The following is a 57,671-nucleotide window of genomic DNA, read 5'->3' on the forward strand; positions in this document are numbered from 1 at the left end:
CATGGTCGGCGTCGGACCGAAGATCAGCACAACGAGCGGCAGGACCACGATCGGCGGAATCGGCTTGAGAAACTCCACCACGGCCAACGTGGCATAGCGTGCCGAGGGGAAGCTGCCGATGAGGACGCCGAGGAGGACCCCACCGGCGGCAGACGCCGCCAATCCCAGCAGCGCCACCCCGACTGTCTGCAGCGTACTAGTCCAGAATTCCTGACCTGAGGCGTCGGACACCAACGTCTGCAGGGTGCTGCTGAGGGTGGGGAGGGCGGTGCCGGCCATTGGGCCGACCGCCACCGCCTCCCACAGCACCCCGGCCGCGAGGAGACCCATGGTCCCCGCCAGCAATGGGTGTAGCTTCATCCGTGACTCCTTGGTTGCGCGGTTTCTCTGTTACTTGGTGAAGAGGACCTGGTCCAGGTTCACTTCTTCGGTCAGGAACCCGAGTTCGACCAGAGCCTTGTTGACGCGTTCGACGTCGGCGGCCCGCACCTCGGTGGGCCAGTAGGTGTCGGTACCGCTCTGGATGTCCTCCAGCGGCTGCTTGGTCACTTCGGCCGCCTTGGCCTGCACCTCGTCCGTGTTCTCGTTCGCGTAGGCATTGGCCTTATTGATCGCGGTCTGGAATTTGGCCAGCGCTTCGTGCTTGCCGTCAACCGTCGACTGCCCCGCGACCCATACGCCGACAGCGCCTTCGCGGAAGAATTCGATCCCCGGCGACGCCAGGAGGACCCCGCCGGCTTCCTGGGCGCTGCCAATGAACGGGGCGACCAGTGCAGCCGCATCAACGCGGCCCTGTTTCAACGACTGCACGGCTGAAGCGAAGTCCAGCACCATCCAGTTGACCTTGGCGGGGTCCCCGCCGTCGTCCTTGATGAGTTTGCTGACGGTCACTTCCAGCTGTGCTTTCCGGGCCGGGATGGCCACCGATTTGCCTTCCAGATCCTTCGGGCTGGCGATGCCGGCGTCCTTGGCCACCACCAGACCGGTGTCGTCCACGGTGGTGAGGTCATCACCGTTGATTGCCCCGTCTTCATAGCCGTCGGCTGCTGCGACGATGCTCAACGGCACACCTTGGCTCATGGCGTTGAGCAGCGGGATGGTCGGTGTGTAGGCCAGATCGATCTGGCCGCTTTGAGCCGCCGCGATGCCAGCCGGCGGGTTCGCAACCGTGGACACCTCGATCTCCAGCCCCTCGTCCTTGAAGAAGCCCTTGTCGATGCCGAGCATCAGCCCGGCATCCGAAGTGAGTCCGATCGTGGAGACCTTCAGGGTTGTTGTTGTGCCGGTGGTATCGGAACCGGGATCAGACGCTGCTGTGCTGCATGCGGACAGGCCAAGCGCCAAAACGCCTGCCAGGGCAATGGGGAGTTTGCTTCGCATGGTTTCTCCTTGTGGGTGGCGGTACTTATGTGAGGTGGATTACGTGCGTCGGAGCTAGTATGTCGCATGACTTGGTCACTTGACCACCTTTTATCAAAAAAGCAGTCTTAGACTTGTGTGAGACCGCATGGCAACACCCGGCTAACTGGCTGAATTGTCTTGTCTCCGCGGCTACCAGAATTGAGCCATTTAGCCGGAGGTGAATGCTGTTGGCCCGGGTACCCACCGCCGAACGCAGGCTTCAGTTTGTCCGTTCTGCAGCGCGAGTGATCGCCCAGGACGGCCTCAGCGCGGCCACGACCCGCCGCATTGCCGCGGAAGCGGACGCCCCGCTCGCCTCGCTGCACTACTGTTTCCGCAGCAAAGACGAGTTGCTGGAAGAGGTCTACTACTACCTCAGCCGCGACTATGCCCAGGCGCTTCCACCTGTCCCGGCTTCCGACGCAGGCCTGAAGTCCGTAGTGTTTGCCCATGCCCGCCGGGTATGGGAACGCATGCTCGCCGAACCCCATGAGCAGGTCACGACTTTTGAGCTTCTGCTGCGCCGGTTTCGGGTCAATCCCGACGAAGAGCCGGCGGCGCTGGCACGCAACAGGTCCATGTACGAAGGCTGGATCAAGTCCACCTGCCTCCTGTTCGAAACCGCGGCCCGCAATGCGGGTGAACCTGTCCCCTCCAACCTAGAGCTTGCGGCGCGGCTGTTCATCTCCGGCATCGACGGCATCAGCATGCAGCACCTGGCCGACCCTGACATGGATCGGTCTGCGGCGTTAGTGGAAATGCTCGCCGCTAGTGTGGCCGGATCCTTTGTTTACGCCGGGGACCCAGGCGAACGTAGCTAGGCCGGGGTTTTTTGCCCGCTGCGCTTGCCGAACCGCGCTGATTCAGGCAGCGGTGCGGAAGCCGCAGTTGCTGCTGGCGGACTCAGGACTGTTGGAACTGCGCGCCGCGACTCGGTAACGGTTGCAGTATGAGTCGTGGCAGAGGAACGAGCCACCGCGCATGACCCGGTTACGGCCGATTGTTGGCCCCTGCGGATTCTCTTCCGGAGCCTTTTGATAATATTTCGGCAGGAACCAGTCGCTGCACCACTCCCACACATTCCCGCTGACCTCGTACAGGCCAAATCCGTTTGGCCTGAAGCTACGAACCGGTGCGGTACCCAGATACCCGTCGTCGAGCGTGTTCGCCACCGGGAACTCGCCCTGCCAGATGTTGCACAGGTGCTCTCCCGAAGGACCGTAAAGCTCGTCGCCCCACGGGTAACGCTTACCGTGGAGTCCCCCGCGGGCCGCATACTCCCATTCAGCCTCGGTGGGCAATCGCCGTCCTGCCCACCGACAGTACGCTTCGGCGTCGTTCCACGACACCTGTACAACGGGATGGTCCGCGATCGCCTGCCAACTCGAAAGGGGCCCGCAGGGGTGGGCCCAGTCGGCCCCGCGAACATTCAGCCACCAGGGTGTCCCCGATACCTGTCCTAGGATGTCCTGTGCCACTGCGCGGACCTGCAAGTGGAACACGGCGGAGGATCCGTAGTACTCGGATTCGGTCCGATAGCCGGTAGCTTCAACAAATGCCGCGAACTGCACGTTAGTGACGGCCGTGGCATCCAGCCTGAAACCGTTGACAACTACGTCGTGGACCGGACTCTCACCATCCGACGCATAGCCCTCCCCCAGTTGATCACCCATGCTGAACCGTCCTCCGGGGATGCTCACCTCCTCAGTAACCGTCGGCTGCTTACGTCCGAGTCCCTGCTGTACAGGCTCAGGGTCTGAAACGGAGGAAGGTCGAGACGCCGCGTCCGGTTGATGTTGCCCCGGTGCACGAGTGGGGATACCGCAACAATCCATTGCAACCTCCTTGTCCGGTCAACCGGCCGGACGTATCACGCAGCCACTGGCGCGGGCTGAGGGTGCCCGCGCTTCGAAGGTGATTCATAGGGCACCTGCTCTGTCGACTCGATGGCGAAGCTTCCAGGGCCGGTTTTGCTGACGAGAATAGCTAAACTTGTAGGGTCTCAACCCAGTTGGCACTCCTAGACCGTCAGAACCGCAATTCTCAGATATTTGTCATTGCGGTTTCTCAATGATCCTGTCATCTGACACCACTTTGCATACATAGCATCAACCATTCCGGTGCTTCGATGCGATCCCATCGAGGTGCTGCACATTAGCTAAGACGGTTCCTAACAGAGGTTCCAGCACGTTCAAGATAAGAGCACGAAGCGCAATTTGAAAGACACTTAACCCCTATGTGGGAGTTCCGGGACGAACTCCCACACAGGGGCAGTTGCAAATCAGTACCGATCTGCAGACAACTATTCTTGCCCTCGAAGATGTCTCGGCCTTCTATGATCAAAGGCACAAGCGGGAACCCAACATTCGGCCCCGAGCATCTCCTTTACTGGCCACTTTCCCTGATAGCTGTTCACGAAACAGGTTCGTGAAGGACCTCAAGGTTCGGATGAGGGATCGTCTCAACGTCGACTTCGTTGTTGTTGACGAGATCGAAGAACGGGACGCGTGCCACAGTAGCTCGCACCTTCTTTTGAGGTGTTCCGGGACGGCCCCACACTACTGTCAACTCCTGGCCGATTTCGACATGCTTTTTGCTGACAAAACCAATAGAGATCATTCGCCGGTAGAAGACGCTGTTGATTCGGCCGGTCGAAGTGCCAATCCGGTCACCCTTCTCGTCGAGCACCCAGTCTGCGTGGTAAACGAATCCCGAACGACCGTTCGTATTGAAGTACATGTCCACTAGTCGTTCGTCGATCGAGTCGTAGGGCTCAACGTCCCGCCCTCTGAATTGGGACGCGAATATATCCGCAACGTCCTCTTCGTTCCAGACCAATGTAACGGCCGTGCGGTCGTCAGTCTCGGCGGCCTTGAGCAACGCCTCTCGACCTACGAACTCATGATTGAAGTCGACCAGCTTTCTCCAGCCGACCTGTAGTGGCGTGACGAACCGGTCTTCGATTTCGTTACCGACACTGCCAACCAACTCGCGGTACTTATTGAACATTGCCGAATGGGGTCGCGTGTCGAAGAAGGCTGCGAGATCGGGGTCTTCGTACCACGGTAAGGGATAGTGCAGATTTATGTTTGGAAAGCCCGCCTCTGTGTGCTGCATCATGTAGGCCGCCTGTCCAAGCTTCTTCATTCCGAACCGCTGACCGGCTTCCCAGATGGCGCGGTAAACAGCTTCGGTGTCCTCCATGTCGCCATGGAGTTCGTAGGCGAGGCCTCCGGCCATTCCGAGTCGAATAATACGGACCGGGACGCCTGCAATCATGGCTACTCGGTGCCTGGCAAACCTGATGTCGTGAAGGTCTTCCCCAGCCGCTTGTTCCAGTATCTCGAGTGACCGGGGTCCAGCTACCTGAATGAAAAATTCCTCAGATGTCCTGTCAGTGCCTTGCACATCGAATGTGCTGTTGAGCAGCCGGTACTCCAAGACCGGGGCGAGCCAGTATGAGCGGTAGGTGTCCTCGGAAATGCGTGCCAAGACTCCGTCGGTAAGTATCTGCCCCTTTTCATTGCACAACACTGCGTGGCGGATTTGACCGACTTCGAAGTTTGCGAGGGAATTCACGCATACCGAACGGAGGAACTCAAGAGCCTCGGGGCCACTGACGTCGTACACCGGTGAAATGCCATGGAGTGCGGTACAGATATGTGCCGTCGTTTTGGATGCGAGTATTTCGGAACGCGCACCTTCATACTCGAAGGGGACCTGCCTAGGTCCCGCCTGGAAAAGTGTAAAGACTCCCTCAGCAATAGCAGTAGATGCTGACATCTGTTAGTTCTCCTTTAGGTTCTGCGTGCTTCGTTGCACTGCGATTGGGCCGGCATCCGTTTACTCCGAGTTCGTTGTCATATGCACCTGCGTTGACGCAGCGTCCGCCGGCCTTTCGTCAGCCCTTCATCGTTGACGTCCTTGTCCAGGTCTTTCGGCCTGGAAGTGATGGTTTGTTCAGCCATCATTCTGCCCGCGCAGGGTTGATTCGCCCTTACGCGTTCTATGGATCGCGTATGAGGTTGGGTATTCTCACGCTAAGGGCCGAGTGTAAGGGGCAGAACGAAGGCCCCAAGCCGTGCTGCAAACTAGGCGAAACATACCGTACCACCGTCGCGGACAGGTCAAAATGGCGACCATTCTTCCGCCGCCCCTGGAATCGTCCGCGCAGTTAGGGCGGCGATATGATGGATTATGCGTTCTCGGGCGCGAGGACGATGTCGAAGCGGGTGCGTACCCAGCCTTGTCCGTCGAGGTCGCGTCCGTCCGGGGCCGGCACTCCGGGGGGATGTTCCACGAAGTCTTTGATCAGCGACTCCTTGACGCCGAAGACCGTGTCGGATTTGAGCAGGTCGTCGCCGCTGACGAAGATGTGCGTGACTAGGGTGCGTTTGCCCGATGCGGTGACCATGAAGTGCAAGTGCGAGGCGCGCATCGGGGACCGGCCGGTTGCTTCAAGCATCTGTCCCACCGGGCCGTCGTGCGGGATCGGGTACGGGGTCGGGGTGAGGCCCCAGAAGTTGTAGTTGCCGTCCTGGTCAGCGAACAGGTGTGCGCGTCCGGCGACCCGGCCGTCGGTGTACTGGACGTCGTAGAAGCCCTCTTCGTCGGCTTCCCAGACTTCGATCCGTGCTCCGGGGACCGGGTTGCCGTCGGTGTCCCAGACGGTGCCTTCGACCCAGCAGGGCTGGCCGGGGGCGCCGCCGGCGATATCGCCGCCGATCGCGATTTCGGGGGCGTCGTCGACGAAGAACGGGCCGAACACGGTGGCCTCCGTGGCGTTCTTGTAGGCCTCATTGTTGACGTTGATGGTCTGCATTGAGGCGCCGAGGACGTCGGAGAGCAGGATGAATTCCTGACGCTTGTCGTCGGTGATGTGTCCGGTGGCGGTGAGGAACTCGATGGCCCTATTCCATTCGGCCTCGGTCAGGCGGACATCGCGGATGAAGGCGTGCAGGTGGGTTACAAGGCCTTGCATGAGCTCCTTAAGCCGCGGGTCGGTGCAGTTCTCGAACGAGCGCAGGACATTCCGGGTCAGGGTTTCCTCGACGGCGGACTGCTCGGCTAAGACGGCCGACCTCGATCCGCTGGTGTGGCTGGTGTCAGTCATCATGGTGCTCCTTGTTCGCGGTTCGGATTCTGGGCCCATTGGAAGGGGCTAGTTGGCACTGCTCCAGTGAGGGCGTCGGACAGCAACATTGTGATGTTCTCTTCTGTGACAGCGACAGGGTTGGACGAGGGCGCAGCAGCTACGATTCGGCTTGTCGCTTCGGCTATATCTCGGGTGGTGAATTTGTCACCGCGCAATTGTCCTGGTGCCCCGAGCATGGTGTGCAGACCACTGAGGGCGGCAACGGCGGCCGCTGCCGGATCTTCTCCTGGATCGTGGGGGCCCAGGGAACCTGCCAGTCGGGCTGCCAGCTCGGGGACCGCAGGTGCATTCAGGGCAAGCACATATGGCAACACAGCAGCGTGGGTGGGTGCGTGTGGAAGATCGAACGTGCCACCGAGCACATGGCAGATTTTGTGGTGAAGGCCTGATCCGGCGGACGCGAAAGCTACAGCCGAGAGGTAGCAGCCGTAAAGGGCTTGCTCGCGGGACGAGAGGTCGTCGGGGTGCGCAACGAGACCCCGCAGGGCGCCCGCAAGCGACCGCGCGCCCTCCAGCGCCAGCGCTTGGTTGATCGGATCGGCCCGGGGCGCCCACAGTGAATCCACCGCATGTGCCAGACCGTTCAGGCCGGAGGAAACTGCCAGCTCTATGGGCAGGGAGAGCGTCAGCTCCGCGTCATAGACGACGGCGGCTGGCAGCACCTTCAAATCGATTCCGGTGCGCTTTGTGCCGTTCTCCGTCAAGCCCCACATATTCGTCGCTTCCGACCCGGAGAAAGTGGTGGGTACGGAAACAATCGGTACGCTGCTGGTTAACGCTATGGCCTTCGCCAGGCCGGTCGCTGACCCCCCGCCTACCGCCACCAGAAGGTCGACTTCGGCCTCGGCCGCGGCTGCACGGGCTCGCTCGGCGTTCTCGACCGGGACATGCTGACGGACCTCGTTCCAACGCAGAGCCACGGGAATCGCGGCCGATAGTGTGGAGACCAGTTCATGGTCGCGGTTGGAGGCGATGAGCATGGCACGCTGCGCGCCAAGCCGCTGGCCCTCGGCGGCAACGTTTTGGGCGAAACGGCCGGATTCGAAGACCACGCGCTGGCCCAAAGTGATGTGCTCGAAGTTCAAAGGCAAAGCGGTTCCTTCCGATGGCCGAATTCGTGCATGGAAAATCGCAGGTTCAGAGTACGGAGTGGCGTCCTAGATGATGCCATGTCCGGTCGTGGTAGATAAGCGGAGACACAGCCGCCTCTGGAGCCTCGGTGACGCTGCTTTCGAGGGCTTCTACAGCAACAATTGTTGACCCGCCCGCGTCCACGGTATTGGTGATTCGCCCTCTTATCCGGTTGACGACGGAGTGAAAGATGGGCTCGCCGGTACTGAGCCTGCGCCAGAGAGTGAGGTCAGCAAACCTGTCCAAACCGCTCGTCGAGCAGAGTTGGGCGATAGGGAGGTCATGAGCTGTTAGTAGGTGTATTACCACCGTTTCGGCCTTGAGTATGGCAGCGCTGGCCGACGAGGTTGAGGAAAGTGAGAAGGCCAGTATGGGAGGGGCCGCACTGATGGAAATAACTGAAGTAGCGGTCAGAGCGACGGGACCGTCCCCTGGGTCGGCAGTGATCACTGCCACGCCTGCAGGATGGTTTCTGAAGGCCCTCTTGAAATGATCTGCTGACAAAACGTCATTGGTGCTGTTGCGCTCTTGGACTGCAGTGTCCATTGCGGAGCTCCCTTCCGAATTCGGTGACCCACCAAGCAGGAAGGCCAATTGGTCCTACGAACCTATGGCTACGGGAGAGTTACGGAACAGCAGGAGATTACCCGAACGGCTACCTGATCAACATCGCCGGTTCGGATGCCCGGAAGACGCGTATAGGTAGTTCCACGCGAATCAGCGCTACCTTGCAGCGGCGAGAAACTTTCACTTCTAGGCTGGCACTCATCCGGCTATATCTTCTTTGATTTTTTAGGAGGTCATCTTGTCTAATTCACCATTGACTGGGCGTACCGCACTTGTGTCGGGTGCAGGAAGGGGCATTGGTGCAGCTCATGCAGCAGCGCTCGTACAAAACGGTGCCAAGGTCGTGCTCGGTGATGTTGATGCGAAGGCGGGTGAAGCTACCGCACTGGAACTTGGGGCCGCCGCTCGCTTCACCCGACTCGATGTCACGAACCCAGATGATTGGTCTGCTGCGGTCACCATGGCCGAAGACCCGAAGTGGGGCAGCGGACACGTCGATATCTTGGTAAATAACGCAGGAGTTAGCATTCCGCGCTTACTGGAGGATATGACTGCGGAGGAATGGCAAAAGACCCTGGACGTGAACCTCACAGGCCACTTCAATGGGATCTCGGCCGTGATTTCCTCCATGAAGCAGGCCGGCGGCGGAGCCATCGTCAACACGTCTTCGATGACGGCAACGGTACCGGTCACCAAACTGGCACACTACGTTGCGACCAAGATGGCGATCGACGGTCTGACGAAGGTAGCTGCGCTTGAGTTGGGGCGGTACGGCATCAGGGTCAACTCTCTGCATCCCGGCTATATCGACACAGCGATGATGGGCGGCGCCCGGGAGGACGCCGTGGCTGGGAACCTTCCCATACCGCGGTTCGGGCGGCCGGAAGAGGTAGCCGACATGATGATTTACATCGTTTCCCGTGCAGTTTATTCAACTGGCAGCCAGTTCGCGGTTGACGGGGGAGTAGTCTCGGGTATTGAGCACGGCTAAGCCATCAACCAGCAGGTCTCTGGTACCGTGCCGCGGAAAATCCCCTTGAAGGTGATAAGCCGTGCTGTAGTTCAATCCAAGCTCGACGATTTCATCATCAAGAGATCGAAACGTGGCGACAGCAGTGGTGCGTGTGAATGTTTCGAGCTGAACCATCAGATGGAGCTGCTGCCTGGAACGGTGGCACGTCGGGCGATTTGCCCCTACTCCCCCAGGCCTGCTGTGGAGCTGGCGAAATCCCAGTCCTTGCGAGCGCTTGTACCGGCGGCATAATACCGCCGGCACAATAGGCTGAAAACTTTCAGGACGGTACCGCTGCGCCCGTGAGGGATCCGGGCGGAACACGGCCACGGCCTACGTTGGAAGTTCAGCAAACGCTTACGGATGACTGGAGTAATCCACGGGCCGGAGCAGCAAAGTCCTGCTGCTCCGGCCCCAGTCTTCTTGTGCCGGAGCAGCAGGATTTGACTTCCGTTTGATGCCGAACAGTTCAACGTGAAGAAAACGGCTTCTGCTGCGCCAGGATAGATCAGCTGGTCATGGAAACATTTCCGCTTTCAGTTGCCTTGCTGCCGGTCGGGAAGGGATAGGTCTTCGGTAGGAACAGCAGGAGGGCTGCTGCGATCAGGAGTGCCCCGGCGAAGAGGAACAGTACCGACGTGTAGGTGCCGTTGACGTCAAATGCCGTCCCCAAGACAACCGGTCCCAGACCGGTGCCGATTCCGGCCGCTCCAAAGAGGTAGCCTGTCAGTTGGCTGTAGGAGTGAAGGCCGAAGTAACGCGAGGCGAGAAAGGCGATGAGGTCTGTCTCGGCGCCTGCGGCGAAACCAATCGTGATCAATGCGAAAATAGGTGCCGTCCCGGAGGCCAGGAAAACGATGCCGAGACATGCCACAGCGAATACAATCGCGCCAACCTTCGGCGCGTGAAAGCGGTCGTAAAGCAGGCCTGCAAAAATTCGTCCTGCGATTGATGCCATACCTAAAGCGGCGAGAGAACCCGCCGCTTCCGCGGGACTCCAACCGTTGTCTGTCAGCAATGGCACTGCGTGGATGGTAGTGCCTACGATAACCATCGTGGCCAGCAGGACCGAGGAAGCCAGCAACCAAAAGGTGCGATTCCGAAGCGCGGAGCGAACCGAAATACCGGTGAGCTTTTGTGTTGCTTGATCCGCAGCCAAGGGGTGCACAGTTGTTCCTGGGACTTCACCTGGTTTCGGGTCGCGGACCAGGCCGAGGACAGAGGGAAGAGCCACGATTAGCAACAGTGCTGCAAGCCCGAAGTAGCCTGCGCGCCAGCCGAAGAGGCCAACAAGATACTGCGCGTATTGGGGAATAACTGCCTGACCAATGGCAACCCCGGTTACAGCCAACCCAATGGCCAAGCCGCGGCGGCGGTCGACCCATCGGGCTACCGTCTTGACGTAGGAGACCGGGTTCTGAGGACCCCCGGTCACTGCCAACAAGGCGACAAGGAGGACATAGACCCCCAGGACGGCTGGCGTAACCGCCAACGCGGCAAGGTTGAGGGCCATCAAGATTACGCCGACTGGCACAACGCGCCGCACCCCCCATTTGTCGATGGCGGAGCCGACCATAGGTTGTACCAGCACGCTCAAGAGGCCGCCGATTGCAACGCCGGCGCTGATCGCACCACGGCTCCATCCGAATTCGTCGCTAATCGGTTTCAGAAACACGCCGCTGGTACTCATAAACAAGGGAACTACTGACACCGAGAGAGCTGCCGCTGAACCGGCTACCACCATCCAGGCCCGGCGGCCGCGTTTCGAAACCGTGGCGTCGGCGTCGAGTCCGGAGGTGTTGGAGGAATTGTTAATATCAGGCATGCCTGCATTGAGCATTTTTGTTTTTCCCATCGATTTTGATGTGGTATTGAACGCAAAGAGCAGATTAGATGCGGTGCACCGGCTTCTTTTGGAGTCCGTGCAGTAAATGTTTCGATGCGGCTCCCCTTCTTAGTGGTAGCCGCGTGCATCGTAGGGACCTAAATCTGTGGAGATGGACTGGAGCGGTTGTTCCCGCTCTCAGGATGTAAGCCGCCGACCGTACTACCCTGCTGTTGGGCGGTGGGCATACCAGTTCTAGCTATACAGAGCGGCTGAGGCACTAAGCAGGTACAGCGCCTGGTTTTTGAGGACTCAAGCCCTTCGGGGCCGCCGGCTTCTATACCCCAGGGACAAGACCAGTCTCTGGGATAGCAGGTGGTCTTCCACGAGAGTTGTTTGTCTTGGCAGTCGGTTTATTCAGGCCCCGGCGATAGTTTTTCAGGGCTCCGCCCTCTAGCCGATCAGGTACTTGGACATTGCTTCTCCTATCATTAGTCGTCGAACGCTGTGGCAGTACGTAAGTAAGAGTTGTGCGAGAGGCTGCTCCATGATCAGGCATGTGTGAGTACGACGCCGGTGATCAGCGACCGATCGGCGGCCGCCTGCATCGCTTCGTCGGCTTGATCGAGAGTGAAAGTAGTGCTGAGCATGGCGGCAACGTCCAACTTGCCCCGTTCGATCAACCGAGCAATGCGCGGCAGATCGCGGTTGAGGAAGCCTCCACCGCTTTGGGATCCGCGTACCTGTTTGCCAAAAAGTGAAAGCGGGACACTTGGGAGACTGACGGTGGATGATTGCAAGGGAGCGACCATGCTGGTAGCGACTATGATGCCGCCGTTGCGAGTCAGGCTGAATGCATCCTCGACGCTTCCTTGCGCTCCCGTGGCTTCTAGTGCGACGTCGACGCCGCGCCCCATGGTCTTGGCCAAAACGAGAGCTGCCGTGTCATCGTTCCGAGGATCGATGACAGTGGTGGCACCGAGCGTGCCGGCGAGTTCGCGTCGGGCCGGCAACGGCTCGACGGCAATGATGTTTGCCGCGCCGGCCATACGTGCCGCCTGAATCATCCACAAGCCGAGGTGGCCGCAACCAAGAACCAGCACGTCGTCTCCGGGCTTGACCTGTCCCACTTCGATGACTGCTCCCACACCCGAGATCGCCCCGCATCCCAGAAGGGCTAAATGTTCGGGTTCCAAGTCGCTGGAAACGACGGCAAAGTTTCGTTCGTAGTACGTCATGTATTCACTGAACGTCCCAACCCCGCCAACCCCGACGAGAGGAAGCCCGTGGGAGGTCGTTCCCACGTGTGGGGGATTGAATGTGTCCTGCCAAAGTTTCTCGCACTGGGACGGAGTCCCCTGCCGGCAGCTGTAACAACTGCCGCATTCCATGCTGCCAGCGATAACCACACGATCCCCAACCTGGGCTTTGACGGTGTTGTGGCCCACTGCCTCCACGACCCCGGTTGCGCTGTGACCGGGAACGACCGCAATCGGCGCAGCCCGATCCCCCGCGAGCGTCAATTTGTCTGTGCTGCACACAGCCGAGGCATCGAGACGGACAATTACCTGTCCCTCGCCAGGATCGCTGAGGGTTATGTCCTCGACCACTAGCGGTTGCTGGGGTTCGAGGGAAAGAGCTGCGCGCATTCGAACTTCCTTATCTATCTGCTGGTAGGGAGTGGGCTGAGACCAATGATTGCCTGTCACGGGAGAAGGCAGAACACCTATTCGATCAATCACGTATGCAAACACGTAGGTCTACGCTAGGGATCCCTCCGAGTGCCGCGGAACAGTAGTGGTCGATGACGACCCTGAAGGAGTTTCGATGACCACCCCTGTCGACACGAAGGACGACACCGTCCCGGCCAGCCTCACCCTAGAGGAGGCTTTGAACAGCGCACGGACCCTGGGACAACTTGTCCGGGATGAGGCCGCTGCCACTGAAGCGCGGAGCTATCACTCCGAGGAACTGCACCGCGGGTTCCTGGCTGCTGGGTTTTACCACCTACTGAGACCTAAGACTTTTGGTGGATACGAATTTACGCTCGCGGAGTTCCTACTGGTCATGCGTGAGATTGCGCGAGCCGATATGGCGACGGGCTGGTGTCTTACCCTGGCCTCAGGACATAACCTCCAGGTCGCCTCGCTGTGGCCGGAGCATGCGCAGCGGGAGATTTTCTCCGGCCCCTACTTTGCCGCTCCAATGACGAGCGCGCCCGCAGGAACTCTCACCCGGGTGGAAGGCGGGTTCATCGTCAACGGCAAGCACAGCTACGCTTCCGGGGTCCCGTACTCCACCCACTTCTCGGGACACGCCTTCCATGATGACCGCCCGGGCGTCGTGTCCACGTTTATTGCCCCGCGGGAAAGCTACACCGTCCTTGACGACTGGGGGCACACCCTTGGGTTAAAGGGGAGCGGCTCCCACTCCGTGCTCTTCAGCGACGCCTTTATACCGGGACACTACGTTCTGGAAGGAGTGAACCAGACCGCATTGGACATATCCACCGGAACACCGGGTCTGGCGCTGCACGGCAATCCGATGTTCGGGGCTAGTGAGATCGGTTTCTTTGGGGCCGAGTTGGCCAACCTCGCGGTCGGAGGAGCGCTGGGAGCCTTGGACGAATACGCAGCACTGATGCCCCATAAGAAGACCACTCGGCCTCCTTTCCCTAACCGGACCGAAGATCTTTTCTTCCAGCACCGCTTCGGTGTAGCCACGGCAAAGCTTGAATCAGCGCAGGCTACGTTGGACCACGCGGCAGCACTGTTCCAGCAGTTCGTCGAGCGGACTGCCGAAGGCGGAGACGCCATCACTCCGAAGGAAGATTTCCTCGTCCACCTTGTAGCCTCACAGGCCGGGGAGATCGCCTGGGGCGCAGTACAGGAGATCCTCTTCAAGAGTGCAGGCTCCAGCGCCGTTGTTAACGGTTCGCGGCTCGAACGGATATTTCGTGACCTCAGCCAATGGTGGTCCCACCTCAACACAGTGATGGCAGACCCCGCTGCCACCGCGTACACGCGCGCACATTTCAACGTCGGCGAGTTCGCGAAGGACCCGCTATGACCAACACCGCTGCCACCTTGTCCCTTCCCATGCCCACTAACCAAGATCGCGCACACAACTCCAACATCGCACGCCTCCTAGTCCAGGGCGTGGACCAGCCCGGGATCGTCTCGACCGTCTCGTCGGCGCTGACCGAAAGCGGGGCCAACGTCATCGCTCTGGACCAGTTCTCGACCGACGCGCAAGGCGGCGCATTCTTCCAGCGAACTGAATTCCACATTGAAGATCTTCCCGCCGCCCTGCCCGCGTTGGAGCGTAGCCTGGGTGCGGCCTTGAAAAACTTTGACCTCACTTGGCACCTGGCACCTGCTGCGAGTCGGAAGCGTGTGGCGATCTTCGTGTCGAAAACGGATCACTGCCTGCTGGACTTGTTGTGGCGGCACAAGCGCGGTGAGATTGCGATGGACATCGTCATGGTGGTCTCCAACCATGCCGACCTTGCCGAATCCGTCCGGCCATTCGGTATCCCGTACTTCCATGTACCTGTATCCGGGGACAAGAAAGAGGCCGAACACCGCCACCTCGAACTGCTCAACGGCAATGTCGACCTGATCGTCCTTGCCCGCTACATGCAAGTCATCTCCGAGAACTTTCTCGACGAGGTCGGGACCCCCGTCATCAACATTCACCATTCCTTCCTCCCTGCATTCATTGGCGCTGGTCCCTACCAGAAAGCCAAAGACAGGGGGGTGAAGCTGATTGGGGCAACTGCCCACTACGTGACAAAAGATCTCGACGAGGGGCCCATCATCGAACAGGACGTCATCCGTGTCTCCCATGATGGGACAACGCGACAGCTAATGAGATCCGGGGCAGACGTCGAACGTGCAGTCCTCTCCCGAGCTGTGTCTTGGCATTGCGAAGATCGGGTCATGTTGCACGGCAACACCACGGTCGTGTTCTAAGGTGGGAGCCCGCATCCTCGACGGCCGGCAGGTCGCACAGTCACGACGAGACCGGCTGGAAAAGGACATCGCTAATTACAAATCAATGACCGGAACTGTGCCCGGCTTGGCTACGGTTCTAGTTGGCGACGATCCGGCAAGCGAAGTTTACGTCGGCAACAAACGAAAGGCTTCCACCCAAGCCGGTATTCGTGACTTCCATCGCCGCCTTCCCGCTGGAGCGTCACAGGCTGAGGTCAAGGCAGTCCTCGCTGACCTAGCAGCAGAGAGCGATGTCTCCGGCATTCTTTTGCAACTTCCGCTGCCGGCCGGCCTGGACCCGACGCCGCTGCTTGAAGTTATTCCCGCAGAGAAGGACGTCGATGGACTGACCGCAGCGTCAGTTGCACTGCTCACTCAGGGGCTGCCCGGTTTGCGTCCCTGCACGCCCAGCGGGGTCATCGCCTTGCTGGACGCAACGGGTGTAGAGATGGAAGGGAAACAGGCAGTTGTAGTGGGACGAAGCGAACTCGTAGGCCGGCCCTTGGCCCAGCTACTGCTGCAACGCCACGCCACCGTGACCATCGCCCACTCCCGCACCACAGACCTGCCGGGCATAACCTGCGGAGCCGACATCCTTGTGGTCGCTGCCGGCGTGCCCGGACTCATAGGCGCTGAACATGTTAAGAAGGACGCAATCGTCATCGACGTAGGGATTCACCGCACCCGCGGTGGTTTGGTTGGAGACGTGAAATTCGACGAGGTGGAAGAGATCGCGTCTTGGATCACACCTGTGCCCGGCGGTGTCGGGCCTATGACCATAACCATGTTGCTGGAGAACACCTTCACAGCCCATAAGATGCAAAAGGAAGCAACAGTGGGGATCGCCGCGTCCCCAATGGTGTCACACCACGAGTAGGAACAGTCTATGGAGTCAACGCCGTTTAACGGCCTCCCGGCCGAACTCACGCCGTTCGTAGGTAGGCGAGCCGAGACGGAAAACCTGCGGTCCCTCCTGTCAGAACAACGTTACATCCTCATCGTGGGCATGAGTGGTGTTGGGAAAACCAGGCTCTCACTCCACCTCGCCGGTATGGTGCAGCGGGCTTTCCACAACAACGTCTATTACGTCCAGGCAGGTACGTTGACCACTCAGGCGGACCTGATTGCGGAAATCGCCTCGGTCATCGGAGCACCTCCGACCAACTCAGTGGAAGGGATCGCGCTCAAGCTCAAGCAGCGCCCCGCGCTCGTCATCATCGACGGCGCGGACGCGCCGGACCTCGGTCTGGCCCAGCTGGCCTCTGAACTCCTTCGACTATGCCATGAACTGAAAATCGTCGTAACTGCACGGGGAAGGACACACCTGGCGGGCGAACGAGTCTTCACCCTCGGAGCGTTGCCGGTCCCCACTCCCGATTTTGTGGAGGGCCAAGGCGTCGACCGCGCACTGGCCCTCGACTCTGTCGAGCTTCTCGTGGAAAGCATTCGACAGTCCGTACCCGCCTTTGAAGCCACTCGCCGGAACGCAGAGGATCTGTTCACCATATGCCGCCTCACTGCTGGGATACCGAGCTACCTCGAAGCTGCAGCACGAGCCCACGGTGTGCTGGGTGCGCGGGGTCTCGCTCGAACCCTGAGCGAACAGTCACTGACCCTGGATGAGTTCACTTCCCCCCTACTACGCAAGGATGTGATGCGGCAAGCCTTTGAACAGGGACTCAAGCGGGTTGAGGCAGTGGACAGGTCCCTCTACCTCAAGCTCGCCCTCTTCCATTCGCCATTTGACATCCAGTTTGCAGCTGAAGTCTTCGCAGAGGGGGACGTGGGGGCCACCGCCCCGTCTATGGCCCGACTCGTGGACCAATCGCTCCTCACCGCGCAAATGGTCGATGGGGAACCGCTATTCAGCATGGCAGCCCCATATCGTCACCTCGCGTTGCAACAACTGCGATCCACCGACGGCGCAGATGCGGCAGGTCGCCTGCTCCGGGAAAAGCTGATCAGTCATCTGCACAGTGCCGGTGAGGAGTGGTTCTCGGAAAGCCAACTTCCATCGGTCCAGTTCTTAAACCGTTACACGGCAGAAGTCACTGAGCTGCTAGATGAACTTTCGCGCACGCCTCGCGACGCTCATCTGGCCTTAAATCTAATTTGCGGCCTGCGGTACTACTGGCAAATTCGTCCTGTCGTCCCGTGGCCGCGTGCACGGGACTGGATTAACGCAGCACTCAAGTCCACCCACATCCCCGATACCGCCCGGCTAAGAGCACTCCAGATGGACGCATATATAGCCTTCTACGAGAACGATCTTGAGGAGGCCGGAGCGCAATTACGTCTGGCAGCAGCATTGGCGGCTGATCTACATCCAGAGGCGAAAGACCTTGTCTTCGGAATCTTTATCGACGGACTCCTTCAGTTCGGCCGGGGAGAGCTGGCGGCTGCCGAGCGTTCGTTTCGTCAAGTGGCCAACGTTGCCATGGCCGGCCAGCGAATGTCGGACCAAGTAGGCGAGCGGTATTGGTTCTTGGCTATGACCCTGCTGGCCAAGGGAGATCTATCGGGGGCGGAACAGCAGGTACAGGAGGGCCTGCGGTTCTGCGAAACTCATGGCGACGTCTGGGGACGCGCCTACACAATGTGGCTCCTTGCACTGTTGCTGCTGCGTCGCGGAGAAGAAGAAAAAGCATCCAGAGTCCTCAACCAGGCAACCGAAGTCCTGTTGGCCTATCAGGACAGAACGGGACTAACTCTTGCAGCCCAACTCATGGCAACGATCGCTTTGGGCCGCGGCGACCACGACTTTGCCGCTCGCATCACCAGCACCCTCCCCGATGGGGGCAAGCGTCCGCCGATGCTTATAGGCGAGATCGACATGCGACGTCTGGAAGAAATCAAAGCAGCCGTGGGCTCGGCTCCCTTCAAGCACCAGCACCTAGCCACTCACGCGTTCTCAGTCCCCGAAGCGATCAGCCATGTGCTTTTGCAAAAGGATTTGCAAGAGGACTCCAGCCAGCGTCCCAAACTTGCTCTTGACCCAGCGGGCCAGCTGAGCGCCAGGGAATGGGAGATCGGGAAACTAGTCGCGGAGGGACTCGGAAATCCCGCCATCGCGACCCGGCTCGTCATCTCTCGTCGAACGGTCGAAGGACATGTCCAGCGGATCCTAGGAAAGCTTGGCTTTAAGTCCCGCAGCCAGATCGCAGTGTGGGTCTCGGAACGACGGAGGACAGAGCCGGCAGCGGTGCAAGGTCCACACTTACCCAAGAAGATCGGTGGCGGATAAGCGGGCGGTGCTGCGGAAAGCAATCCTAGCCACGCCGAGGCTCAATCCCAAGTAGGGTCACCGCACAGACTGAAGGTTTGTTCGGTGTCTTTATGAAAGGCATGGCTGAACATGTGAAGGGTGTGCCGGTTGACCTCAGAAGAGTGGTGGGCAATAAGCGCATGGTGCATCGCGGTGCTGGGGCAGCGCGGTGCACTCGTTTGTTTCCGTGCGGACAAGCAACCGCCGTACGGATATGGCTGGCGTCTGTGGCCCCTCTGTTGACGATGTGGACAGGCCTTTCACGCCTAATGAGGAGCGCATCTGCAACACCTACGCGAGCGTCAGTGCTGCTATTCGAACGCAAGCTCGACACGGCGCATCACGTCGACGATCTGTTCCCGGTTGTACTCGGCCTTAGGTCCGGGAACGTAGCGGACGTGGCGCAAGTTTCCCCGGTAGCGGAAGCAGCCGTGGCGCCGGTAGAGGTCCCAGTCCACAGGGCCGCCCCGTTCTAGGCCTACGCTGATGCCGGTGAGTGGGCACATGCCAATGAGCTGATGGACCTGTTCGAGAACGGCGACCTCGGCACCGTTGACCATGAGCCCAATACGCCAACGCACGTGGGAAAGTGTTGTGAACTTGGCGCCTACTGCCGTCGTACCGACAGCAAGCGGGGTCCGGATGTAGAACATCCGGCCGTAGCAGTTGTAGCTCAGCTGCAGGAAACCGTCCTCGATGTAGAGGACGTAGCCCCCGCCCTGGTCGCCATGCGCCACCAGGACACCGCAGTCGCCGTCCTGGAACTTAAGGTCGACTTCGATGGAGAAGGACCTGAGGTTGATCAGCTTTGAGGACCGGTAGCGCTCAAGTGTCGGCGATTCGGGGCGGAGCGTGACCGGTTCCTCCATCGGCAGTTCGGTGGAGGGTCGGACCAGCTGCATGGCGCCGTCGTCGTCCAACGGGAAGACGCTGTTCATCCAGGCGGCCGCCTGCCACCTTTGCTTCAATTCGCTGAGCAGGTCCCGATACTGATTGGCGAGATTTACTGTCTCGGCAGGGTCGACATCCAGGTTGTAGAGCTCCCACTCGTCGTCCTCCCAGCCTGGACCGGTCCTAAGGGGGGACAGAGCCTTCCAGCAGCCCTCGATGTAGGCACGGCGCCCCACCAGCTCGAAGTACTGGCTGCGGGACTGGCCGGCGGTTGCCGATCCGGATTCCAGCACCGCGCGCAAACTCCTGCCGTCCTGATCTGGGGCGGGGAACCCACCCCAGGTCTCCGGGCGTGTGACGCCGGCAAGGTCTAGCATAGTGGGTGCGATATCGGTAACATGCGCGAACTGGCGGCGGACACCATCGTCATCTGCAGAGCGCGGAAGGCCTCCGGGCCAGGAGATAATGGCAGGGACATGGACGCCGCCCGCATAGGTATGCATCTTGTACTGCCGGAACGGCGTATTGGAGGCATAGGCCCAACCGCGGGGATAGTGTACGAAGGTCTGTGGCCCGCCAATCAACGAAGGGTCGCGGTCCACATCCGATTCCCAATCGTCGGGCAGGAGCGAGCTGGACGTGAACTGGCTGAAGTAGCTGCGGGTGCCGCCCGGGCCGCCTTCGGCCGAGGCACCGTTGTCGGAGGTGAAGACGAAGATCGTGTTCTCAAACTCGCCAGCCTCTTCCAGATGTCGGATGAGGCGGCCAAGGTTCTGGTCGGTGTTGTCGACCATGGCCGCGTAGACCTCCATATAGCGCTCTAGCAGCGCGCGCTCGTCCACCCCGAGGCTCTCCCACGGTGCGACGTCGAAACCGGTCTCGGCGTTGCGCGAAGCGCATGCGGTGCCCTCGGTGAAGAGCCCCGAGGCGAGCTGCCGGGCGAAGCGTGCCTTGCGGACCTCGTCCCAGCCGGCACCGTAGTGGCCGCGATATTTGGCAATGTCGGCCTCCTTGGCCTGCAGCGGCGCGTGCACCGCCTGATGGGCGAAATAGAGGAAGAACGGCTTGTCCGGGTCAGACTGGCGCAGTTCAGTAACCATGGCCATTGCCCTGTCCGTCAATTCGTCGGTCAGGTAATAGTCCTCGGGGAAGCTGTCGATGCTGACTTGGGAGTTGTCGCTGACTAGCCGGTGCGGATGGAACAGGGACGTGAAGCCGTCCATGCAGCCGAAGTACCGGTCGAAGCCGCGCTGGCAGGGCCAGGAGGATTTGTCTGCGCCGTCGTGGAGGCGGCTCTCGCCGGTTAGGTGCCACTTGCCGACCATGAACGTCGCGTAGCCTGCGGCCCGGAACGATTCCGCAACGGTGGGCACATTCGCGGGAATCTCCATGGTCGAGTGCGGGAAACCCGGGTCGATGTGCGGCACGAAGGAGAAGCCGACGCGGTGGTTGTTCAGTCCGGTTATCAGGGAAGCCCGGGCCGGGGCGCACATCGGCGGGGTGTGGTAGTTGGTGAATCGGTAGCCGCCCCCGGCCAGGCGGTCCAGGTTCGGCGTGTCGATTTCGCTGCCGAACGGGCCGATGTCGCTGAAGCCCACATCGTCCATCAGCATAACGACGACGTTCGGCGAGCCCTGGATCGGACGCGGCTTGGTTGGCCACGCCCGGACGGATTCGGAGGCCCGCTCCCGCACGATCCCGAGAAATCCTTCATTGTCTCGGGCGGGTAACTGTTCGTCACGGCGCATGCTGATGTCCTTCCTGTCGATTCTGAATTCGGCGGTTCGTGTTTGGACACAGCCGGCGTGCCGAGCTTGGTCTTCGCGCTGGTAGCGGATCCGTCCTAGATGGCGATCCAACGGACCGCAACCGCATCTGCCCGCGGAGCGTGCTCGACGGCCCAAGAGGGGATAGAACGCCCCTCTCCGTCCGAGATGTCGGCATTCCTGTTGTTTAGGCGGAGTCGCTTTTTTTGAGTTATTGTATTACGAACTTACAAAGTAATGGATGAGGTTGATCATTTCCAGCTGTCATGGCAAGACGCGTCAAGGAGTAATCGTGAACACGGACAGGGACGCGGAGTATGAAGTCGTCATAGTCCGCTACGCCTCACGGCAGACAATGCGCAGCCAGGTCTACCTGAACTACCACCTGTATGGGGAGCCGGACGGCCCGATCGGAATGGACTACTACTTCTGGGTCATCCGCAATAGCCACCGCACCTATGTCGTGGATACCGGCTACAGCACGCTCGGCGGGAATAACCGGAACCGCGGCCACCTGATCCATCCCGGCGAAGCGCTGCGGAAGCTCGGCGTCGACCCGGACGAGGCGACGCTGATCCTGACCCACGCGCACTACGACCACGCCGGCAATGTGGACCTGTTCCCAAACTCGACGGTGATCGTGCCCAAGACGGAGTTCGATTTCTGGACAGGGCCCTATGCGCGGCGGCTGCAGTACCGCCACTCGGTCGAGGGCAGCGAGATCAACCACCTGCGCACCGTCTACGAACAGGGACGGATGCAGTTCCACGCCGGGCAGGAATTGCTTGCTCCGGGCATCGAGATGATTCAGCTGGGCGGTCACTCCCCCGGCCAGGCCATCCTGACGGTCAAGACCAGCGCCGGCACAGTGCTGCTGGCCTCCGACGCCACCCACTACTACGAGGAGCTGGACCGAGACATGCCCTTCCTGGTGGTCGCTGACTTGGAGGCCATGTACGCCGGCTTCGACGAAATGAAGCGCCTGATGGCCGAGCGCGGCGCCATCCTTGTCCCCGGGCATGACCCGGAGGTCCTGGGCCGGCACGAACAGTACGATGGCGAGCTCGCGAGCTTCGCCGCCTCGATCGGCCGTCTGCCGCAGCCCACAGCAACAACGGAAAAGGAACTCGTATGACCCCCGCGCTGAGTGACGACAGTCCAGCCCTGCCGCTGGACGGATTCAGGACCGGCTTTATCGGCCTAGGGAATATGGGCGGACGCATGGCTCGCTGTCTGGTCAATGCCGGCCAGCCGGTGCTCGGCTATGACACCCGTCCCGAAAGCATCGAGACGGCCGGCGCCACCTCGGCCTCGTCCGTGGCCGAGGTGGTAACCTCCTCCGACATCGTCCTGCTGTCCCTGCCAGAGAGCAGGATCGTGGAGGCCGTGGTGCTCGGCGAGGACGGCGTGCTGGCCCATGCCCGGCCCGGCCAGGTCCTGGTGGATCTGAGCACCTCCGCCCCCTCCTCAACCATCCGGCTGCATGCGCAGCTGCTGGAAAAGGGCATGACCCTGATCGACGCCGGCATCTCCGGGGGCGCGGCCGCGGCCGAGAAGGGCGCGCTAACCCTGATGACCGGCGGTGATATCCAGGTATTAGAGCGCATCCGCCCGGTGCTGGAGGCGTTCGCCGCGCATATCTTCCACTGCGGCGCCGTCGGCGCCGGCCACACCGCCAAGCTGCTGAACAACTTCCTGAACGCAATTGCGCTCTCGGCGACTGCCGAAGTGATGGTCGCCGGCCGTAAGGCAGGCCTGAACTTGGAAGTCCTGCTGGAGGTGCTCAACAACAGCTCGGGGGTTAACTTCGCGACCTTAAACCGGTTCCCAAAGATCATCCACGGCGACTACCTCAAGGGTGGACTGACCAACTCGCTGATGATGAAGGACGTGTTGGCCTACGTGGACCTGCTGTCCGGCCTGGGCGTGGCAAGCCCCAACTCCTCCGCTCCGCTGGCATCCTTCGGACTGGCGCAGCAGATGGGCTATTCCGACCAGATCAGTAACACCGTCGTCGACGCCATCGGCGACGTCTCCGGCGGTGTCCGCCTCCATAACAGCACCTCGGGCACCGACACCTCCACTGCAGGAAAGGACAGGGCATGAAACTCATCCACGGCACCGAACAGGCCGGCACCGCTGGCAAGACCGGCTCACAGTTCACCGGAATGGTCTACAACTACCTGACCCTGCCCTCCACCGACGGTGTCACCATCAACACCGTCAATTTTTCGCCCGGCGCCCGGACCTACTGGCACCGGCACGAACACGGCCAGATCCTCCAGGTCCTCGCCGGCGAAGGCCTCGTCTGCACCGAGGCCGACGGTGTGCGGGTGCTGCACACCGGTGACACCGTCTGGTGCCCGCCGGGAGAACGGCACTGGCACGGAGCCGCCGCCGGCGCCTTCATGACACACACAGCCGTCTCTCTGGGCCGGACCGATTGGGCCGAAGAAGTCAGCGATGAACAATACGGCGACGCATCCGCGGCGCAGGAAGGCTAGTAACAATGACCAGCGACAAGACTCACCGCCAGAGTTACGAGGACGGGCTTGCCGCCCGGCGGGAGGTGCTCGGCAACGCCCACGTGGACAAGTCCCTGAGCCAGGTCAGCGAATTCGCCCGCCCCGTGCAGGAACTGGTCACCGAGTACTGCTGGGGCGAAATTTGGACCCGACCGGGCCTGACCCGGGCCACCCGCAGCATGCTCAACCTGGCCATGCTCACCGCCCTGAACCGCAGCCACGAACTGGCCGTCCACGTCCGCGGCGCCCTCACCAACGGGGTCACCGAGGAAGAGATCCAGGAGGTGCTGCTCCAGACGGCCATCTACGTCGGCGTGCCTGCAGCGCTGGAATCCTTCCGCGTGGCCGAGCAGGTCATCAAGGAGTTCAAGGGCCATGAATAACCCCGGCTGCGGCCTGCCTTCCGTCGGCTTCATCGGTCTGGGCAATATGGGCTCTCCCATGTCCGCACGGCTGGCTGCCGCGGGCTATCGAGTCACCGGCTTTGACCTGGACCCCGGCGCGCGGGCCAGGCTGGCTGATGCCGGCGGAACCGCCGTCGAAAGCGCCGCCGACGCCACCCTCGGCGCCGACGTCGTCATCCTGATGCTGCCCAACTCCGCCGTCGTCGAGGCCGTCCTGGCTGAGCCGGAAATGAAGCAGGCGTTGGCGCCTGGCACCACCATCGTGGACATGAGCTCCTCGGATCCGTTGTCCACCCGCAGGCTGGCCGGCGAACTCGCCGCGGTGTCCGTGATTCTGGTCGATGCGCCGGTGTCAGGCGGAGTCAAGGGGGCCCAAACTGGCAAGCTGACCATCATGGCCGGGGGTCCGGAGTCGGCGGTGGCGCAGATCGGTCCGTTGCTGGCACACCTTGGTAGGGCCCGCCGCGCCGGCGAAGTGGGCGCCGGGCACGCGCTCAAGGCCATCAACAACCTGCTCTCGGCCACACACCTCCTGGCCACGGCGGAAGGTGTCCTAGCCGGCGAGCGCTTCGGCCTGGAGCCGGGGTTGATGGTCGAGCTAATCAATAGCTCCAGTGGCCGCAGCGGCTCTACGGACAACAAGTACCCCAACTTCATTCTCCCGGAGACCTTCGATTCCGGGTTCGGCCTGCGTCTGATGCTCAAGGACATGAAGATTGCCACGGACTTGGCTCGGCAGTTGGGCTTCTCCAGCAGGCTGGGCGAGCAGGCGGTGGCCCTCTGGGAGCAGGCGGCCCAGGATCTACCGCCCGCTGCAGACCACACCGAAATCGCCCGCTGGACCGCCGCAGCCGCCCGGGCCGGCCAGGAACAAGGAGAATAACCATGAGCCTCAATGCAGAGAAGCAACGCATCAAGGACGAGATCATCGCCATCCATGGCAGCTGGGACGAGTCCTGGCAGTCCATCTTGGAGCTGCGGTCGGGATTCCTGGCGGCCTACGCGAAGTTCGCTGCCGTTCCGTGGAAGAAGAACCACCTTGATGCCAAGACCAGGGAGTTAATCTACCTGGCCGTCGATGCCGCGGCGACGCACATGCACACCCCGGGCGTTCGCCAGCACATCCGCGCCGCGCTGGCCCACGGCGCCACCCCCGCCGAAATCATGGAGGTCATTGAGCTGACGAGCACGCTAGGAATCCATGCGATGAATATCGGTGTCCCGCTGCTGGTCGAGGTGCTCGAGGAAGCCGGTCTGCGCGATGGGCCCGAACCGCTGACGGAATACCAGGAGGAGCTCAAGGCCCGGTTCACCATGAACCGCGGCTACTGGCATTCGTTCTGGGACGAGATGCTGGAACTGGACCCGGAGATCTTCGAGGCCTATACGGATTTCTCCTCCGTGCCGTGGGAAACCGGCACCTTGGAGCCGAAGGTCAAGGAATTCATCTACGTCGCCTTCGACGCGGCCGCCACCCACCTGTATGTCAAGGGCTGGAAGCTGCACATGAAGAACGCGATCGGCTACGGCGCGACCAAGGAAGAGCTGCTTGAGGTCATGGAGATCGCCAGCGTCATGGGCATGCAGGCTGCCACGGCCGCCTTCCCGATCCTAGCCGAAGAGCTGGCCCGGGCCGGCAGTACCGCGGGTGCCGGCAGTGCACCCGAGCCAGTGCGCTAAGGGCTCGGGCTGAGCACCGGGTAACCATGCCGACACCTACCAATTCTCTGGCCGAGGCTTGGGACGCCAGTCCCGTCGGCCGGGTCGCCGCCCCCCTGCGCGAGCAGGTGACCGCCGCCCTGCGGGAGGCGATCCTTGACTTCCGGCTGAAACCGGGCCGGCGGCTGGTGGAACGGGAACTGATCGAGCAGCTCGACGTCTCCCGCACCACGGTGCGGGAGGCACTGCGGGAGCTGACTGCCGAAGGACTGGTCACCATCGTGCCCCAGAGGGGCGCCATCGTCACCGCTCCGTCGTGGGATGACGCCAGGGATCTGTACGAGGTCCGGGCCGCTTTGGAATCCCGCCTCGTGGAACGGTTCGTGGAGCGGGCATCGAGATCGCAGGAGCTGGCCCTGGCGGCAGCCGTGGAAAGCTTCGCGGAGGCATCCACACGGGAGGCCGGGGTACATGTCGCGCTAACCGCCAAGGACGTCTTCTACGAAGTGCTCCTCGCTGGCGCCGCCAGCCCTGCCCTCCAACAGCTCACCGAGAGCATCCAGGCCCGAGTGCGCGTCCTGCGGGCCACCTCGATGTCCATGCCTGGCCGCAGCAGCAAGGCTGTAGACGAACTGCGCGGCGTCCTCGCAGCCATCCAGTCTCGGGACGGGCAACAGGCGGCGGCCCTGTATGTGGAGCACGTGCGCCAAGCTGCTGAGACCGCATTGCAAAACATGCACGAATTCGACGACGGGCTTCAGCCCGGGAACGGCCAGGAATCATGACCGAGAGCCTCTACTCAAGGTCCGCCCTGTCCACGGGAATCGGAGCCGCGCCCACATCAAACGAACTGGTGGCGCGGGGATCGCGACGCAGGGCCTCTACGGCGAGAAAAGCCATCAAGCGTTCGTTCGCGGAAGCCGGCCGATACAACATCCTGCTTCCGCTCGATACGGCGAGTTCGAATACGGGTTCGCCACGCTTTTGCGGGCCGGTGGAAATTTGGCAGGCGGTCCAACTAGCCGCCAAAGCCGTGGACCTAGCCTTCACCACCGCGGTTCGAGCGACCAGACGCGGCCCACGACTGGAAATGCACCACCGGAACGTGTCCATGTACACGCACATCGCTGCGCGGTCGACGCCATCTACGCTTCCACGGCCCGCTTGATGCTGGACGAAGCGCCGGACAACCTAGGCGGTCGCGCACGCCCGCCACAGCAAACCCTGGACCCCAAGACCAGCTCAAGAAAGAGGAAACACCCATGACACACGCCGGACTGAAGAACAAAGTCGCAATCGTCACCGGCGCCGCCGGCGGCATCGGGCGGGCCACCGTACAGCGGTTGGCCGAAGAAGGCCTCAAGGTGGTCGCCGTCGACCTGGACGTCGAAGCGGCCGAAAAGACCGCGGCGGAACTCCCCGGAGAGATCATCGGCGTCGGCGCCGACGTTGCCACAGAGACCGGCGTCGGACACTACATGGAAGAAGCCCTGAAGGCCTACGGCCGGATTGACTTCCACCACTTGAACGCTGGGATCGCCGGATCGTTAGCCGACCTCGTCGACGTGTCCGTCGAGGAGTGGGACAAGGTCATGGCCGTCAACCTGCGCGGCCCCTTCCTTGGCGTCCGGGCTGCCTTCCGGCAGTACCTGAAGACTGGCACGACCGGTTCCATCGTCGTCACCGCTTCCATCGCCGGCCTTCGCGGCAGCAACGACCTGCTGGCCTACACCACTTCCAAACACGGCGTGATCGGTCTGGTTCATGGTGCTGCCGTCTACGGAGGACCGATCGGAGTCCGCGTGAACGGCATCGCCCCTGGCATCGTGCCCACCAGCATCTTCGGCGAGGCGGGCCGGGCAGATATGGTGCGCCGCGCCGGCACCTCGCCGCTGCGCCGGGCCGGAAGGCCCGAGGAGATCGCGGGCTCTGTGGCTTTCCTGTTCAGCGATGACGCCAGCTACATCACCGGCGAGATCCTCTCCATCGATGGCGGCGCCAATATCCAGAACACGAACCGCAACGCCGGCGGCGCCGGTCTATGGGATGTGGACATCACTGACGCGAAGATCCTAAAGCTGCACGGTGTTCCGTCCAGCTAGCCTTTACAAGGCCCCCGCTCTCGCGCCGATACAAGGAACCTGCCCGGATCGCTACCTCGACCGGGCTGCTGGCGAACGAAGCGCTCTCCCTCTCCGCCGAGGCCCTCTAGATCCTGCAGCAGATGGCCGATGGGACTGGCCCGGCCGATGGTGTATGCGCTCCGGACTGTGACGGCCGCTCCTGCAATCGAATCCCTCACCTTGGATCTGTCCTGCATCCAAAACCTGGGCAAGGGATCACGTTTTCCAGCTGGGAGTCCTTACGGATCAGAATTGCCCTGACCTGGCCCGATGCCCCTAGTTTCCGGCCAGGCGCAGCGGTGGCCCGCTTCATTAGAAGACGCCCGCCGAGATGCGGATGTCTCAAGTGACCTTCGATGACAGAAGTATGATCGTATGACAGAATGACGAAAAGTGTCGTTCTAACAGTAAGGTGAACCCATGCGTGCCGCAGTGCTCCGCGAATTCAACATCCCGATTACGGTGGAAGACGTCGATCTCTTGGACCTGGACCCGCACCGTGTCCTGGTGCAGACCAAGGCGAGCCCCTTCTGCTCCACGGACGTGACCAGCTTTCATGGCAACCTCGGTAAGGTCCCGCCGACCATCCTTGGCCACGCGTCCACCGGTGAAGTCATCGAAGTGGGCACCCAAGTCGAGGGGATCAGGCCGGGGCAGCGGGTAATCATTCCCGGAACCCCCGAATGCGGCAACTGCTACTACTGCGGCATCGGCCGCCCCGACCAGTGCTCGGAGCTGTTCGATATCGGCGGCATCTACCCCGACATCGCGAGAACGGCCGAGGGGCTACCAGTCTCCGCCGCCGGCTGTGTCGGCGGATACGCGGAAATCATGAACGTCTCGAAGAATCAGGTGTTCCCCGTGGAGACGGACTTGCCCTATGATGTCCTGTCCCTGCTAGGTTGCGGCATTACGACGGGGGTTGGCGCGGTATTCAATGTCGCCAAGGTCCAGCCGGGTGATTCAGTGGCCGTGGTCGGTTGCGGACACCTCGGCCTGTGGGTTGTACAGGCAGCCAGACTGGCCGGAGCGGGCCGGATTATCGCCCTCGAACCCCACGCCGGGCGCCGCAGCCTCGCCGGGGAGCTCGGAGCGACTGATCTCGTCGATCCGTCAGTTCAGGACGCCGCGGACGCGGTGAAGTCCTTGACCGCGGGTCGGGGTGCGGACATCGTAATTGAAGCCGCGGGCTCTCCGGATGCCCAGCGCCTGGCTCTGGAGGTCTCCCGGCGCGCTGGGACCGTGGTCTTTAGCGGCTTGGACCAGGCCGGCGCCGAAGTAAAACTGCCGCAGATCCCGCTAGCAGTGCAGAGCAGACAGCTTTTGAGCACGCAGAACGGCAACGTCCGGATGCGGCGCGACCTGCCGCGCTACATCTGCCTGCTTGAACGCGGGATGTTGGACGCCAAGCCGATAATTACGTCCCGTTACTCGCTGGATGACATCAACCTCGCACTGAAGAAATCGGAAAACCTGGACGACTTGTCCGGCATCTTCGTCTTCTAGCCCCACTGCGCCGCCGCGGCCCCGGCAAGCCCGTCCTCGCCGAGCCTCCGACAGGGACTATGCGGCGACCAAAACGATAACTGTGATCTCTTCCACATTCGTTACCCATATGCGTATGATCGTCGTACAAAATGATCGGCTGTTGATTCTCATTGGAGGAACCCCATGACCATGCTTCCCTACCGGACACCCCGCCCGCGATTCACCCGCTTCATCGCCGCCCTCGCCGCTTCCTCCGCCCTCGCTCTTTCGGCATGCGGCAGCGGTGCCGGCCCTTCCACCGCACAGCTTGCAAGCGACGTAGACCCCCATGCCCCGGAGGTCAAGGAGATCACCGGCCTCACGTTCCGAGCCCCGATTGCGGCCGGTTTCATCCAGGCAGAAAAGGGCGGGGTCGCGGCGGACTATGGACTGTCCCTGAAGACCGAATGGATCGAGAGCAGCGCCACTGCGGTCTCCCAAGTGGTCTCCGGGGATGTCCAAATCGCCCAGTCCAGCTACTTCGGGGTCATTGACGCCGCCCGGCAGGGCATCGACGTAGTCATCGTCAGTGAAAGCTACGCCAGCACCCCGGGCGTGCAGTCCCTGGAAACTATGCCAGATTCGGGCATCAAGGAACTGAAGGACCTGATTGGCAAGAAAGTTGCCGTCGTCTCGCTGAACAGCAGCCATGCCGTGAAGATTAAGGACTCAATGATTGAGCAGGGCCTGGACCCGAATGAAGTGGAGTTAGTGGAACTGCCGTACGGAGAGGTACCAGCCGCGCTACAGCAGGGCACTGTCGACGCTTCGAGCGCCACGGGAGCCATTCTTGCCCAGGTCAAGGACAAGCTCAACACCGTTACTGTCTTCGACTACGGGGAGGGCAAGTACGAGGGTATGGCCGAGTCCGGATGGATCATGAAGAAGTCCTTTGTCGAAGAGAACCCGAACACCGTGGCGGCACTGCAGTGTGCGCTGCTCAAGGGCACGAATGCGGTCAAGGATGAGGCCACTTACAAGGCGGTCCTGAAGGAAGACCTCGAATTCAACGACGAGGCCATCGATGCGGATGTCTCCCCCACTTGGGGTGCCGAGATCCGCAAGGAGCCGCTGCAGATAAATGCAGACATGCTGCACGCCATCGGCGCCATCGACGAGGAATTCGACGTCTCCAGCATCACTCTCCCCACCCCCACCAACTGCGACTAGGCCGGGCCGGCCAGCGAATCCTGGAGTAGCGAGCCAGTAATGATAATGTCCACTGAACGACCGCAAGCTGGTACCCGGGGAAACGGTTCCCGGGGTACCCGGAAGGCGGCCGGACGTAGCAACCCTTCCGGTGGCACCCGGAAGCGGAACAGAATATTGGCAGGGACGGCCGGAGTCATCGGCCTCGGCCTGGTCATCGAAGTCGTTTCCCGGGCCGGACTAGTGCACCCGGACTTCCTGCCCCCGTTCTCCACGGTGCTACGGGAATCGGTGCTGATTTGGGGCCGGGAAGATTTCCGCAGTGATGTCCTGTCCACCTTGAGTTCGTACCTGCTCGGCCTAGGCCTTTCGGCCCTCATCGCCGTCCCCCTGGGCGTGCTCTTCGGCCTCTCGGATAAGGCCTACAGGGCGTGCCGCGCGGTCGTTGAACTGATCCGGCCCATCCCTCCGGTGGCGCTGATCCCGCTGGTCGTACTGGTTTTCGGCAACGGCCTGCAGATGAAGCTGGTAATCGTCATCTTCGCCGCCGTTTGGCCCATCCTGTTCAACACGATGTACGGGGTGCACGACGTCGACAAGCAGGGCAAGGAAATGGCCCGCAGCTTCGGTGTCGGCCCTGCCGGGGTGACACGTAGGGTGGTGCTTCCCGGGGCGGCACCATTCATCGCCACCGGTATTCGCGTGTCCTCCTCTATCGCCCTGATTGTGGTCATCACTGTGGAACTGATTGCCGGCGGCGCCGAGGGGGTCGGCGCTTTCATCGCCCGTTCCCGCGCCTCGGGCACGGAAGTCGAACTCGTGTATGCCGGAACGCTGATGGCAGGACTGTTAGGCCTGGTGATGAACATGATCATGAACGCCGCGGAACGTCGCTGGTTTGCCTGGCAGACGACGACGAAGGGAGCCTGAGCAGTGTCCACCACCGTCAAAGAAGTTCACGTCAAGGCGAAGACTGGACAGATCTCAGGCACCGCCGGACGCGTCGGCTCCCGGCTCGCCTACAGTTCCGGATTGCTCGTGGTGCTGCTGCTCCTCTGGCAGCTTGCCACGGCACTCAATCCGTCCCCCTTTTTCCCCACCCCGCTGAAAATCGGCACCCACGCCTGGACAATGTTCTTCAGCACAGCCGGCGGCGGTCTGGCCACCGAAGCCATGACGGTTCACACGTTTCAAACGCTCGGACGGGTCCTGCTCGGGTTCGTGCTGGGCTCGGTCACGGGCGTTTTGGTGGGGACGGCGATCGGGCTGTACCGGATACTCCGGGACGTCGCCGATCCCGTGGTGGAATTCCTGCGTTCCATCCCGGCTACCGCAACCCTGCCGTTGTTTATAGTGCTGCTCGGCGGCGAGGACAGCATGCGGGTCGCCTTCATCGCGTATGGCATTTCGTGGTTCGTGCTGATCAACACTGCAAACGGGGTGGGCTCGATCCACCCCACCCAGTTGGCCATGGGCAAGGCATTCCGGCTCTCGAAACGCCGACAGCTGACAGGCATCATCCTCCCGGCTGCCCTGCCGAAGATCTTTGCCGGGCTGCGGCTGGCGCTCACCGGCGCCCTGATGTTCGCCATCGTGTCCGAATTCATGCTGTCCACCAATGGGATCGGGTTCCAGCTCATCCAGTCCCAAGCCCGTTTCCAAATCCTGGACATGTGGTCCTGGATGCTGCTGCTGGCAGTCCTCGGCCTGCTGCTGAACACCATGCTGGAAATCACCGAAAACCGTCTGCTGGCCTGGCACCGTCTGGCCCGAAGCTAAGGACCGGAACAATGAATACCAATGCCGTCCCCGGCACGCGCGAAACCTTAACCGCCGGCAGCACCGCAGTTACGCCACTGCTCAAGGTCGACAAGGTCACCCACACCTACGGATCGGGCCCTGCGGCCCACACGGCCCTCAAGGAATTGTCCTTCGAGGTCTACCCTCAAGAGTTCGTCTCCATCGTCGGACCTTCCGGCGCCGGCAAAACGACGCTGCTACGCACACTCTCGGGCCTGCTGACACCGACCAGTGGCAGCGTGAGCATCGCAGGCAAAGCTGTCATCGGCGTCCCCGACGGCATGGCCATGGTCTTCCAGGACTACAGCCGTTCCCTGCTGCCTTGGCTGACCATCGAAAAGAACGTCGCCTTCCCGCTTACTAAGGACAGCGGCACGGCCGCCGAGCGCAAGGCCCTCATTGAGGAAAGTCTGGAAGCGGTGGGACTGCAGGGCTTCAACAACCGCTATCCCTGGCAGCTCTCCGGCGGCATGCAGCAGCGCGTGGCCATCGCGCGTGCACTGGCCTACCGGCCGCGGTTGCTGCTGATGGACGAGCCCTTTGCGTCGCTGGATGCCCAGACCCGGGCAGAGCTGGAAGACCTGGTCCTGACCCTACGCCACCGCTACGCCGTCACCGTCCTGTTCGTCACGCACGACATCGACGAAAGCGTCTACCTGGCGGACCGGGTCCTGGTGCTCTCCAAAGCCCCGGCCCGGTTGGTGGAGAACATCGAGGTCACGTTGCCAGAACCGAGGGACCAGATCTCCACCAAGGAAACCGAAACCTTCGTCCAAATTCGTGGACACGTGGCACGCCTGATCCGCAGCGGCGGCGATCTGCCCCAAGCGAGTTGATCCGATGCTCGAAATCAAGTCGGCGATCCTGGAAAAGTTCGGCGTCCCCTTCGAGATTCACGACGTCAGCTTGAAGGATCCGGTAGCGGGCGAAGTAATCGTGCGCACCACCGCGGCCCCGTTCTGCTCCACGGACTGGCTGGGCTGGAAGGCAATGCGGAACAAGCAGCCGCCGGTGATCCTCGGCCATACGGCCGTCGGAATCGTGGAGCACACCGGTACCGGGGTTACGGGCGTGGAGACTGGGGACCGGGTCGTGGTGGCCGGAACCCCGCAGTGCGGCGAGTGCTTCTACTGTGAAATCGACCGTCCCGACCAGTGCGCTGCCCTGCTGGAAATGCCGGAACCGCTGGTCGCGGTAAAGCAGGACGGGACCGAGGTTCGCGCAGCCGGACGAGTCGGCGCCTATGCCGAGTACATACTCGCGAACCAGAACCAGATCTGGAAGCTCGAAAGCGACTTGCCGGCCAGCCAGCTGAGCCTGCTCGGCTGTGGGATCACCACCGGTCACGGAGCGGTCTTCAATGTCGCCCAGGTGCAGCCCGGACAATCCGTCGCCGTAGTCGGCCTCGGCCACCTCGGCCAGTGGATGATTCAGTCTGCCCGGGTGGCCGGAGCCGGGACCATTATCGGCTTGGACCTGGTGCCTGGGAGGCGCGCGCTTGCCTTGCAACTGGGGGCCACGCATGCGTTGGACCCGGCGGACGGAGACCCGGTTGAACAGGTCAAGGCACTGACCGGAGGTCGTGGCGTCGACGTCGCCCTTGAGGCGGCCGGTCCGGAACAGGCCGTCCAGCAGGCAGTCATGATGTCCCGCCGGGCCGGCACCGTTGTGCTGACAGGCGTCCAGCAGTTCCAAGCCGAGGTCTCGCTGCCCCAGCTGGCCCTGGCGATCCAAGGCCGCAAGATCATTGGCTGCCAGAACGGGCAGAGCGTCCTAGGCCGTGACATCCCCCGCTGCGTGGAACTGATGGAGAGCGAACGGTACCTCGCAGCCCCTATCGTGACTGCCGAGTATGCCCTCTCCGAGGTGAACGAGGCCATGTATGCCTCCGGAGAGCTGCGGGACCTTAGCGGAGTGTTCACCTCATTCCGCTAGCGGTGTTTAGGTAAAGGGCATCTCCTGTTGCCCTGCTTGCCTTTGTCATTGTGACCGGGCCCTGGCCACTGTCCAGCGGACAGGCACGTCCAGCTGATCCAGGTCACCGGAGAACCTCTGGCCATGGGCGTCACCAATTTTCTGGTGCGCGCCTCGAAGTTCTCCCTGGCCTTGGCCCCGCCCGGCTCCACGACCTCGCCGGCTATTCCGGCTTGGGGTGGACGGCGCTGGGTGCCAGCATCACCGGGGTCGCGCTGCCAAGCGCAGCCGTCCTCAGCCATGAAATTCCTGCTTAAACGACCATCGAATGGAAGGATCGAAATGATCACCCATACCGTCATCTTCCGACTGAACCGTCCGGCCACCACCGGACAGCGCAAGCAGTTCCTTGAGGCACTGGAGGACTTCGGTCGCGCGGCACCGCACGCCACCGGCCCGGCGTTAGTGCATGCCGATCTGCAGATGCGGCCGGAAGGCCGGAGTGTAAGCGAATTCCTCATGGAAGTACGCTTCGCCGACCCGGACGCGTTCAAGAACTACCTGAATGACCCCAAGCATCAGAGGCTCGTCACCGACGTGCTGGTTCCGCAATGTGAGTCATGGCTGTCAGTCCAGGCTGAAACCAACTGAACGGATCGGGCGCACCAATGGACCACGTCAGACTTGGGACCACTGGCCTGAACGTTTCAGACTGGCGCTTGGGCGCTTGACCTACGGCGATTCGGCACGGGGGGCCTCACAGCTGGACCTTGGGTTAAGCAGAAAACCGGCCTCTTATCCGGCAGGCGCTGGGAGCCGGCATCAACTTTTTGGACACCCCCAACGTGTACTCCGATGGGAGCGGCGAGGAATCCTCGTGCGGGCCTTGGCCGACCTTGCTCGGCGTGACGAAGTGGTGATTGCCACCAAGGCGCACAGACGCAAGCGGCCGGATCCGACATCATCCACCGCTGGGATCCGCACACCCCCATCGAGGGGACGCTCGAGGCTCTACACGACGTGGTCAAGGGCGGCAAGGCCCGGCACCTCGGCGCCTTCTCGATGTGGGGTTGACAGTTCGCAAAAGCCCAATGCATTGCAAGGCTTCACGGCTGGACGCGCTTTGTGAGCATGCAAAACCACTACAACCTGCTCAACCGCGAGGAGGAACGCGAAATGCTTCCGCGTTGCCGTCACCTGGGCGCGGGCGTCACGCCGTGAAGCCCGCTTGCGCGCGGCCTGCTAGCTCGCCCTAAGGGAAGTAGAACGGCACGGCGGGAATCCGATCACTTCGTTAAGCTGCTGTATCAGGACAATGACCGCAGCATTTTCGGGGCGCGCACCAAGGTTTGCCGATGCACGCGGGTTCAGATGACGCATGGCCTGGGTACTCCGCCAGCCAAGCATCACCGCACCCATGATCGTGGCCGGCAGGCCCGACCAACTGGAAGAAGCTGTTTCCGCCCGAAGCCTACAGTTGTCCCGGGAGGAAGTCGCTGCCTTGCAGAGGGCGGATGCTTCGATCGTTTGGTCTGGACTCCGCGGGACATAGGCTATGGGCGAGAAACGCTGTCTAAAAGACAATAGTACTGTTGCCGTGGCGGGCGATACGGTCTTCGCAGTGCCAGGCGACGGCGCGGGAGAGGACCTGGCGTTCGACATCGGCGCCGCGCCGAACGAGATCCGTTGTGGTCTCCGCGTGCGAAACCCTAACGACGTCCTGTTCGATGATAGGGCCTTCGTCGAGGTCCTGTGTGACGTAGTGAGCCGTGGCCCCGATCAGCTTCACACCGCGGTCCTTGGCCTTCTGGTAGGGGCCGGAGCCGATGAAGGCCGGCAGGAAGGAATGGTGGATGTTGATGACCGGGCAGCCCAGCTGATCCAGGAACTCGCCGGAGAGTACCTGCATGTAGCGGGCGAGCACCACCAGGTCCGCGTTGCCGTGGAGCAGTTCGAGCTGGCGGGCTTCGGCTTCGGTCTTGGAATCTTTGCTTACGGGAATGTGCACGAACGGGATCCCGAAGGGGCGGACCTGTTCGGCCAAGTCTGCGTGGTTGGAGACCACCATGGTGATGTCAGCGGCCAGCTCCCCCCGCCGCTGCCGCCAGAGCAGGTCCAGCAGACAGTGGTCGGTCTTGGAAGCCAGGATGGCCACCCGCTTGGGCCGGGAGGCTTCGGTCAGTGTCCAGCTGGCACCAAACGGACCAGCAATGCGCCGGTCCAGCTCGCGTTCTAAGACGGGCACGGCAGCAGCGAGTCCTGGCAGGTGGAAGACGGTCCGTTGGAAGAATTCCCCGCCCTGTGGATCAGTCGAATACTGATCCAGAGAGACGATGTTGGCACCGTGGTCGGCCAGCAACTGTCCGACAGCTGCTACTATTCCCGGTTGATCGGGGCAGCGCACCAGCAGCCGCCCCACCTCCCGCGCCGACGGTGCTGACCCGACCGTAGCCGGAACAGACGCTGATGCGGGTGCCTGTTGCATGAGTGTGTTCACGAAGATTCCTGTTTTGGTAGTAGGGCGCCGAAGCCTGTGCGACGGAGGTTGGAGGCCGCGCCTAGACGGCAACCTGGCCTAGTTCGCTGCGGCGGTTGTCCTGCTTGTAGGGCGCCGGGGCGACAGTGGCGCGGATTAGCTTCTGTCTCGTGCCAGGTTCTCCCCATAGGACCTTGACTCCCGTCCCGGCCTCCGCGTAGCGAGGGTGCACATAGGCGAGCGCGAGCACCTTCCTGAAGTAGTAGCTGTAGCCGGGGGTGGTCGAAGTTCCCACGACGGCGCCGTCTTCGTCTTGGACGGCGTCAGCCCAGGTGAACCAGCGCTGTTGCTGTGGAATGTCAAGGAACGCGTACGGTGCGTCCTGCCCGAAGAGCGAAGCGTAGACATCCACGACGTCCTCACTGTTGAACTCCAAGGTGACCCGCACCCGCTGCGGATCGGCGATTTCCTTCTCCAGCGCCTCCCGCCCGGTGAACTCATGATCGAACTTAACGGACTTGCCCCAGCCCATCGACACCGGCGACTGCAGGTAGTCGTTGAGATCGTCGCTTTCGAAACTGCCGCGGACGGCCGTCTTCAGCCCGTAGCGGTCAAAGTGCTCACCTACCCACTCCTGGAAGCCCTCCGGGCCGGGCGCTTTGAGGTAGTGCCATCCGCCCGTCGGGAATGAGGCCTCCAGGTGGTTGATCATTGCCGTGCGGCGGCCGAGCCTCCGGATTCCAAATTCTTCGCCAGTTTCGAGAATGGCACTCATGACCTGCTCTGCATCTTCGGCTCGGCCATGGAATTCAAAGCCAATTTCCCCCGCCATTCCTTGGCGTACGGCGTAGACCGGCGAACCTGCAATGGTGACGTCTCGGAAGTGCATGAACTTGATGTCCGTCAGGTCCTCGCCCGTCAGCTTCTGGCTCAGAGCCAGCGCGGAGGGGCCGGACACTTGAAACTGGAACGTCTTCTGTTCACGCCAAGTCACCTCGTAGCTGCCTTGCGCCACCAGCCAGGCCGAATAGTGCGCCGTCGCGCCCTGGGTGGCGAACCGGTCCTCGGCCAGTCGGAGCAGGACTCCGTCGCAGATGACCTTGCCGTTGTCATCACACTGAACCAAGTGCTTGGCTTGGCCGATGGCGAACTTTTCGAAGCTATTAATGCTTGAATCCCTGAACACCTTCAGGGCGTCCGGCCCCTCGATGACCACATCCCAGAGGAAGGACCAGTCCCCCACATAGCAGGTCGTTTTCCAGGACAGCTGCTCGTCCTGCCAACTGCTGAATTCCGGTCCGCCCCAGCCGGGGTGGTATGTGCCGTGCTCCCGGCGGTGGGCATCAATAAAGGGGTGCGCCATTGCTTTCTCCTTCGTCTTGTGTTCGTCGTGTTGCGGATCCCTTCACCGGACCGCTGGTGCCTCCGGCACGAAGGCAGGGGGCCTGCTCGCGGAGCGGCAAGCATGACATCAACCATCTGAATTGTATGACAATCTGATAAGATTGTCATAGTGTTCCGCCGCCGCACCATAAGGCCCCGGACCTTGGATTTCATCTCATCCGCCCAAAACAACCGCTTTGGAAAGGGAGACACCTGCCTTGGCGACACATAACTGCAGTTCGAAAAAGGGATCCGGGGGTCGGGAACCGTCCCGCTTTCATATGTGGGGCGGCCTGGCGCTTTCCTTGGTGTCCGGCGCCGCAGTCTCGATACAGTCCTTTACAAACGGGCATCTAGGGCAGGTGATAGGTTCGCCTGCGGCTGCGGCAGCCGTCAACAACGGCACTGCCTTGCTTATTGTCTTGTGTCTTGCACTTGTGAGCGGAGCCGTTACACGCGCGTGGCGCGAACTGCGTTCCGGGCGAAACCCTGTGCGCATTTGGTGGTTCTTCGGCGGGCTAATCGGGGCAACTGCCGTCTTTGCCAACGCCATGTCAGCTCCCGTCCTCGGCGTTGCCCTACTTGCCGTTGCCATGGTCCTCGGCAAACTGATCGGGAGCCTGGTGACGGATGCCCTCGGCCTCGGTCCGGCCGGCCGACAACTGCCTACACCGCAGCGCATGGCCGGCGCCGCCTGTGCCTTGGCTGGTGTCGTCATTAGCGCCGTGGGTCATGCCGGGCAGATCCCACTGGTCCTGGTCGTGTTCCTCGTAGCGGTGGGGGCCTTGGTGTCGATCCAGCAGGCAGGCAATGCCCATTTGGCGCAGGCCACTGGCGAGCCCTTGGCCATGGGACTGGTCAACTTTGTCGGCGGCGCCGCCGCCCTGTCCATCCCCGTTGCCATAATTGCGGTCGATGGAGGAACGCTTGGACCCGTCCCGTCCTGGGGCTGGGTGGGCGGAGCGCTGGGGGCAGGGATCGCCATTGCCAGCGCCCTTGCCGCCTACACCGTCGGGGTGCTGCGGCTTGTTCTTGGCATGATTGCGGGCCAGAGCGCCATAGGCCTGCTCCTGGACCTCGCCTTTCCCCGTTCCGGTTCTGGGGTCACGGCGCCGACGCTGGCCGGAGTTCTGCTTGCATGCGGCGCCGTGCTGATCGCCAATCTGCCGGTGGGCGATCGGGCCTCCGGCCGGGTGCCCGCAGCTTCAGGGACGAATGCGGGCGAGCGGACATGATCACCCGCAGCGTCGTCCGCCTCAGCCGGGCCTCGGTCCGGGTTTCGGTGCAGGTGCCGCAGGTCTGCGGGCGGGTAGCGTGGCGTGCACCAGTCCACAGCGGGCACGCCTGTCCTCGCTGCGTCCCGCCGGGCGAGCCATCGGGCGAACTCTCACCACGGGCCCCTTGTCCCGCCTAGGTCGAATAGCCACGGCGCCCCGAGCGGCCTGCCCAACTCACTCCGGTCTTGCAGCCGCGCAGTGGGCGGCTGCAAGACCGGGGCCTGCAGTCTTCGTGCCTCCGGCTGGCCTCTGTCGCTAGCTGCCACGAGACATGGACGGACTGCATGGAATAGCATGTGAGATTGTATGATGTTCATCCAATCCTAGGGATTACTAGAGGCACCATGTCCACTTCAACGAACTCACTAGCCGATGCCTGGGCGGCGAGCCCGGTGGGCCGGATCGCTGCGCCTCTACGCGAGCAGGTTATCCAGGCCTTACGCGCCGCGATCTTGGATTTCCGGCTAAAGCCGGGCCAGCGACTCGTTGAGCGGGAACTGATTGAACAGCTCGGAGTCTCGCGCACCACCGTCCGGGAAGCACTGCGGGAACTTACCTCGGAGGGGCTCGTTACCGTGGTGCCGCAAAAGGGCGCCATCGTCAGCGCACCCTCCTTGGAAGAGGCCCGAGACCTTTACGAAGCAAGGGCAGCCCTGGAAGCGGTGGTGGTGAGGCGATTTGCCGAACGGGCATCCAAATCACAGATAATGAAGCTAGCGGCCGCGGCGGAAAGCTTTGCCGAGGTGGCCGAGGCCGGCGGTGATGCCGCCAGCGTACTGACTGCCAAGGACGTATTCTACGACGTCCTCATCGACGGCGCCGGCAGCGCGGTCCTGCAGCAGCTCACGGAGGGCATTCAGGCGCGCGTCCGCGTGCTCCGCGCGGTGGCCATGCCTGCCGAAGGCCACTCCGCTGCGGTAGAGGAATTGCGCGGCATTGTTGAAGCCATCCAGCGCGGCGACGGTGAGCGCGCCGGAACGTTGTATTCTCGCCACATTCTTCGCGTTGTCGAGCGGGCGCTGCAGAGTCTGGAGGAAGCCGAGGGATCCTAGGGGGCGTACCGCCAAGGCTGGTGCTGACCTAGCGAGCACGATGACGAAGAGGCAACCCCGCCCGTCAATGCGCGCTGAAAAGTGATGTGAGCACTCAAGCCGGTTTTGCGCGGCCACCCTGTCCCCGTCCGCTGCCTCACATCGGGAAGGGCAGGAAGATGAGGCGCGGCCCGCCGCTTCCGGCGCGAGCCTCCCACCTGCACTTCAGAGTTGCCCCTCCGGCTTGCGGACACCGGTCACCTACATTCATCGAGGACGGCCCCGGATCGAGATCGCTCCCTGCGTTCAACACGTCGGGAACCATGATGTGCGTCCGGGCGCTGTTCGCTGGCCACCTCACACGGCGGGAATCTTGGGTACTGGGACGGCCCACATCGGGTCGGTGTCGCCTTGTGTTCCGGCGTATGAACAGGTCCACGCGTTTGGGTGGCTATGCCGGACGCAGAACCTGCACCCGACCCGCCGGTGGAAGGGGGTGCTGTAAATCCCCACTCGTCGCTGGTCCAGACTTCCCGGCAGGGAGCTCCGGCACACCATTCAACACCGGATCGAACGTTCCAGGGCGGTAGATTACGGGGTTCCGCTTACGGAAGCCTCTGCAGGATGCTGGGTCATGACCAGCTTGCTTCGAGGGGACCCATCGGCGGCGGACCCCGGTTGTGTTCACCCGGACAGATGCCAGGGACCTTTTCTATGCTGATCAGGCCCATTACCCTGCGAGTCTTCGGTCCTGACTCCAGCTAGCCCCTTTCTGGGAGTGCTGCTTGCATCTCTGCAGGCCCTTGGCTGACTTTGGTCTGCCAGAGGCCAGCAGTTACCTCACCCCCGGGGCCAAATGGATCAGCGGGACGCATGCAGCGCGCCGCAGCTCCCAGTTCTCAAGGAGCGGATCGGGCGCTGCATGCGTGGGAGAAGCCCTAGAACGTCAGAGGCTGGCCAAAGTGGAAACGTGAAACTGCGCCGTAAGTGACGTCCCACTGTGCCGCAATGTGTGTCTTGTACATAGCAACATCGCGGTAGTACTTCTCCATGGCAGAGCCGCGTTTGGCGGAGCTAGAGCCGGCAGTTGAAAAGGCCAACTCCACGGCGTCGTTGGCCAAGCGTGCAGCTTGCTGGACTACGGCCCGCAACCGTGCATCCTGCTCTGGAGTGAACTCCTCGCCCGTTGCCTCCCACCGGCGGCCTAGTTCTGCATACTGGCGAACTCCTGCCAGCAGCAGCGTCTCGGCGGAATCCGCCAATGCCAGTAGGCGCCCGAACCAGCGATGGTACTCGGGAGCTTCCAGCCGCGGCAGGCGCGGCGGGAAGCTGGCCTGCCGGGCCTCCATCAGCTTCTCAAACTCATCGACGGCCGCCCAGGCCGCGCCGATCTGGGTAGCGACCAGTTCCGCATTGAAGTATGTCATGGTACGGCCCAGGTACATAGGGTTCTTGTGCAGTTGGTATCCGACCGTCCCCTCCGCACCCAGTACATGCTCGCGGAAGTCGTAGACAATACTGAGGTGGTCGGGGACGAAGGCGTCCTCGATTTTCACCGAGTTGGAGCTGGACGCTCGCATGCCGATGGTCTTGTCGCCCCCCCAGTCATCCAACACTGTGTAGTCACTGCGCGGAAGCGCAAACATTCGCAGCCCCAGTGCCTCCCCGTCCGCTGTGAAGGTGGGAGCCACCACAAGCACGTGTGTGCTCCACATTGACCCCGAGCAGTAGTCCCAGGTGCCGGTGAGGCGGTAGCCGCCGTCGGCGACGGTAGCTCTGCCCGAAGGTATCGTCCGCCCTGGCGCGATGAATGTCCCGTCGCGGAACAGCTCCTGCTGACCCTGCTCGCCGTAGAACGAGCCCACATGGAATGCGTGGCCGGCACCCAAGACAAAGGACCAACCCACACCCGGGTCGCCGCGGGAGATCTCAACGCCCACCCGTACGAAATCATCGATCCCCAACTCCAGTCCCCCGAAGCGGCGGGGCTGGAGGATGCGATAGAAGCCCGCCTCCAGGAATTCCTGGTGAATTTCCTCCGAGTAGCCACCCAGCTGTTCGTGCTCGGCCTGCATCTTGCGGAGCCGAGGGCGCAGATCTGTTGCCCGAGCAACTAGTTCATCTGGAGTGGGACCGGCTTGCCCCCGGCCCGCGGCAGGCCAAGTCGGCGTGTAAAGACTCGTGGTCATCAGAAGCTCCTAGGGATCACACGATGGATTGTATGACGATACTATAATCATGTGACCTGCGACGCCAGTTGTGATTTTTTCTCTCGAATGCGCGCCGTGGCAGCTTCGTCCACCTTCAGCCCCTCCGGGTCCATTTCCGGGTCGCCGATCAGTACCACGCCATAGTCCAGTGCCGCTCCCTCTACCGAGACGTACCCATCCCGAACGTCGGTGAGGACCTTGGCTGTGTCACGGGTCATCGGATTTCCCCAGCCGCCACCGGCATTTGTCAGGTAGCGCAGCACGGAGTTGGCCACCGACCGGTTCGCCCCGGGACGGAACGGATAGATGAAAGTTCCGGTCTCGGAAGGCAGGTTTGTGGCGGCATCTATCACCCCTGCCCAAGCCTCACCCTGGCCGAACGATTCAATCGTCGCGTCCGGCTCCTGAAATGAGCCATCGGCGGCAGGAGGGAACATCCAGATTCCCCCACGGCGTCCATCCTGACCGCCGTTCACCCCAAAACCGGCCACGCTCTTGTATCGCAGCTCCGTCAGCGAGTGACTGGCATCAAGAATCCATAAGGTGTCGCGGATCATGCTGGCACCGCCCCGGAAGTGGCCGGGGCCTGCCGAATCAATTCGCGGCTCGTGCCGGAGGATCACCGCCGGACTGTCCTTTTCAATCGCTTCCACGGCCGGAGCGACACCGTTTGCCAAGTAGCTCATGCACTGGCTATCGGCGTCCCCGAACTGGTTTGCGCCATAAGGGCCAATCTCGCCGCCGCATTGCAGCGCCGAGACCCAGGGTGTCCCGTTCTCATACGTTCCGAAAGCGGTGTGGATATCGGTGCTGCCGCGGTCGCCGGCCAGCGCGGCCGGTCCAAGCGCCGCCGAGAGTGCCTTCAACAATGCGCTCAGAGCCGCCGTGGACTGTTCGAAATACATAAAAACGCACCCGTCGGGCGGCAGCGCCGAAAGCATGGTGCCTTCGGGCAGAATGATGTCGACGTCCCTGTACAAGCCGGAATTGAACCTGCCGTGCGGGTCAAAGAGGTACTTGAGGGTGATCCCCACGCTGGTCTTGGTGTCCCAAGAGGTGGCGTTGATAGAACTGCGGGCCTGCCGTGAGGTTCCGGAAAAGTCCACTTCAATGCGGCTGCCCCGCTTACGGACGGCCACTTCGATCGTATAGTCCTCGCTGTCGTCCACGCCGTCGCAGTCGATCCGCTCCGAGCCCGTCCAATCTCCGTCAGGCAGTACCGCCAGGGAAGTCGACATATGCTCAGCGCCCAGGTCACAGACGTACTCCATCGTCCCGTGGACCGCACCAAGGCCGTAGCGTTCAATGGATTCCAGGACCAGCCTCTCCCCCAGCTCCAGGCTGGAGCACACCGTCTGCATGTCCGGATAAAGGATCTCGGCCATTCTGACGTTGTCGAAGATAACGTTCCAGGACTCCGCCACCGGCTCGCCCCCGCGGATCAGTAGCCGCGGCGAGAGGACCAGGCCGTTTTCATAGACGTTCTGCTTTGAGGCGCTAAAGCCGCCGGGCACAGTGCCGCCCATGTCCAACTGATGCGCGTTCAAGTTCACGAAGGCCGCGATTTCGCCGTGGTGGAACACGGGGCGTACGAACAGCAGGTCGTTGTTATGGTTGCCGGTGCGGTAGGGGTCGTTGGCGATCAGCACGTCGCCAGGCTGAAGCCGATCCGCACCGAATTCCTCAACCATATTGGCCACGGCATCAATGGTGGTGCCGGCCATCAGGACGATCCCATTGCTGGCCGCCGGCACTTGGTAACCCAGTGACGGCGGACCACTGATCGTGCAGGCAAGGTCGTAGAAGTCCCGCAAAATCGGAGAGAATGCACCGGTCAACAGGCGGACGCTCATGTGCTCCACGAGATAGTCGAAGCGGTTGCTCAGGACGGTGGCGGTGTAGCGGTCGCACCCGTAACGGGCGGCGAACTCCTCTTCATTCAGATCCCGGATAAGGGCCACTCCGACAGGGCGGCTTTCGCTAGTGAGTGTCATTCCTGACCCATCCTTTCAATCACAATCTCTGAGCAGAGCCCGATCCGCGCCTGCTGCCCGGGCAGGATGTAGGTGGTCGACAGGTCCTCGCGGATGACCGCCGGCCCCTGTACCGTGGCGCCGACGGACAGCTTCTCCCTCAGGTACTCACGGGCCTGAACCGGACCGTCGGCGACATAGTCGAGGGTGAAAACCCGTTCCGGTTCGGCAGCGAACGGCGCTGCCGCGTCTGCGGGGATGTACTCAACCTTGTCCGCGGGGACGACGAGTTCCACCCGATAGGTCACACCCTCGACTGGAATCTGGTCGAAGCGGTTGCCGTTGCGCTCCTCGTAAACATCATGGAAGGCGCCGACCATCTCACCTATGGTTCCGGCTGTGATGTCGCCGTCGGGAATCCGAATGAAAGGGGTTTCCCAGCTCTGGCCGAGCAGCCGGCCGTCGAAGCTTCTGCGGACAGGAAGCCCCTCGGCGACGGCACCCACACGGTCCCGCAGCACCTGTTCCATCTCGCCAAAGACTCCGGCGATTTGCTCCGCGCTGTCTGAGGAGAGCACCACGTAGGCGCTGCGGGAATCGTAGAATACCTGGTCGGTGGACAGCAGGCCCAAGGCCGAGAAGAGGCCGGGATACGGCGGGATCACCGCGTTCTTGAGCGGTAACAAATCCAGAACGGCCGGCAGCAGCATCGGTCCGGCTGCACCGTAGGACATGAGGGAGAAATCTCGAATGTCCACGCCGTGGCGGACGGCGACGTTGAGGATTTCCTCGGCCATGTGGGCCACGGCCAAACGGTAGGCAGAGCGTATCCGCTCCTCGAAAGCCACCGGCGTGTCCAGTGCTGCGAAGGCCTGCTGTGCCGCTACCTTGTCCAGTTTCATCTCGCCGCCGGCGAACGATTCCCCGTCGAGGATGCCCATCAGAAGACAGGCATCGGTAACTGCCGGCACCGTACCGCCGCGACCGTAGCAGGCCGGTCCTGGCTCGGCTCCCGCCGACCCGGGACCTACTTGGATGCCGCCTGCCGGGGAAACGCTGACCAGGCTCCCGCCGCCAGCTCCCACGCTGGAGACCTCGGTGGAGAGGGCGTTTATCACCATGTCGTGTTCGAGTTCGAAGGTGTTCTGAATGAACGGTTTGCCGTCCACAATCAGTGACACGTCCGTGGAAGTACCGCCCACGTCGGCGCACAACAGATTGCGTTCGCCAAGGGCCTCACCGAGACGGGCGCTGGAGATGGTGCCGGCTGCAGGCCCCGCGAAAACAATCCGAAATGGCTTGTTCAGGGCTTCTTCCCAGGGCAGCAAGGTGGCCGCACAGTCAGCAAAGTTCAGCTCGCCGTCGAACCCTAGGTCCCTCAGGTCCCGGTTCAAACGGGTCGAATATTCTGTGAAAAGGAGTTTCATTATGACATCGATGACGGTCGTGGAGGCCCTGGCGTACTCCTTGGCCAGAGGGGACGTTTCGGAGGAAATGGAAACCGGAAATCCTTCTCCGAACGCCTGCCGCACCAGTTCTCGCAGGCGGATCTCATGGCTCGGGTTGACGTAACCGTTAATCGTGCAGATGGCAATGCCTTCAACATTGCACTTCTTCAAAACCGCCAACTGGCTGCGGGCGTGTTCCTCGTCCAACGGGATCAGCACGCTGCCGTCCGCCTTGATACGCTCCTTAACCCCGCGCCGCAGATACCGGGGAATCAGCGGCCGGCTGGCATCGCCGAAGGAGCGGCGCCAGGCAGGGTCCGTTTGCGCGTCGAGTGGCCTGTGGACGGTCCCGCGGTCCAGCACGTCGCGGAACCCCTCGGTGGTCAGGTATGCCACCTTGGGCAACCGCCGCTCGATCACCGCGTTAAGGCCCATGGTGCTCGCATGGTTGAACGTGGAACTGCCCGCCACGTTCAGTCTCCGGGCACCCTCCACGACGGGTGCGGAGGGATTCGTACGACTGCTGGGCACCTTGGTGACCGAAATCGCGCCATCCCGGACGGCGACCACATCCGTAAAAGTTCCCCCAACGTCAACTCCGAACATCTGCGGCCTCCTTGTGGTCCGATTCGTGATGTTTGAACCCCTCAGGCGGTCCTTCCATCAAGGTCGCGCCGACCATTGGCCGGAACACCCCCAGTCGCGGCGCACGCACTCGCTCCAGCGACTTCAGGCAGTCTTGACATTTCACGACATCCCACCAACCGCCCTCGCTCAGGACGCGGTACGCGGCAGCACGGACCGAGCCGCAGCCCGAACACTCGCGGTCCAGTGTTTCCCGAGGGGAATACAGCCGCGTCTCGTTGGATCGGGGAAAACTATGCATCCTTGCACTCCTTCGCCATCGCCTGCAGAAATCGAACAGTCCTGCAGGCGATTCCCTGACAACATGACATCACTGGATGGCTGCGTGAGGCATAAGCCGAGCCAGCGATTGCATCTAACGTCGTCGATCTGGACGACTGTAAGCTGCGCCTCATCAAGTCTTACACAGATTGTATGATGGTGCTACAGTCGAACGATGGTCAATTGATTTCGGGTTAGGACCGCCGTCCCACTGAGACACCCCACTGAGGAGATGATCAATAATGACTACCACCAGCGGGAATACCAACCCCGCTTCTGTCCAGTTGTCAGCCCAAGCCTTCCGAGACGTCATTGGCAGGTTTGCCAGCGGCGTCACGGTCATCACCACTTGCAGCGGGGGCAGGAACTTTGGCACGACGGCTAGTGCGGTCACCTCCCTTACCGACGATCCGCCGATGCTGCTGATCTGCCTCAATAAGTCCTCGACGAGTGCGCACGCCATCCGAGAAAGCGGAACCTTCGCCGTAAACGTCCTGGCCGAGGACCATGTCCAGCTCGCCGGCCGGTTCGCCTCGAAGCTTCCGGATAAGTTCGAGGGAATGGCCTTCGAAAAGGACGGCAACGGCTCTCCCCTGCTTGTTGGGGCCATAGCCCACCTAGTCTGCAGCGTCAGCGAACAGGTCGAAGCGGGGACACACTACGTCTTTCTGGCCCGTGTCGAGGACGCCGTTGCGTACCCGGGACACCCGCTCGCTTACTTCCGCGGCGCATTTGGCCGGATGCAGATGGCCCCGGATGCCTCCGTGCTTCGGGAGGTCCGTGAACGCATCATCACCACCGTGAATGAAGTGGACCAGGCCATCGATCTCGACCGCTGGGCCGCGGAACTTGCCGTCGGCGTAGATCTGGTCCACCGAGCACTCATTGCCCTGGTCAGCGAAGGTCTGGTAAGACGCGAAGCCGGCCAATTCGTCATTGCACCGGTACCCGAAAGCATCATCTTCGAGTCCTATACCGCCAAGCTGGCGATCGAGCTTGGAGTCGCCGAAAGCACCGTGGGCCGCGTCAGCCAGGGCCAGCTTACCCAGCTGCGCCAGTACATGGAGGCCACGTTCGAGTTCATCAAGGATGACCGCTTCACGGATCCAGAAGCCTGGATCCAGGCCAACGAACGCTTCCACGAGTACATGGTGGAACTAGCCGGATCAAAGATTCTGCTGGATACCTACCGTCGGCTCGGCCTGCCCGGGCTGAATGCCCGAACCATCAACAGATCCACCTATGCAACCGCGGAGTTGCTAAACGACCACCGCAAACTTGTCGAAGCATACGAAAACAAGGACCTGGGCGCGGTAGTCGAGGTGCTGCGGGAGCACGCGGACAGGCCGCGTCAGCTGCGCGCCCGTGAACGTGAACTTTTCGGCCGGGCCTGAGCGAAACAACCGGCGCCGGTGACATTTGGCCGATCCCATCTACATGGAAGGAGGGACCGCGATGCCCCAGGAAAGGCAGGCTTCCAGAGCGGCCATTGCTACCGGCGTCGGGCGGGGGCGCGGTAGTGAAGTTCTGCAGCAACGAGGTACGCAGATGGTTGCGGAGGACATCGACCTGCACACCTGCTCGCGCCCGCAACGGCGGTGCATCATCAAATGTCGCATCGATATCCGGGACCGTCGGGTTCCAAAGCACCGGGCAAGTCCAGCAACCAAAGTGCCATCGTGCAGATGTCTCGGCAGCGGCTATCGAGAACGCTCGCCAGCATTCCGGCCGTGGCCGACGCATCGGATGAACTCGCAAACACCGCGACCGAACTGGAGAACCATGACGACGCCCCCGAAGCAACGCCTGAGCTCAACTTTTGAGCACGTAACCCTGGGACAGCGGGTGCTGTTCGGTTCCGCCAAGGCCGCCGAGAACCTGGCTACCGAAGTCGCCAGATTCGGAGCGAAGAGAGTGATGGTGATCGCGTCAAAATTCGAGTCGCAGACCGCCGCCGAGGTCGCCTCCGGCATCGAGGTGGCTTTGCATTACAACGACGTGGTGCCGCACGTCCCCATCGAAAAGGCCAAGAAAGCCCGGACAGCCGCAGTCGAACACGGGATCGACCTACTGGTCTGCGTGGGCGGCGGTTCGACCACGGGCTTGGCCAAAGCGATCGCAATGACTTCGGGCCTGCCGATCGTGGCCGTACCGACCACCTATGCGGGGTCGGAGGCCACCAACGTTTGGGGCCTGACTCAAGCCGCCCACAAAGCCACTGGCATCGACGACAAGGTACTGCCCGCGACTGTGATCTATGACGCGACCCTAACCCTGTCACTGCCCGCCGACCTGTCCGTTGCGTCGGGTCTAAACGCGCTGGCGCACTGCGTCGATTCGATGTGGGGACCACGGGCGGATCCAATCAACCAGGCCCTGGCCGCCGAAGGGATCCGCGCCCTCAACGCCGGGCTCCCGCTGATTAAGCTGGATCCGCAGGGTCTGGCCGGCCGGGAACAAGCACTGTACGGGGCCTATCTGGCCGCGGTCGCGTTTGCTTCCGCAGGGTCCGGCATGCACCACAAGATCTGCCACGTCCTGGGCGGGACCTGGAACATGCCGCACGCCCAGACCCACGCAACCGTGCTCCCCTACGTGCTCGCGTTCAACGCGCCCGAAGCACCCGAGGCCACTTCACGGATTGCGGCAGCCTTTGGCACCGACGACGCCGTGGCCGGGCTGGACAACCTCCGCACCTTCCTGGACGCACCCGAGGCATTGAAGGACTACGGCTTCAGCGAAGAGAGCATCCCCGAAGCCGTGGACCTGATCCTGCCCGTTATCCCTGCGTCCAACCCCCGCAAGCCCACCGCTGAGAACCTCACCGAGCTCCTCCGTGCAGCCACGGCAGGCACCGCTCGCGGCCTCTGACCGAGAACGACCACCGGCTAGGAGAATTGTTCATGACCGAAACCACCGCCCCCCTCGGAACCGGTGGCACTATTGGCCCCGAGCAGCAGGCTGTTGAGCAGCAGCTCGTAGATACCGTTGTCGCCTCCTTCGACGACACACCCGACCCGCGGTTGAAGCAGGTGCTTCAGTCATTGACGAAGCACCTGCACAACTTTATTCGCGAAGTCCGCCTCACGGAGGCCGAATGGAACAAGGGCATCGGGTTCCTCACCCATGCCGGACACATCACCGACGACAAGCGTCAGGAATTCATCCTGCTTTCCGACGTCCTCGGCGCCTCAATGCAAACCGTCGCGGTCAACAATGAAACGATAGGCGACGCAACTGAAGCCACCGTGTTCGGACCCTTCTTCGTCAACGACGCCCCCGAAATCCCGATCGGCGGGGACATCGCTGGGGGAGCCGCTGGCCAGCCCTGCTGGGTCGAAGGAACCGTCACCGACATCGCCGGGAACCCCGTCCCCAATGCCCGCATCGAGGTCTGGGAGGCAGACGACGACGGGTTCTACGACGTCCAGTACACCGACGGACGCGTCGCCGGACGCGCCCATCTCTACTCCGACCAGGACGGAAACTACAGCTTCTGGGGATTGACACCCACCCCCTACCCCATCCCGCACGACGGGCCCGTGGGCCAGATGCTCGTCGCCACTAACCGTTCCCCGGTCCGCGCGTCACACCTGCACTTCATGGTCACCGCGGAGAACTTGCGCACCCTCGTCACCCACATCTTTGTAAAGGGCGACCCCCAGATCGAGATCGGTGATTCCGTCTTCGGGGTGAAGGAATCATTGATCAAGACGTTCGAGCAGCAAGCCGCCGGCACACCCACTCCCGACGGTCGCGACATCGCCGAGCAAACCTGGGCCCGAACCCGATTCGACATCGTCCTCGCCCCAGAAGGCACCTAGCCGCATTGTGGCAGATGCCTTCAAAGTTCCAGCCAGACCCGACAGTTCTCCTTCGCGAGGCGAAGTTGCTCATCGGCGTCCAGGCTGCCATACGTTCCCTGCCAAGGGCTATCCATCCAGTTTCTCAGAACGCTCGCGGTCCGGCATGCCACGGCCGAAGGCGCATTTCATGCGGAAGAGGCTCAGCCCGCCACGCAACCGCATGATGCGATCCAGATGAATCTCGTTACTTCCTACCCAGGTTCGCGCTCTTACTCGGCGGTCAGTGGTTCGGGGCTGCGGTGAACCTGTCCTTCTCCCCATCGGTGAGTCGTTGCACCTTGCTACGACTCCAAAGACCTTTGTCGTCTCTTGGGTTGGAGGTCCTCGATATGGCTGCCATTCACCGCGCGAACTAGGTCACGACCTAATTGGGTCAACCTCATAGGGCACTTCCTCCGTGCGCGAATTATAAGGTCTCCGCCGAGATCGCTTTCGAGGCGCTTTATTTGCCCTATCAGTCCGGCCGTACTGACTTTGAGGGCTATGGCTGCAGCCTGCAACGTCGGGTACCGTACGGCTCCCATGAAATTCCGCAAACGTACTAACGAGTGTTCATTTTGAATTGTTTTTTTGATGACCGGGGGCAGTGTTCTGAGTTGTTCGGCTGAGAGTCCAAGAGACCTGCTTCCGCTTCCACGACTTCGCATTGGTATGTCACAGTCCTTGAGACGCCGTCGGACCGTGCTGTTACTCATCCCCGTCTGGACGGCAATCTCGGGAGCAGTTCGTCGTTCATCAAGGTACTTAAGGCGCAACCATTCAACGTCCAAGGTTCGCTTGTTATCATAATGCTCGGCCAGTCCCAATCGGCGTATGTATTGTCTGACGGTTCTAGGTGCCCTCTCTACCTGCAAAGCGATGACCTCGATCGGGACCTTCGCTATGGCAGCATCATGCACACTCCGTTCAAGCGAGTTGGTTGGTGCCTTCTGCCCCGACGTTCCTAGATGCTCACCACCTATTCGATCGATCCATCGAGGCTCGACCAAGCCGTACTTGACCAACTGTTCAAGCCTAGGTGCTAAATCGTCCGCCCTGGCCTTTGATTCAAGGCCCTGTTCCTGCAGTAATTCGCTTGGAGGTTCCCACACCTGCGGGCCGCTAATGTCGTGATGCCTGAGGACCGATTTAGCGAATTCGTCCAATTCACCAAGCACTTCCAAGGGTGTAGTGGCCAGCAGTTTCTGGACTTCAAGGTGGACGGTGCTTCGGGTGCCTGGTCTTGTCGGTAAGGAACCGGTAATCCGATAGAACACGAACGACCGTGCGACCGACGGGTCTAGCTGATCAGCAAAGTTTCGACGGTGAACGGCCTGCCACATGGGGATAGGAAGGAGCCTGTCGAGAGGTATTAGACGCCTCTGTTGGTAATTGATGGGAGCAGGATGCGCGTCGAGGAATTCACTCAAGACAGTTAGCATTAGGAAGGTGCTCCGACGAGCATCCTCTCGCATCCTACCAAAGACGCCGGACAAGTCGATGTTCGTGGACAAAAGCTCTCTAGCCAGACTGCTGTCTCTGCTCCTGTATCCAGGCAGAAGGACACCCATGCTGAGAGCACTCTGAAGTGTGTGCACCCCTATTGAGAGATCGAGTTGTAGCGCGTGTGTCCACGATGGCCAAAAACACTGTGGCACTGACCGACTCCGCTGCATGATCTCTTTACGATCCAAATCCGCCTTGCGCGGTTCGCCATTGCGAATCCGATAACGAAGCATGTCAACGCGGCCCAAGTCGCTACATACAGCCTTAAGTAGTTTGTGTTTCAGCTGGTCAGAGGGGGTGCCCCAACTGTGGATAATATCCGTGGGGTTATGCGTCACGCCTCGGCAGCGGTCCGCTTCAACCAACTGGCGAATGGCTGCAACCGATTCCTCAGGCTCGTCATCCTTTAGAATGGCGGTTGCCCAGGATAGAGCGTGTCCGGTTGCAACGGCGGAAGACGGAGGAAACTTTCCAAGACCCGCCTTGTCCGGAGTGTCAAAATGGATGCCCGGGCTCGCCGACGGACCGTTCCACTCCAGAAGCCTCTCCGCGGGAAGGAGAGTCAACGCGCGTCCAGCAAGCAGCTTTAAGTCGTTAAGAACGCTGCGCACCTCTCGCGCGATAGCTTCGTCATCTTTAATGATGGATTCTATCCACTTTTGCGCAACCAACAACGGGCTATCCTGGGGAATAGACAGGGGCGTAAGCGTCGATAAATCGCATTCGCAGTACTCATGCTCAGAATTTTGGGGAAGCAGCAGGCGACAGATGTTGCTTTTAGGAATTTGGCGCAGTCTGTCCGGTTTCCTTCCGGGGTATCCCCCACAGCGTTGGCACACGTCTCGCAGCAGACCGGCGTGTTTGATGCAGGCATAAGCCCACGTTAATCTCCAATCGAGTTTGTAAACACCTGGCCGTTCCGCAAGACATTCGGGACAGTAACGCCAACCACTTCCGCGCGCCCAAAGGTAATGCCGGTTTATCGCGCGTCGGCTCTTTGCAAGAAAGAGTACGCGCCCGCTATATTTGGCAAGTGTCATTTCATGCAGGCGCTGTGCTGGAATCCCAGTTGCGAACTGCAGGCACTCGGCTTGCTCCTCTTCCAAGCGAATCGCAAAGTTAGGCTTCGCCCTACGATCGGCCAAAGGATACAGTCCCGCTGCTTGAAAAAAATCCTCACGAGTAACTGCTAGGCGTTCGCTGTACCGGTCGACCCAACTTGGCAGGGCCTCGTCATTTTCCGGATAAACCCTGATAGGCAGTCGTCTTAGCGCCATGCACCGCTTCCTAATTCGATCGCTGATGCGGGACCTTGACAGCGAACGTACCGTTGGTGAAGGACCCTTCGATTTCACCGCGGTGACTCTCGGCTGCTTCATCCAAAGGCACTGTGTCCAACAGCGTCGCCGTCAGACGCTCCGTGCCGTTACCAACCGCTTGATAGCATCCACGCGTAATCAAAGTCATCAAAGACCCTATGTACCCACCTGACCGTTGAAACAAATAGGCGGCCAGATCGTCGGCGATCATGCCGCGGTACGAGCCGGATAGGACCACAAGTTGTTCCAAGGCTAACAACAGGTTCCGCCATTCCGTCCGGCCTGCATTAGTGGTGACTTCGAACGGACGGACAGCAATGCGGGTCCAACGCCTTGCTGTCTGAGCTAGAACCGCCTCCGTCGGAACCATCGCCTCGTTCATCAGGTCGCGCTGCTGCAGTCCGATGCCGGCGAAAATAAAGGTAACCGGAAATTCGTTCGCTATCCACTTCAGGTGATTGCTGACTTCCCTGCCGCTGATCCGCTGCATATTGATGAAATGTACGTCATCTACAATGATGACGCGGGTATCGCAGGCCAACACGCAGTCCAAAGCTCTAGCCGCAAGCTCCCCGGCCGATCCCCTTCGGCTGCCGGGCAAGGCAAAGAACTCGCACATCATGCTGTTCAGCAACCTCATTGTGGTGTTGGAAGTCAGGCCCAGACGGCAGACCGGAATCCTGTCATGTCCTTGCTCAGTTACGGGCCCGTAGGTTTCAACCCGCTGGCGCCAGTATTCGCGGGCGAAGTAGTTGACGATGGTGGTCTTTCCCAGGCCTGCAAAACCGTCAAGCGCAACGCTGCCTTTGAGCCGGTCGCCGTCCTGCCGGTTGCTGCCCACGATCTGCCACAGGCTCTGCTTAGCTGTCTGAAGCTGCGGGGTTTCAATGGGACCCAAATTGGCGTGCCAGTCTGCCCGTTGCTCGTCGTATCTTGCGCGTTCGGCATTCGAGAGCTTTGATCTTTCGCTGATACTGATCCGATTTGGGCGGGTCCGAGACGGCCCTTGGACCATACGGGCAAACCCTTCCTTACGTGACAGGGAATACAGGGAGCCTGCGCGGGCAGCCTTTACCTGCTTCATGGGAGGATCCTGAAGGCTTGGCCGTAGTATTCGACGTCCGTTTGATCTTGAGGGATGTCCAGCTCGTCTTGGCTGTCGATCGGGGCAGACGGGTTATCCGGCCCCCTGATCGTGGCCGGAGCAAGGGCTGGACCGTTATGCGTATACTCCGAAATCCGGCGGCTATTGTTTCGGTACTCAGCCAGCGAAACCTTGTGTTCCTCCGGCCCATCGGTCATGTGCACCCCGTAACGTGCCACAATTTCAGCCGTTAGTGCCCGCCCGTCCCGGTGTCCCCCCGCGTCTTTGAGGACCTCTTTGACGTGTTTCAGATCCTCTCCGGAGAAGGGCTGCTGTAGACGCGCTGCATGTTCCCACGGCACCTGATGCCATTGACCGTTCTGCTCATCCCGGAAGAGGACGTAAGTGCAGTCCGCCGGGTTAACCCTAAAGGGCCACTTGCCGGGATTGCTTCCGCGGTATTTGCTCTCACTGTTCCGGTAAGCGTCAAGGGCTGGCCCGTTGTAACGAAGCCCGCCAAGTTCAACACCGTAGTGGTTGATCCTCCGCCATTCGATAGGAAGGAAGTCATACACCAGGTCGCTTCTGGGCGGAACCTGCATGTACCCGGTCTGCAGCATGCTGAATTCGAACATGTCGTAGGGTGAGACCTCGATTTTTGGTTCCCGGGGCAGGCAGAGCCCTTTGTGTGTTCGTCGGTGGTAGGCCCCGGCAATCCATTGGCGAAGTTGATCCTCCAGTTCGTCAATGTAGAAAAACGCGTCCTGCTCCACGTGCAGGCCACGTCCATAGATATCCGGCCCTTTGTAGCCGGGCAGCGTCTCCAGGACGCCTTCGCGCAGAGTGCGGAACCACCGTTCGATGACTGCCTTGTCCGATCCTCGATATGGGCGGCCATACTGAATGGATATCCCGAGGCTGGCGCAGACGCTCAGCACATGTTCGGAGAGATACACCTTGCCATGGTCGACCACTATCGTTTCCGGGCAGGCATTGGGGCCAGCCATGTCTATGCCATATTTCCGTCCAGCGATTATGCCGGTGGGCATCCCCGGGTAAGGCCAGCGCGCCTCGGGATCCCAATGGTCCGGCCGCTTTCTCGGCACGATCGTTTCGAACAGCACTTCGGCCACGTCGACACTGTTTGTGCTTTCCGGAGCCAGGCGCAGACCCAATACGCAACGGCTGAAGACATCCATGGCGATGGTCAGTTCCACCTTCGTGCGTTTGGAGGTAGCCCGGTCCAGAGCGAATACGTCCAAGACCGTCGTGTCCAGCTCGACATACTCCCCAACACGCGTTGCCCGCAGCCGCCCATACGTTCCCTCGGGTCTGCTAGCGGTGGACCGACGCGTCTTGGCGCTTCCGTGGAATGCGTAATGCCCTGTATCCATGCGTGTTAGGTGCCGATAAGCCGTCGCTCTACTGGGTATGCGCACCTCTCCCTTGCCATGCTTGGCCTCAACCCGTGCCTGGATCTTTTGAACGGCAAGGCCCTTGGAAATGGTCGACCTGTCGACAAATTCGCGAATGAGTTGCCATGCCTCCTCGACCCACCTTGGATCCAGGTTCCCGTATACAGATGCGACACGGCTGCCGCGCCGGTCCATGATGCCGGCCGGCCCGGACCGCCGGTAACCTGAAACCCACCGTTGGACGGTTCGGAGGCTCACGCCCAGTTCGTCCGCCTTCAGACGCTCACGTGCGCCTAACGGTTCGGCCGGGCCGTAGCCGCTCCGAGGTTCGTCGGCTTCCTTCAGTTCCTCCGATCCTGAACGGTATCCAGTCAGCACCTCCTGCACGTGCCCGGCCCGTTCCCGCAATGCCTCCTGCTGTATGGATGTCAGATTGGACAGGACCTCCTGCAAGTAGTCAGGTGGGTCTGTTTTCTCCGACAGCAATCGGAAGGAATCGTCTGAGAAAACATCCGTGATTGCCATCGCAAAGGTTCTCATGCTTTGGTCTCGAAGTTTCAGGTATTCAGCTCCAAACTCAATAACTGTCAGGACTTCTTCGTGGAGAAGTAGGCGCGTCCCCACGCCAAGCCTCGAGCTACGGAGTGTCATTTCACGGCCTCCACGCCGGTGTCCGACCCCAGCGGGCGATCCAGGTCGGCGGTCAGGGTTCCCTTCCAAAGGGCGTTGAACAGCAAGGGACGGCAAAGGCTGCCCGGCCTATAGGGATCAAGGGCAAGTGCTGCCTCGCCTATCGTCATCCCATGCAACCGGCGCACTTCGTCGTTAGTGAGCGGTCCCCCCTCAAACAGATAGTCACGTCGAAAACCTGCCAAGAACCGGATGTTTTCCGTCTTGACCAAAGGAGCGCCACTCCACACCTCGTGCTGCCAGCCCCGGAGTAGAAACATCAGTCCGGCCCATTGGAGCCTTTCCTGTACACGCGGGTCGTCCAGTTGCTTCGCACGTGTCACGTTCACAACGACGTATGACCGGTCAGTGCGCGCCAGAAAGAAGTCCGGCACGTGACGGACAGGCCGGCCACCCACGCGGCCTGAAATCTCAAATGGTTGAGCACAAATGTGCCACACCGACGGATCGAAATCCGCCAACTGCAATCTGACCAATTCAAAGAGCGATTCGTAAACAACATGTGCCATGACGGTTGAACACCAATATCTGCCGGACAAATTCTTTTGACGGCGATGTGAACTGAAATTCCGTACTGGCCCAGCCTTGAGAATTGCCTCCACCGGAATGTCTGCGAAGGGGATCTGGCGACTTACCCGATCACCTAATACCAGTCTAAGCTTGGTGGAAATCGCAAGTCCTGCTACGCTATCAACGGTGGAAAGGCCCCCCGCATCTTCATTCCCACGAGGTGTCGCTGGGGACCTCATAACTTGACGCTAACAGAAGCAGCGGGCCGCAACAATACAACAGCCAACATTATTTTGCTTGCCGCCGCATCTTCTCAATCAAAATGTCATACCGGTTCCCCACGCAACTTCCTGAGGGTCACGAGCACCCTCTCATTTTCGCCCCCCCAGCTGCCCCATCCACAACACCCAAACTCGCTCAACCTACTGCGGCGCCAGAATCCACGGCAGATGCTATTGACCGCGCTGTAGGCCTCGAATGCTGCTTCCC

At 61.3% G+C, this 57,671-nt stretch carries 44 protein-coding genes and 2 pseudogenes; 28 read left to right on the forward strand and 18 right to left on the reverse strand.

Annotated features, from left to right (window positions below; genetic code table 11):
• Positions 1-360, reverse strand: a pseudogene (locus E4J89_RS17615) (nitrate ABC transporter permease); the annotation flags it as partial.
• Between the two features lie 30 nt (positions 361-390).
• Positions 391-1,380, reverse strand: coding sequence for an ABC transporter substrate-binding protein (locus E4J89_RS17620; RefSeq protein WP_136787521.1), 990 nt, complete (start codon positions 1,378-1,380; stop codon positions 391-393).
• Between the two features lie 203 nt (positions 1,381-1,583).
• Here E4J89_RS17620 and E4J89_RS17625 point away from each other — a divergent pair, with 203 nt between their 5' ends.
• Complete coding sequence (locus E4J89_RS17625) at positions 1,584-2,222, forward strand: TetR family transcriptional regulator (protein WP_240691972.1); 639 nt, start codon at positions 1,584-1,586, stop codon at positions 2,220-2,222.
• 42 nt (positions 2,223-2,264) lie between these two features.
• Here the strand turns inward: E4J89_RS17625 and E4J89_RS17630 are convergent, their stop codons facing one another.
• The 5 genes from E4J89_RS17630 to E4J89_RS17650 form a co-directional block, all read right to left on the reverse strand.
• Positions 2,265-3,236, reverse strand: coding sequence for a formylglycine-generating enzyme family protein (locus tag E4J89_RS17630; protein ID WP_136787522.1), 972 nt, complete (start codon positions 3,234-3,236; stop codon positions 2,265-2,267).
• 577 nt (positions 3,237-3,813) lie between these two features.
• A complete protein-coding gene (locus E4J89_RS17635) occupies positions 3,814-5,184 on the reverse strand; it encodes an aminomethyltransferase family protein (RefSeq protein ID WP_136787523.1) in 1,371 nt (456 codons plus the stop codon).
• Positions 5,185-5,596: 412 nt separating this feature from the next.
• Entirely contained in the window at positions 5,597-6,514 is a 918-nt protein-coding gene (locus E4J89_RS17640) for an intradiol ring-cleavage dioxygenase (RefSeq protein WP_205754529.1), read from the reverse strand.
• A complete protein-coding gene (locus tag E4J89_RS17645; RefSeq protein ID WP_136787525.1) occupies positions 6,514-7,647 on the reverse strand; it encodes a maleylacetate reductase in 1,134 nt (377 codons plus the stop codon). Before E4J89_RS17645 ends, E4J89_RS17640 begins: the two co-directional genes overlap by 1 nt.
• A gap of 46 nt (positions 7,648-7,693) precedes the next feature.
• A complete protein-coding gene (locus E4J89_RS17650; protein WP_136787526.1) occupies positions 7,694-8,233 on the reverse strand; it encodes a flavin reductase family protein in 540 nt (179 codons plus the stop codon).
• A gap of 259 nt (positions 8,234-8,492) precedes the next feature.
• On the opposite strand from E4J89_RS17650, the gene E4J89_RS17655 reads away from it, so the two are divergent.
• Entirely contained in the window at positions 8,493-9,245 is a 753-nt protein-coding gene (locus E4J89_RS17655) for an SDR family oxidoreductase (protein ID WP_205754530.1), read from the forward strand.
• A gap of 529 nt (positions 9,246-9,774) precedes the next feature.
• Here the strand turns inward: E4J89_RS17655 and E4J89_RS17660 are convergent.
• Together E4J89_RS17660 and E4J89_RS19915 are read right to left on the reverse strand one after the other, a co-directional pair.
• Entirely contained in the window at positions 9,775-11,121 is a 1,347-nt protein-coding gene (locus tag E4J89_RS17660; RefSeq protein ID WP_136787527.1) for an MFS transporter, read from the reverse strand.
• Positions 11,122-11,642: 521 nt separating this feature from the next.
• Positions 11,643-12,740, reverse strand: a complete 1,098-nt coding sequence (locus E4J89_RS19915) for a zinc-binding dehydrogenase (protein WP_136787528.1) — start codon at positions 12,738-12,740, stop codon at positions 11,643-11,645.
• A 148-nt stretch (positions 12,741-12,888) separates the two neighbouring features.
• Between E4J89_RS19915 and E4J89_RS17670 the strand changes: the two genes are divergently transcribed.
• Genes E4J89_RS17670 through E4J89_RS17685 form a run of 4 tightly spaced genes read left to right on the forward strand, consistent with a single transcriptional unit; the run spans position 12,889 to position 18,330 of the window.
• Positions 12,889-14,160, forward strand: a complete 1,272-nt coding sequence (locus E4J89_RS17670) for an acyl-CoA dehydrogenase family protein (RefSeq protein WP_136787529.1) — start codon at positions 12,889-12,891, stop codon at positions 14,158-14,160.
• 29 nt (positions 14,161-14,189) lie between these two features.
• The gene (purU, locus tag E4J89_RS17675; RefSeq protein ID WP_205754536.1) at positions 14,190-15,065 is read left to right on the forward strand and encodes a formyltetrahydrofolate deformylase; all 876 of its coding nucleotides are present in this window, start codon (positions 14,190-14,192) and stop codon (positions 15,063-15,065) included.
• A 1-nt stretch (position 15,066) separates the two neighbouring features.
• Complete coding sequence (gene folD, locus E4J89_RS17680; RefSeq protein ID WP_136787531.1) at positions 15,067-15,963, forward strand: bifunctional methylenetetrahydrofolate dehydrogenase/methenyltetrahydrofolate cyclohydrolase FolD; 897 nt, start codon at positions 15,067-15,069, stop codon at positions 15,961-15,963.
• A gap of 9 nt (positions 15,964-15,972) precedes the next feature.
• On the forward strand, positions 15,973-18,330 hold the full coding sequence (locus tag E4J89_RS17685; protein WP_136787532.1) for a LuxR C-terminal-related transcriptional regulator: 2,358 nt from the start codon (positions 15,973-15,975) through the stop codon (positions 18,328-18,330).
• A 332-nt stretch (positions 18,331-18,662) separates the two neighbouring features.
• On the opposite strand, the gene E4J89_RS17690 is transcribed toward E4J89_RS17685, so the two are convergent.
• Complete coding sequence (locus E4J89_RS17690) at positions 18,663-20,990, reverse strand: arylsulfatase (protein WP_136787533.1); 2,328 nt, start codon at positions 20,988-20,990, stop codon at positions 18,663-18,665.
• Positions 20,991-21,300: 310 nt separating this feature from the next.
• Between E4J89_RS17690 and E4J89_RS17695 the strand changes: the two genes are divergently transcribed.
• The 16 genes and pseudogenes from E4J89_RS17695 (at position 21,301) to E4J89_RS19930 (ending at position 35,330) form a co-directional block, all read left to right on the forward strand.
• On the forward strand, positions 21,301-22,143 hold the full coding sequence (locus E4J89_RS17695) for an N-acyl homoserine lactonase family protein (RefSeq protein WP_205754531.1): 843 nt from the start codon (positions 21,301-21,303) through the stop codon (positions 22,141-22,143).
• Positions 22,140-23,114, forward strand: a complete 975-nt coding sequence (locus E4J89_RS17700) for an NAD(P)-dependent oxidoreductase (protein ID WP_205754532.1) — start codon at positions 22,140-22,142, stop codon at positions 23,112-23,114. The genes E4J89_RS17695 and E4J89_RS17700 overlap by 4 nt, the downstream gene beginning before the upstream one ends.
• A complete protein-coding gene (locus E4J89_RS17705; RefSeq protein WP_136787535.1) occupies positions 23,111-23,512 on the forward strand; it encodes a cupin domain-containing protein in 402 nt (133 codons plus the stop codon). Before E4J89_RS17700 ends, E4J89_RS17705 begins: the two co-directional genes overlap by 4 nt.
• 5 nt (positions 23,513-23,517) lie before the next feature.
• The gene (pcaC, locus tag E4J89_RS17710; protein ID WP_136787536.1) at positions 23,518-23,916 is read left to right on the forward strand and encodes a 4-carboxymuconolactone decarboxylase; all 399 of its coding nucleotides are present in this window, start codon (positions 23,518-23,520) and stop codon (positions 23,914-23,916) included.
• The gene (locus tag E4J89_RS17715) at positions 23,909-24,820 is read left to right on the forward strand and encodes an NAD(P)-dependent oxidoreductase (protein WP_136787537.1); all 912 of its coding nucleotides are present in this window, start codon (positions 23,909-23,911) and stop codon (positions 24,818-24,820) included. Before pcaC ends, E4J89_RS17715 begins: the two co-directional genes overlap by 8 nt.
• A gap of 2 nt (positions 24,821-24,822) precedes the next feature.
• The gene (locus E4J89_RS17720) at positions 24,823-25,617 is read left to right on the forward strand and encodes a carboxymuconolactone decarboxylase family protein (RefSeq protein ID WP_136787538.1); all 795 of its coding nucleotides are present in this window, start codon (positions 24,823-24,825) and stop codon (positions 25,615-25,617) included.
• Between the two features lie 26 nt (positions 25,618-25,643).
• Complete coding sequence (locus E4J89_RS17725; RefSeq protein WP_136787539.1) at positions 25,644-26,381, forward strand: GntR family transcriptional regulator; 738 nt, start codon at positions 25,644-25,646, stop codon at positions 26,379-26,381.
• A 477-nt stretch (positions 26,382-26,858) separates the two neighbouring features.
• On the forward strand, positions 26,859-27,698 hold the full coding sequence (locus E4J89_RS17730; RefSeq protein WP_136787540.1) for an SDR family oxidoreductase: 840 nt from the start codon (positions 26,859-26,861) through the stop codon (positions 27,696-27,698).
• A 441-nt stretch (positions 27,699-28,139) separates the two neighbouring features.
• Positions 28,140-29,225, forward strand: a complete 1,086-nt coding sequence (locus E4J89_RS17735) for a zinc-binding dehydrogenase (RefSeq protein WP_136787541.1) — start codon at positions 28,140-28,142, stop codon at positions 29,223-29,225.
• A 165-nt stretch (positions 29,226-29,390) separates the two neighbouring features.
• Entirely contained in the window at positions 29,391-30,416 is a 1,026-nt protein-coding gene (locus E4J89_RS17740; RefSeq protein WP_136787542.1) for an ABC transporter substrate-binding protein, read from the forward strand.
• Between the two features lie 156 nt (positions 30,417-30,572).
• Positions 30,573-31,325, forward strand: coding sequence for an ABC transporter permease (locus E4J89_RS17745; protein WP_169304059.1), 753 nt, complete (start codon positions 30,573-30,575; stop codon positions 31,323-31,325).
• Between the two features lie 3 nt (positions 31,326-31,328).
• The gene (locus E4J89_RS17750; RefSeq protein WP_136787544.1) at positions 31,329-32,174 is read left to right on the forward strand and encodes an ABC transporter permease; all 846 of its coding nucleotides are present in this window, start codon (positions 31,329-31,331) and stop codon (positions 32,172-32,174) included.
• An 11-nt stretch (positions 32,175-32,185) separates the two neighbouring features.
• Positions 32,186-33,031: an ABC transporter ATP-binding protein gene (locus E4J89_RS17755; protein WP_205754533.1), complete on the forward strand. Its 846-nt coding sequence runs from the start codon at positions 32,186-32,188 to the stop codon at positions 33,029-33,031.
• Between the two features lie 4 nt (positions 33,032-33,035).
• Positions 33,036-34,130, forward strand: a complete 1,095-nt coding sequence (locus tag E4J89_RS17760; protein ID WP_136787545.1) for a zinc-binding dehydrogenase — start codon at positions 33,036-33,038, stop codon at positions 34,128-34,130.
• A gap of 123 nt (positions 34,131-34,253) precedes the next feature.
• Entirely contained in the window at positions 34,254-34,760 is a 507-nt protein-coding gene (locus tag E4J89_RS17765) for a Dabb family protein (RefSeq protein ID WP_136787546.1), read from the forward strand.
• Between the two features lie 369 nt (positions 34,761-35,129).
• Positions 35,130-35,330 (forward strand): annotated as a pseudogene (locus tag E4J89_RS19930) (aldo/keto reductase).
• Between the two features lie 352 nt (positions 35,331-35,682).
• Here the strand turns inward: E4J89_RS19930 and purU (E4J89_RS17775) are convergent.
• Entirely contained in the window at positions 35,683-36,606 is a 924-nt protein-coding gene (purU, locus tag E4J89_RS17775) for a formyltetrahydrofolate deformylase (RefSeq protein ID WP_240691974.1), read from the reverse strand.
• 61 nt (positions 36,607-36,667) lie between these two features.
• The gene (locus E4J89_RS17780; RefSeq protein WP_136787547.1) at positions 36,668-37,948 is read right to left on the reverse strand and encodes a glycine cleavage T C-terminal barrel domain-containing protein; all 1,281 of its coding nucleotides are present in this window, start codon (positions 37,946-37,948) and stop codon (positions 36,668-36,670) included.
• Positions 37,949-38,249: 301 nt separating this feature from the next.
• On the opposite strand from E4J89_RS17780, the gene E4J89_RS17785 reads away from it, so the two are divergent.
• Complete coding sequence (locus E4J89_RS17785; RefSeq protein ID WP_240691975.1) at positions 38,250-39,203, forward strand: DMT family transporter; 954 nt, start codon at positions 38,250-38,252, stop codon at positions 39,201-39,203.
• A 386-nt stretch (positions 39,204-39,589) separates the two neighbouring features.
• Positions 39,590-40,297, forward strand: coding sequence for a GntR family transcriptional regulator (locus E4J89_RS17790; protein WP_136787549.1), 708 nt, complete (start codon positions 39,590-39,592; stop codon positions 40,295-40,297).
• A gap of 917 nt (positions 40,298-41,214) precedes the next feature.
• Here the strand turns inward: E4J89_RS17790 and E4J89_RS17795 are convergent.
• From E4J89_RS17795 to E4J89_RS17805, 3 genes are all read right to left on the reverse strand, one after another.
• On the reverse strand, positions 41,215-42,351 hold the full coding sequence (locus E4J89_RS17795) for a hypothetical protein (protein ID WP_205754534.1): 1,137 nt from the start codon (positions 42,349-42,351) through the stop codon (positions 41,215-41,217).
• 161 nt (positions 42,352-42,512) lie between these two features.
• Positions 42,513-44,480 carry a hydantoinase B/oxoprolinase family protein gene (locus tag E4J89_RS17800; protein WP_136787551.1) on the reverse strand — a complete coding sequence of 656 codons (1,968 nt, stop codon included), beginning with the start codon at positions 44,478-44,480 and terminating at the stop codon, positions 42,513-42,515.
• Positions 44,477-46,513, reverse strand: coding sequence for a hydantoinase/oxoprolinase family protein (locus E4J89_RS17805; protein ID WP_136787552.1), 2,037 nt, complete (start codon positions 46,511-46,513; stop codon positions 44,477-44,479). Before E4J89_RS17805 ends, E4J89_RS17800 begins: the two co-directional genes overlap by 4 nt.
• Positions 46,514-47,055: 542 nt before the next feature.
• On the opposite strand from E4J89_RS17805, the gene E4J89_RS17815 reads away from it, so the two are divergent.
• The 4 genes from E4J89_RS17815 (at position 47,056) to E4J89_RS17825 (ending at position 50,637) form a co-directional block, all read left to right on the forward strand.
• Entirely contained in the window at positions 47,056-48,207 is a 1,152-nt protein-coding gene (locus tag E4J89_RS17815; RefSeq protein ID WP_136787553.1) for a flavin reductase, read from the forward strand.
• Positions 48,208-48,492: 285 nt separating this feature from the next.
• The gene (locus tag E4J89_RS19485; RefSeq protein ID WP_169304061.1) at positions 48,493-48,636 is read left to right on the forward strand and encodes a hypothetical protein; all 144 of its coding nucleotides are present in this window, start codon (positions 48,493-48,495) and stop codon (positions 48,634-48,636) included.
• A complete protein-coding gene (locus E4J89_RS17820; RefSeq protein ID WP_136787566.1) occupies positions 48,620-49,684 on the forward strand; it encodes a maleylacetate reductase in 1,065 nt (354 codons plus the stop codon). The genes E4J89_RS19485 and E4J89_RS17820 overlap by 17 nt, the downstream gene beginning before the upstream one ends.
• A gap of 32 nt (positions 49,685-49,716) precedes the next feature.
• The gene (locus tag E4J89_RS17825; protein WP_136787554.1) at positions 49,717-50,637 is read left to right on the forward strand and encodes a dioxygenase; all 921 of its coding nucleotides are present in this window, start codon (positions 49,717-49,719) and stop codon (positions 50,635-50,637) included.
• A gap of 2,814 nt (positions 50,638-53,451) precedes the next feature.
• Here E4J89_RS17825 and E4J89_RS17835 read toward each other — a convergent pair.
• The 3 genes from E4J89_RS17835 to E4J89_RS17845 form a co-directional block, all read right to left on the reverse strand.
• The gene (locus E4J89_RS17835) at positions 53,452-54,567 is read right to left on the reverse strand and encodes an ATP-binding protein (protein ID WP_136787556.1); all 1,116 of its coding nucleotides are present in this window, start codon (positions 54,565-54,567) and stop codon (positions 53,452-53,454) included.
• Positions 54,564-56,507 carry a helix-turn-helix domain-containing protein gene (locus tag E4J89_RS17840; RefSeq protein WP_169304063.1) on the reverse strand — a complete coding sequence of 648 codons (1,944 nt, stop codon included), beginning with the start codon at positions 56,505-56,507 and terminating at the stop codon, positions 54,564-54,566. The genes E4J89_RS17835 and E4J89_RS17840 overlap by 4 nt, the downstream gene beginning before the upstream one ends.
• A gap of 122 nt (positions 56,508-56,629) precedes the next feature.
• Complete coding sequence (locus E4J89_RS17845; protein WP_136787558.1) at positions 56,630-57,421, reverse strand: TnsA-like heteromeric transposase endonuclease subunit; 792 nt, start codon at positions 57,419-57,421, stop codon at positions 56,630-56,632.
• Positions 57,422-57,671: the final 250 nt, after the last annotated feature.

The sequence above is a fragment of the Arthrobacter sp. CAU 1506 genome, from assembly GCF_005047635.1.
In the GTDB taxonomy this organism is placed as follows: domain Bacteria; phylum Actinomycetota; class Actinomycetes; order Actinomycetales; family Micrococcaceae; genus Crystallibacter.

Coding starts and splice junctions, on each gene's coding strand:
- E4J89_RS17620 (WP_136787521.1), bottom strand. CDS start 1,380: ATGCGAAGCAAACTCCCCATTGCCCTGGCAGGCGTTTTGGCGCTTGGC.
- E4J89_RS17625 (WP_240691972.1), top strand. CDS start 1,584: ATGCTGTTGGCCCGGGTACCCACCGCCGAACGCAGGCTTCAGTTTGTC.
- E4J89_RS17630 (WP_136787522.1), bottom strand. CDS start 3,236: ATGGATTGTTGCGGTATCCCCACTCGTGCACCGGGGCAACATCAACCG.
- E4J89_RS17635 (WP_136787523.1), bottom strand. CDS start 5,184: ATGTCAGCATCTACTGCTATTGCTGAGGGAGTCTTTACACTTTTCCAG.
- E4J89_RS17640 (WP_205754529.1), bottom strand. CDS start 6,514: ATGACTGACACCAGCCACACCAGCGGATCGAGGTCGGCCGTCTTAGCC.
- E4J89_RS17650 (WP_136787526.1), bottom strand. CDS start 8,233: ATGGACACTGCAGTCCAAGAGCGCAACAGCACCAATGACGTTTTGTCA.
- E4J89_RS17660 (WP_136787527.1), bottom strand. CDS start 11,121: ATGGGAAAAACAAAAATGCTCAATGCAGGCATGCCTGATATTAACAAT.
- E4J89_RS19915 (WP_136787528.1), bottom strand. CDS start 12,740: ATGCGCGCAGCTCTTTCCCTCGAACCCCAGCAACCGCTAGTGGTCGAG.
- purU (WP_205754536.1), top strand. CDS start 14,190: ATGCCCACTAACCAAGATCGCGCACACAACTCCAACATCGCACGCCTC.
- E4J89_RS17685 (WP_136787532.1), top strand. CDS start 15,973: ATGGAGTCAACGCCGTTTAACGGCCTCCCGGCCGAACTCACGCCGTTC.
- E4J89_RS17690 (WP_136787533.1), bottom strand. CDS start 20,990: ATGCGCCGTGACGAACAGTTACCCGCCCGAGACAATGAAGGATTTCTC.
- E4J89_RS17700 (WP_205754532.1), top strand. CDS start 22,140: ATGACCCCCGCGCTGAGTGACGACAGTCCAGCCCTGCCGCTGGACGGA.
- E4J89_RS17705 (WP_136787535.1), top strand. CDS start 23,111: ATGAAACTCATCCACGGCACCGAACAGGCCGGCACCGCTGGCAAGACC.
- pcaC (WP_136787536.1), top strand. CDS start 23,518: ATGACCAGCGACAAGACTCACCGCCAGAGTTACGAGGACGGGCTTGCC.
- E4J89_RS17715 (WP_136787537.1), top strand. CDS start 23,909: ATGAATAACCCCGGCTGCGGCCTGCCTTCCGTCGGCTTCATCGGTCTG.
- E4J89_RS17720 (WP_136787538.1), top strand. CDS start 24,823: ATGAGCCTCAATGCAGAGAAGCAACGCATCAAGGACGAGATCATCGCC.
- E4J89_RS17725 (WP_136787539.1), top strand. CDS start 25,644: ATGCCGACACCTACCAATTCTCTGGCCGAGGCTTGGGACGCCAGTCCC.
- E4J89_RS17730 (WP_136787540.1), top strand. CDS start 26,859: ATGACACACGCCGGACTGAAGAACAAAGTCGCAATCGTCACCGGCGCC.
- E4J89_RS17735 (WP_136787541.1), top strand. CDS start 28,140: ATGCGTGCCGCAGTGCTCCGCGAATTCAACATCCCGATTACGGTGGAA.
- E4J89_RS17740 (WP_136787542.1), top strand. CDS start 29,391: ATGACCATGCTTCCCTACCGGACACCCCGCCCGCGATTCACCCGCTTC.
- E4J89_RS17755 (WP_205754533.1), top strand. CDS start 32,186: ATGAATACCAATGCCGTCCCCGGCACGCGCGAAACCTTAACCGCCGGC.
- E4J89_RS17760 (WP_136787545.1), top strand. CDS start 33,036: ATGCTCGAAATCAAGTCGGCGATCCTGGAAAAGTTCGGCGTCCCCTTC.
- E4J89_RS17765 (WP_136787546.1), top strand. CDS start 34,254: ATGGGCGTCACCAATTTTCTGGTGCGCGCCTCGAAGTTCTCCCTGGCC.
- E4J89_RS17780 (WP_136787547.1), bottom strand. CDS start 37,948: ATGGCGCACCCCTTTATTGATGCCCACCGCCGGGAGCACGGCACATAC.
- E4J89_RS17785 (WP_240691975.1), top strand. CDS start 38,250: ATGTGGGGCGGCCTGGCGCTTTCCTTGGTGTCCGGCGCCGCAGTCTCG.
- E4J89_RS17790 (WP_136787549.1), top strand. CDS start 39,590: ATGTCCACTTCAACGAACTCACTAGCCGATGCCTGGGCGGCGAGCCCG.
- E4J89_RS17795 (WP_205754534.1), bottom strand. CDS start 42,351: ATGCAGGCCGAGCACGAACAGCTGGGTGGCTACTCGGAGGAAATTCAC.
- E4J89_RS17800 (WP_136787551.1), bottom strand. CDS start 44,480: ATGACACTCACTAGCGAAAGCCGCCCTGTCGGAGTGGCCCTTATCCGG.
- E4J89_RS17805 (WP_136787552.1), bottom strand. CDS start 46,513: ATGTTCGGAGTTGACGTTGGGGGAACTTTTACGGATGTGGTCGCCGTC.
- E4J89_RS17815 (WP_136787553.1), top strand. CDS start 47,056: ATGACTACCACCAGCGGGAATACCAACCCCGCTTCTGTCCAGTTGTCA.
- E4J89_RS17825 (WP_136787554.1), top strand. CDS start 49,717: ATGACCGAAACCACCGCCCCCCTCGGAACCGGTGGCACTATTGGCCCC.
- E4J89_RS17835 (WP_136787556.1), bottom strand. CDS start 54,567: ATGAAGCAGGTAAAGGCTGCCCGCGCAGGCTCCCTGTATTCCCTGTCA.
- E4J89_RS17840 (WP_169304063.1), bottom strand. CDS start 56,507: ATGGCAATCACGGATGTTTTCTCAGACGATTCCTTCCGATTGCTGTCG.
- E4J89_RS17845 (WP_136787558.1), bottom strand. CDS start 57,421: ATGAGGTCCCCAGCGACACCTCGTGGGAATGAAGATGCGGGGGGCCTT.